This is a genomic window from Oceanisphaera litoralis, assembly GCF_016907015.1.
Taxonomy (GTDB): Bacteria; Pseudomonadota; Gammaproteobacteria; order Enterobacterales; family Aeromonadaceae; genus Oceanimonas; species Oceanimonas litoralis.
This window is the reverse complement of sequence record NZ_JAFBBE010000006.1, coordinates 1-55,122: the sequence shown is the minus strand read 5'-3', so window position 1 is coordinate 55,122 and position 55,122 is coordinate 1. Positions and strand designations below refer to the sequence as shown.

The window sequence follows — 55,122 nt, the reverse complement described above, 5'->3', positions numbered from 1 at the left end:
CGTCAACATCAACAACCAGCGCGGGCCTTACACTGGGCCGGGTGGCGTTTATGCCGAAACCAGCCGGGCCATTGACGACATACTCGAAGAAATGGCGGGTGAGCTAAGTGAAAGCTACCTCACCAAACACCTTCAAGATCGCATCAGCCTGGTTGATGGCCCGACATCCTTGCCGGGATCCGTCGCTAGCCGACTTGCAGCAGAAACCCAGGCAAGGGTGGATGCGATATTGGGGGAGGCCAGCGCCAGAGCTTCTGCCGTGACCACGGAAAAAGATGAGAGAACCAGCGCCGATGGCGCACTGGGCCAGCGCATTGACACGGTAGTAGCCAAGGCCGGAGAGAATGCGGCCCTAATCCAGCAAGAGACCACTGCCAGAACCAGCGCCGATGGTGCGCTGGGCCAGCGCATTGACACGGTAGTAGCCAAGGCCGGAGAGAATGCGGCGGCCATCCAAACGACTAACCAGGCCATTGCCGACATTAACGCCGATGGCTCTGCAGCCTACCAGGCGCTGTGGTCCATAAAAGCCCTGGCTGCCGACATAACGGCCGGCATCGGACTGCTGGCAAGGAGTGATGGCACCAGTGAATTTGCCGTGGCCGCCGGCCGCATGGCGGTGTTTGATCCCGCCAGCCCCACCACCAAAGACAACCTGTTCGTGGTGGAGGGCGGCAAGGTTTACATGAATACTGCGTTTATCAAGCAGGCGTTTATCGAGCAGCTGGCGGCGGCGCAGATAACTGCAGATAGGGTTAACGCCTTGGTGGCCAACATTGTTTCTGCGCAGATCGTCGATGCTGCCATTACGCGGGCAAAACTGGCGCAGGCCGTTATTGGTTCGGCGCAAATAGATGCCCTGGCCGTGGGTTCGGCCCATATACAGGACCTGTCGGTAGACACCTTAAAAATCGCCGGTAGCGCCGTGAGCGTCCCTATTGGTGTTTACACTCAAGACAACATTACGTTGAGCAATGGTGGCAGCTGGTCCACGGTGCAAAGCTTGGTCATTCCCGACATGGGGTACCCGGTGAACGTGCTCATTGGGTTTAGTTGCCGGGTTAGTAAAAGTGACTCTGTTGGCACGGGCGCCGGCATTGTCGATTATCAGCTGCTGCGTGATGGCTCGAGCCTTCTGCAAGCGGAAAACCTTAACGCATATATTGATGATGGCATGCAGATGCTGAGCGCCGCCCGCATGAGCAGCGCCAACGGCGCGACAAGTATTACCTTGAGGGTGCGCCGGGTAGACAATTATGCCTCGGTGGCCGTGGGCTACCGCACGCTTTACGTTATTGTACTTAAACGATAGAGAGGGGATATGTTCGCGCTATACCTTCCCACCACTGGGCAAATCACCCGCATGGTGGATGCACCTTTATCTTTTGTCTCTGCTCAGCTGCAAGAGGGTGAGCTGGCCGCGTGGGTCGGTGATGGGGTTCAGGATCAAACGCACTGGATTGATGACGAAGCGATGGTGCAACCGAAAGGTGATTATAAGTTGGAAGCCCTTCCTCTGCCTTGCGCGATCTCTATTGAGGACGTGACCTACCCCTGCACTGAGCAGCCTGAATTCGAGTTTGATGCCCCCGGTACCTACCTGATCCAGGTGGACGCCGGCCCCCAGTACCTGCGCAAGGAGTTCACCATTGAAAATCCGGCATAACTCGCCTGAGCGCCGGGCCCGGGCCAATCAGGGCCGCGACCGGGCTTTTGCTGCGGGCATGGAATGGGGTGGCCACCATTGGCAAATTGATGCCAGCAGCCGTGCAGCCATCGCCAGCCGGGCTCTGCGACTGATGCTTGACCCCGGCATCACTACTGTAGAGTGGCGCAACCAGGGCAATACCGAGGTGCGGCTTAGTCGGGAACAGTTCCAGCAGCTGGCCCTTGCCGTAGATGCCCACTGCGAGCAAATACAGCGCCATTGTTGGAGCCAAAAAGATGCCACCCCTTGAACGACTCAAGGCCGATCACCCCGGCCTGATGCTCGAGATACAAGACGCCTGCCTTAACCAGCAGGCGTTTTTGTTTGTGCGGCCTGATGCTGGCTGGGTACTCAAGCCACTGGTGGAAAACGGCGTGGTGGGCGTGTTGGTTTGGGCGGCCTGGAGTGAGCGCCGGGACGGGTTAAGTCGGTATCAGCCGGAGATCGAGCAGCTGACCCGCCAGATCGGGGGGCGCTGGCTGCGCTTTCATACCCGGCGCCGCGGCTTCTTGCGCATGGCGCCCCGGTTGGGCTGGCGGCGCGTGGCCGACTCGGCCGATGGCTCAATAACATTTCAACTGACTCTTTAATTCGACAAGCGAGGTACTCATGGGTGGTGGTGGCGGCGGCTCCAACGAAGTTCGCGAAACAGCACAGCAACAGGCGGCGGCAGAAGTCGCCGCAAAACAATGGAACATGTACCAGCAGGAGCTTAAGCCATTCGAAAACCTGTTTATGGACAAGGTGTCCGATCTCAATAAAGGCCAGGAATATGATCAGCTGGCCGGCGAGGCGGGGCTGGGCTATGCGTCCAGCTTTGGCAAGGCTCGAAGTCAGGCAGGTGATGAATTGGCGGCAGCCGGCGTCGATCCTACCAGCGGCAAATACCAGTCCATCATGGATGAGTTGACCGGCGATCAAATGGTCGGCCAGGCGGACACGGTCGCCCGAGCCCAGACCAGCCAGCAGGACAAGTATGTGGCGGGCCTGAAGGACATTGCCGCTATCGGCCAGGGGCAAAAGGCGGAGGCGATGCAGGGCTATCAGAATATTTCCGCCATGGCGCACAACAAGGCCAGCGCTGAGGCACAGATGGCGCACCAGAAAAAGCTTTCCAGTCGGGCCGCCACTGCGGGTCTGGTTGGATCGCTGGCCGGGGCCGCCACTTCTTATGGTTTGGGGCAAGCCAAAGCGCCTGCGATGTCGCCCGGCAGTACCGGCGAACAGCTTAGCAGTGCATCCCTTAGTCAGAATCAGCTCTATAACCCGCAAGCAGCCACTCATGTAGGAGGTCGATAATGGCAACCGTAGGTATCGCCGGCGGCGGTCGTGCCGCAGAAACCAACTTTGCCCGCATCACTCGGGCACAGTACGCCGACTGGGAGCAGCGCTTTCTGCCCAGGCAGCGAGAGTTGATGGCCCTGGCCACTAACGAGACCCTTGCCAAGCAGCAACTGGAGCGCACCGATGGCCTGGTGGGTAACAGCTTGCGTCAGGCGCAACAGGGGCAAGATAACCAACTGGCCCGCATGGGAGTGACCCGGCAGCAGGATAGCAATGATAACAGCACTGGCCTGCGTCAGGCATTGATGACCGCCGGCACCAAGAACGCCACCCGCAGCCACGAGAAAGACCGACAGATGGGCATTCTGACCGGTGCCGATGCCGGTACCCGGGAAAAACTACAGGAAGGGGGATTATAAGATGGGCTACGGCTTACTGGATATTGGCACCCAAACTCGCCAGCAGGGGATGGATGGTTTGGCGCAGGCTGAAGAGCAACGGCAGCAGCGGGAAATGCAGAACGAGCAGATGAAGCAGCAGGCTAAGTCGCAGAAGAAGAGCAATCAAATGGGTGCGGCCGGTACCGGTGCGGCGGTGGGCTTTATGGTGGGCGGGCCCGTTGGTGCTGCAGTTGGTGGTGCAGTTGGTTTTATTGCAGGGGGGTTATTCTGATGGCGGAAGGATTGGGTTCACTGGCCAGCGGTTTCTTGTCTGGCTTCCAGGTCATGAACAACTACCAGCGCGGCAAGAAAGAAGACGAACGCGCCGACAAGGCCATGAGTCTGCGCGAGACCGAGAGCCAACGGGCTGCCGATTACCAGCAGTGGGGCATGAAGCGCACCGAAGGCCGCGATGCTAAGGCGGACGAGCAGTGGGGGTTGGGTCACGCCCTGCAGCGCGAACAGCTCGACCACAGCAGGCAAACGAGCAAGGACGCCAGCGCTCGGGGCTGGGCCCAGTTGTCTATGCAGCAACGCCAGCAGAAGCTGCAGGAGCTGCAGGAGCAGCGCATTCAGCGGCAGCAAGAGCAGGAAGACAATCAGCTTTTCTTGCAGCAGAACGGGCATGTGATCCAGTCGGTTTACAATGACCCTTCGCTGTTGCAGCAGAATCCGGACTTGCTTAAGGTGTTCGAGCACCCGGCCGCCAGGCACCTGGATCCGCGCCGCTTTGCCAATCCCGATATGGCCAACGCCAACCGCACCGTAATGGGCCACCTGAATAAGGTGGTGCAGATGGGCGCCAATGGTGAACTGGATAACAAGAGTGATCAAGAGCTGTATCAAACCTACAATCAGCCGGAAGTGATCAAGGCCGCCAATACCGCTTTGGGCTACGAGCTGAGCAAGGGCGTCGGGGACATTGACCCGCAAACCGGCAAAGCCATCAAGAGTAAATCTTTGGTGGGCTTTGTACCCGGCCCCAACGGCGACACTGTGGTGCCGACCATGCGCGTGGAATACGAAGATGGCAGTAGCGCCAATCGGCCGGCCACACTGAATCGCACAGCCGACCCGGATGACCCTGTCAAAGAAGTCCCGGTCACCGATCTGATCAAATACTTCGGCGCCCAGGGTTCGGTTATTCAGCAGATGCAAGAATCCGGGGTGATGGGAAGCTTGTCACAGACCATGGGCTTTACCGAAGGCCCGGACAAAAAGGGCTACAAAACAGCCGCTACCGGCATGCTCAAAGAAAAGGCCAAACAACTCGCCAGTGTGGACAAGATGCTGGCCAAGAAGGAGATCGAGGAAGATCAGGCAGTGAAGATGAAGCAGGATATCAGCGCCACCTTTGCCGGCCAGAAGGAAGGGCTGGGCGATCTGCACAACATCAACCAACCCAGGCAGAAGAAAAATCAGGATCCACTCAAGGCCTGGGTGGAGTCGGCGCCGGACGGCCAGGGTAAAAGCGCCCGTCGAGATTGGCTGAAGGTGCTGGCCGCCAGCGGCGCGCCGGAAGACGTGGCCGCCGTGCGCAGTGGCGACCCGGCCGCGCTCGATGAGCGGGTTAACTTCCACCTGCAGGCGGCGAAGGAGCTGAGCAATTCCGAGCTGGAAGAGCGGATCGCAGCAAAAGAAGGCGCCACCCCGGCGGGGTCACCGCAACAGGCGGGCGGACCGGCTCTGAGTCAGACGCAAGGGGGGCGGATTACTTACGGCCTGTCCAGGTAACGCGGTCTGCTCATGCCCCCCGGCGGGAGGTTATACTCAGGCTTCATCTTTCGAATGGAGTTCGGTATGGCCTACCTGCTGGGGGTATTTTTTTTCGTCTGTGCGGCCATGGTCGGCGTAGAGCATATCCTGATCGCCACCGCCTGCCTGGTAGCCGGTGGCTGGTTTTTTGTCAAGGCGACACCGGGCGGGCTGGAAACCCTGCTGTCATTCCTGTTTGCATTCATCGTGCTAGTGCTGGGCGCCGCGTTCCTGCAGGACGTGTATCACCTGGTATTCGGCTACTCCGCATGAGGAAAAAGCGGGGGTCACATAGGGGTCAAAAACCAATGCGCTTTGTTAGGTGCAGACCATTACACCTAACAAAGCACATAGCCGAAGCCGCTACTTATGCGCTTCTGTTAGCTTATGTTATGCCCGTTATCACAATCGTGTATAATGCCGGGCCTTGTTTTTTGTTGTCCTATTTTTGTTGTTCTATTTTGTTGTCTTAGGCGTACCGAATTTATGAAATTTATTATCAAGCTGCATCCCGAAATCACCATCAAGAGCAAGTCGGTGCGCCAGCGCATGAGCAAGATCTTGCAGAGCAATATTCGTAATGTGCTCAAGCCTCTGGATGAAAATATCAAGATCCGGTCCGACTGGGACAAGCTGATCGTACGTACCAATATTTTTACCGAATCACACCGTTTGGCCCTGATCGAGTCACTGGCCTGTATTCCGGGCATACAGTCGTTTCTGGAAGTGGTAGAGCACAAGGTTGAATCGCTGGATGAGATTCTGACCCTGACCCAGGAGATGTTTGGCGACCAGCTGGCCGGAAAGACCTTCTGCGTACGCGCCAAGCGCCGTGGCCAGCAGTCGTTCAGTTCGCTGGATGTGGAGCGTTACGTGGGTGGCGGCCTGAACCAGCGTTGCGATACCGCCGGTGTGAAGCTGAAAAAACCGGATGTACAGATCAATCTGGAGCTGGATGGCGAGCGCCTCTATCTGATCAGCCGGCAGCATGCGGGCCTGGGCGGCTATCCCATCGCCACTCAGGAAAGCGTGCTCAGCCTGATGTCCGGCGGATACGACTCCGGGGTGTCTTCCTATCAGTTCATCAAGCGGGGCAGCCGGGTGCATTACTGCTTCTTCAACCTGGGTGGGGCAGAGCACGAAGCGGGCGTACGCGAAGTGGTGTACTACCTGTGGAAGAAATTCGGCTCCTCGCACCGGGTCAAGTTTATCTCGGTGCCTTTCGAGGAAGTGGTCGGTGAAATACTGGAAAAGGTCGATAACGGCCACATGGGCGTGGTGCTCAAGCGGATGATGATGCGCGCCGGCGCCGCCGTGGCCGAGAAGCTGGCGATCAACGCCCTGGTCACCGGTGAGTCCATGGGCCAGGTATCCAGCCAGACGGTGACCAACCTCAACGTGATTGACAGGGTGACCGACACCCTGATACTGCGGCCGCTGATTGCCGCCGACAAGCAGGATATCATCGATATTGCCCGCCAGATTGGCACCGCCGCCTATGCCGAGAAAATGCCGGAATATTGTGGTGTTATTTCCCAGAGCCCCACCATCAAGGCCAAGCTGGGCAAGGTGGAGCATGAAGAAGCCAACTTCGATTTTGCCGTGCTCGACACCGCCATTCAGGCCGCCTTTGTGGAAGACGTGCGCACGCTGGAACAAAAGTGGGAATTGCCGGAAGTGGAGTTCAGTCAGGGGGAGGATCTGGCCGAGGTGATCCTCGACATTCGCTCTCCGGAAGAAGAAGAAGAGGCGCCGCTGAGCGTCCCCGGCCATAACGTCGTGACCATGCCGTTTTTCAAACTGTCGAGCCAGTTTGCCGAACTGGACTCGGGCAAGACTTACCTCTTGTATTGCGCCCGTGGGGTCATGAGTCGCTTGCAGGCCATTCACCTCAAGGAGCAGGGCTTCGACAACGTCAAGGTGTACAAGCCCTGATAGCAGCCTTAAGCGGTAAGCTTTAAGTAAAACAGAAAACGCCGGTGTAATATCTTGTAGGGTCGAATTCATTCGACCTTTTTAATCAGCCAGTAACGGCCTTTGGTCGATTGAAATCGACCCTACGGACTCACCCCTCACATTCCTTTGCCCTATCCGCCTCTGCGTTTTATTTCCTGATAAAGCTGGCTGCTGACCGGTACCGGCTGTGTGCCCGCATGAGCCAGGATATAACCGGTGATGTAGTCATTCTCGGTTTTTCGGCCATGGGCCAGATCCTGGTGCATGGAAGAATAATTGGTGGCGGTGAGTTCGATCACCAGTTGCAGACGCCGGCGAAAGTCGGTTTGCGCCTCGGTGTTGCCGAGGCTCGCCATGACCTGAAATACCTCTTCACTCAGCTGTTCCAGCACATCGGCAAAGCGGGGCTCCAGCAGCTGGCCGTTGCGGATATTGTTGCAGGCGGTCAGCGGGTTGATCACCGCATTGAGTGCCAGTTTACGATGTTGGTGCAGCAGAATATCTTCACTCCACTCGGCATGCCCCAGCGCCGCCGCCAGCGGCTTGGTCAGATGAGACCAGGCGTTGGCAGCGTCGTTCAGCGGCCCCAGCCAGGTTTCGCCCTTGCCGGTATGGCGCACCAGCCAGTCGCCTTCTTTCATGGCGCCGTGGCTGCTGACCCCGGCAATCAGCGGGTTGTGGGGAAACAGTTCCTGCACCTGCTCTGCCACGCCCAGACCATTATGAAGCAGCATGATGGGTGTCGTGGTCGGGAGTCCTTGCAGTCCTTTTAATGCGTCCAGCACCTGATAGGCCTTGGTGAACACCAGCAGGCACTCCACTTGCCGGGCCTGCTCGGGAAAGCGGGGCTGGCTCTGGATAAGCTCATGGCGACCGCCGAGGGTGATCAGATCCAGGCTGGGGTGAAAATGGCCGCGGTGACGCGCCGACAACATGAAGCCGACCCGCTCGCCTCGACGGCGCAGCAGGCCTGCCATTACACAACCCAGGGCCCCAGCCCCGAGAATGGTCCATTCCGTCATCACTCTATCCCCTGAATTTTGTTATTATCATTCCTTTGTTGGAGGCTATACGTTAGCCGCGAAGCGTCGCTGTTACCAGCGTGTTTTTTTGTTGCTACCGGTTAACAAAACCGTTTAAAGGAGTCGGTATGCCGTCTTTTGATATTGTGTCTGAAGTTGAGATGAATGAAGTGCGTAACGCGGTGGAAAATGCCAATCGGGAACTGGATACCCGTTTCGATTTTCGCGGGGTCGAGGCCAGCTTCGAGCTGAAAGACGAGAAGGTCAAACTGAGTGCCGATGCGGAGTTTCAGCTGCAGCAGATGCGGGATATGCTGCGGGGGGCCTTGATCAAGCGGGGCATCGATGTCCGGGTGCTGGATCCGGGTAGCATAGTGCGCTCGGGCAAGCGTCATATTCAGGATCTGGGTTTCAGGCAGGGTATCGACACTGCTCTCGCCAAGAAGCTGGTCAAGCAGATCAAGGACAGCAAGATCAAGGTGCAGGCGTCCATTCAGGGCGAACAGCTGCGGGTGACCGGCAAGAAGCGGGACGATCTGCAACAGGTGATGGCGCTGCTGCGCCAGGGCGAGCAGGAGCAGCCGCTGCAGTTCAATAATTTCCGCGATTGATTGATAAATCGTGAGGGGAAAGCGGTGAGGGGTGAGGAGAGAAAGGTAGACGTCTGGCGCCAAGCTCAATAAAGAGCGTCATCCTGACGAACGTCAGGATCTTGTTTTGAATTTGGTGTCGTTTGCGCAAAGATACCGGGGCAAGCCCGGTATGACGGCGAAAAAACCAAAAGCTTTAAGCTGTTTTCCCCACCCGTCGGATCAACCACAGCACCGGCAGGCCGATGGCGGCGGAGCCGACAAAGAAAAGCGCATAGCCGTAGGCATCCACCGCCATGCCCGAGAAGCCGGCCAGAAACTTGGGCAGCAGCATCATGACCGAGCTGAACAGCGCATACTGGGTGGCGGAAAAGGCCACGTTGGTCAGGCTGGACAGATAGGTAATAAAGGCGGCGGTGGCAATACCGGCACTGAGGTTGTCCAGCGAGATAATCAGCGTCAGCAGTCGAACATCCGGGCCCAGCTGGCTCATCAGCGCAAACATCAGGTTGGTGCCTGCCGCCAGCACCGCCCCCAGCATCAGGATGCGCAGGGTGCCGAAACGACTGACCATGATGCCGCCCACCGCCGCGCCCACCAGGGTCATGATGACACCGTACACCTTGGTGACGGTGGCAATCTGTGACTTGCTGAAACCCATGTCCACGTAGAAGGGGTTCGCCATCACCCCCATCACCACATCCGACACCCGATAACAGGCGATCAGCGCCAGTATCACCAGCGCCTGACGGCCGAAGCGATGAAAGAACTCGGCAAAGGGCGCCACCACGGCACTGGCGAAAAAGGCCAGCAGCCCGGCCAGCAAGCGGGGGTAGCCCCGGTCGAGCAGTTGCCGGCGGTGGTCGGCCTGTTCCTGTTGCTGCTGACGTAAGTCGACATCGGGCTCGTGCAGCAGCAGACAGGTGATCACCCCCACCAGCATAAACCCCGTCATGCACAGGTAGGCGGCCTGCCAGCCGACGGGATCGTACCCCAGATCGGAACCGGCCCAGGCGGCAATGGCGAGGGCACCGGCACCGGCCATGATCATTGCCAGCCGATAGCCGGTCATGTAGGCGGCGGCCAGGGCTCCCTGCAGTCGTTCCGGTGCGGCCTCGATGCGATAGGCGTCGATGACGATGTCTTGCGTTGCCGAGGCGAAGGCCACCGCCAGGGCAAAGAGCGCCAGGTTAACCATCTGGGTGGTCGGATCGGAATAGGCCATGCCGGCCAGTGCCGCCATGATGATCAGCTGAGACAACAGCATCCAGCTGCGGCGTCGGCCCATGGTGCGTGACAGCCAGGGCAGGGGCAGGCGATCGACCAGCGGCGACCAGAGCCACTTCACGCCGTAAGCCAGGGCCACCCAGCTGAAAAAACCGATGCTGGTGCGGCTGACGCCGGCTTCTCGCAGCCAGAACGACAGGGTGCCGAACACCAGCAGCAGCGGAAGCCCGGAGGAGAACCCCAGGGCAAACAGGGTCAGCACCCGAGGCTCCGCATAGAGCGCCAGTTGCTGTGTCCATCTGTCTTTGCTCAAGACGTTAATGCGTCGCTCCGCCGTCATCCAGCCGGCGAACCTGCTGCAGTATGATGTTCTGCTCCGGCACGTCCCGCGCCCGCAGCTTCAGGTTCATACCGGTGGGAACCCGCGCCATCTGTTGCAGCACCTGTTCGCCGTCTATCACCTTGCCAAACACGGTGTAACCGGCCTTGCGACCGCCATCCAGCGCGAGGTTGTCGCCGAGGTTGATATAAAACTGGCGGGTGGCGCTGTCGGGGTCCTGGGTTCGGGCCATGGCGATGGTGCCGGTCAGGTTCGACAGACCATTGCCGGACTCGTTTATCACGGGGGCATGGGTCGGCAAGGGCTCATGGTCGGTGTTGAAGCCACCGCCCTGTACCACAAAGCCGGGGATCAGCCGGTGAAAGAGGCTGTTGTTATAGCTGCCGTCATCCACGTAGCGCAGAAAGTTGGCCACGGAGGCGGGAGCGGCCTCTTCGTTCAGCTCGACTTCCAGCGTGCCCATGTTGGTGACCAGCTCGACCCTGGGGCCGGCCAGGGCGGTGGTGGCCGCCAGCAATCCGGCGATCAGCAGGATAAAAGGCTTCATTTAGTTACCCCCGATAAATTGCTGTATGTCGCGGTCGGCCAGTATATCCTGTATCAGCAGCGACAGTTGTTGGTTCAAGGCTTCTTTTACCTTGTCTAGCTCCGGATGCAGACGACCGGGAAACTCGGCCTGGGCGCTGCGGCGATACTGCTTGGTGATGGTGCGACCATCGCGCTTCAGGGTCAGTTGTATGCGCAGTTGCTGCACCACGTCGTAGCTGATGTGGCCGCGGATCACCCGGGCCAGCACTTCCTGCAGTTCCAGTTCTACCTGGGTGCGAGCGCCGTTTTCGATAAAGGCACCCTGGGTGCTCAGGCCCTGGGCCAGCGCCTGCTCCAGCTGCACCTTGAGGTTGTTGCTGGCGCCCACCACGACCGGCGCCTTGTCTTTTTGCTCTATCTGAATGATGTAGTCGTTCTTGCGGCCGTCCTTGCTGCCGAGCGAAACCGGTTGGCCCCGGTAGACACCGGCACTGGTCTGTACCGTTGGGCTGACATCAACTGCGATGGGATAGTAACTGGCACAGGCCGTCAGGCTCAGCGCCAGCACGCCGGTTATCAACCATTTGATGGATTTCATGAAAAGCGTTCCTTAAGAGATTTTGGTGGCTCTGAGAATAACGAATTTGCGGTTGGATGCCACCACCCGTTGATTACCGAACAGACGTTTCAGCTTCTGATGGTAATCAAGATGACGGTTGGCGACCAGCAGCAAGTGGCCGCCGTGGCGAAGCACCCGTTTGGCATCGACAAACATTTGCCAGGCAATGTGGTCGGTAATGGCCTGTTGCTGGTGAAACGGTGGGTTGCACAGTATCAGATCGGCGCTGTCGGCGGCCACGCCGTCGAGACAGTTATTGACCATGAAGCGGGCGCGGGGCTCGGCTTCGGGCAGGTTTTCGCTTACGTTGAGGCGGGCGCTGGCCATGGCCATATAGGATTCGTCCACGAAGGTGACCCGGGCTTCGGGGTTACGTGCCAGGGTCATCAGCCCCAGTACCCCGTTGCCGCAGCCCAGATCGATGATCCGGCCGTCATGGTTGGTGGGCAGATGTTCCAGCATGAAGCGGGCACCGATATCGAGGCTGGCACGAGAAAACACATTGGCGTGATTGTGAATGATGAAGTCGGTGCCTTCCAGTGGCCATGACAGGGGCGCGGGCAGCGGCGTCGGGCGCTTGTCCGGGGCCGGCCGGCAGAAGATAAGCCGGGCCTTTTTCCTGGCCAGGCTGGTATGGGTCGGGCCGATATGGAGCTCGAACAGTTTGAGGGTCGAGCTGTGAATGTCCCTGGCCTTGGCGCCGGCGATAAGAAGGCTGTTGGGCCCCATTACCCGACTCAGGGCGGCGAGCTGATATTCCAGCAGGGCCTTGGTCTTGGGCAGCTTCATCAGCACCAGCCCCGGCGCCTGTTCGTCGCAAAGCGGCCAGTCGGACAGGCTGTTCAGCGGCTGCCAGCCCGGCTCCAGGCCGTTGTCCCGTGCGTTGGCGGTCAGCGCCAGTTCGGCGACGCGAGAGTCGGTGAAGCTGCAGGGGCTGTGATGATGCAGCGCCAGGGTGAGGGCGCCGAAACCGTCGTTGAGGATCAGCAGGGGAGCACTCTGGTCCCATTCCCGGCTCATCAGCTCGGATATGATATATTCATCGGCCGCATCCCAGGCTTGCAGGCTGTGCTGGGCAGAACGAGGGTAGCGCTGCAGTTGCAGCACGCCACCCTGAGGCAGGGGAAGGTGGAGGTTCATGATGCGATGGCCCGACAGAAAAAAGAGCCATTTTAGCAGTTTTATTCAGGAGTTCCTTATGTCGATACAACAGTCGATACAAAGTCTTATCGAAAGCAAGGTGCAGGCGGCGCTGGCGCCGACGCACCTGGAAGTGATCAACGAAAGCTATATGCACCGGGTCGCACCGGGGTCGGAGACCCACTTCAAGCTGGTGGTGGTCAGCGAGCAGTTCGAGGGGCAGCGCTTGCTGGCCCGACACCGAACGCTGAATACGCTGCTGGCCGACGAGCTGGCCGGCGGTGTTCACGCCCTGGCGTTGCATACCCTGACCCCCGCCGAATGGCAGGCGCGCAACGGCGTGCTCGACAGCCCGGCCTGTCGTGGCCAGAGTGGCGTCTCGGGTTGAAAATGAATGTGATTCGCGCTTCGGCATTCAGTTGCACCTGCGTTACGAGTCCGCACGGCTGTCATGCGACTAAAGCATAATAAGTGGCTAAATATCATGGTCTTATTTTTGCTAGCTGAAACTTTAAACAACCGAACTTTGCCGAAAGAGCCGGTAAATTTTGGTAATTGCCATGGCAGCCGTCGCGTTAAAAGTGCTAGAATTGTGCGCCTTTATATATCGGGCTGGATGTTACCGGACTGTAGTCATGCTGTTTCAGCACGCTAGAGGCAGACCGGTAGCGACTCATCAGCATGTTGTCATGTCTGACATGGCAAGTACCTGTCTTCCCCTAACAAGTAGTGCAAATGAGTATGATTACAATTAAAAAAGGACTGGATCTCCCGATTTCCGGGGCCCCAGAGCAAGTAATCTACGATGGTCCTGCCATCAAACGTGTTGCTACGCTGGGTGAGGAGTTTGTGGGCATGCGCCCTACCATGCACGTCAAGGTAGAGGATCGTGTCAAAAAAGGTCAGGTGATCTTCGAGGACAAGAAGAATCCAGGCGTTAAATTCACAGCTCCCGCCGCGGGTACCGTGGTTGAAATCAATCGTGGTGCCAAACGTGTACTGCAATCGGTCGTGATTGCCGTCGATGACAGCGAAGAACAGATTACTTTCTCGAAATACGCTTCTGCTGAACTTCCCAAGCTGGAACCCGAAACCGTCCGCGAGCAGCTGGTTGAGTCCGGCCTGTGGACTGCCCTGCGCACCCGCCCCTTCAGCAAGGTGCCTGCCGTCGGTTCTACTCCCAGCTCCATCTTCGTCACCGCCATGGACACCAACCCGCTGAGCGCCAATGCCGAACTGATCATCAAGGAAAATGCGCAAGCCTTTACCGATGGTCTGCAGGTGCTGAGCCGGTTGACCGAAGGTCAGGTGCATGTCTGTAAGGGTGAAGGCAGCCTGCCTCAGGCTCAGGCCGGCAACATCACGGAACAGGTGTTCGGTGGTGTGCATCCAGCCGGACTGCCGGGCACTCACATTCACTTTATCGATCCTGTCGTGCCCGGTAAGGTGGTCTGGTATATCAACTATCAGGATGTGATTGCCTTCGGCAAGTTGTTCACTACCGGTGAGCTGTTTACCGATCGCGTTGTCGCCCTGGGTGGCCCCGTGGTACAGAAGCCTCGCCTGCTGCGTACCCGCATCGGTGCTTCGGTGAACGAACTGACCGCCGGTGAGCTGCAGGATGGCGAGAACCGCGTTATTTCCGGTTCTGTGCTGTACGGCACCACCGCCAATGGTCCTCATGCCTATCTGGGTCGTTATCACTTGCAGATATCGGTTCTGGCCGAAGGGCGCGAGAAAGAGTTCATGGGCTGGCTGGCGCCGGGCGCCAACAAGTTCTCCGTGACCCGCGCCTACCTGAGCCATTTGACCAAGGGCAAGCTGTTCGATCTGACCACCACCACCAACGGCTCTGCCCGTGCCATGGTACCCATCGGCAACTATGAGCGCATTATGCCGCTGGATATTCTGCCGACCCTGCTGCTGCGTGATCTGTTGTCCAACGATACCGAAAGCGCCCAGACCATGGGCTGCATGGAGCTGGATGAAGAAGATCTGGCACTCTGTACCTATGTGTGTCCGGGCAAATACGATTATGGCCAGGCCCTGCGCAAGTGTCTGACCACGATTGAGCTAGAGGGTTAAGTAATGAGCTTGAAACACACTCTGGAAAAGCTCGAACACCATTTCGAGCCGGGTGGTAAATACGAAAAGTTTTACGCCCTGTATGAAGCGGTTGCCACCGTGCTTTATACCCCGGGCATGGTGACCCGCAACGCCTCTCATGTGCGCGACAGTATCGATCTGAAGCGCATCATGATCATGGTGTGGATGGCGACCTTTCCGGCCATGTTCTTCGGTATGTACAACTCCGGCGGGCAGACCATCAATGCCCTGATGAGCATGTACAGCAGCCCGGCCGAGCTGGCCTCGGTCATTGACGCTAACTGGCGTTATGGTCTGGCACAGAGCCTGGGGGCCACCCTGGGTGACGGTGCCGGCTGGGGCAGCAAGATGTTGCTGGGCGCGACTTACTTCCTGCCTATCTACCTGACGGTGTTCATCGTCGGTGGTTTCTGGGAAGTGCTGTTTGCCACCGTACGCAAGCATGAAGTAAACGAAGGCTTCTTCGTGACCTCTGTGCTGTTTGCGCTGATAGTGCCCTCGACCCTGCCGCTGTGGCAGGCGGCGCTGGGTATCACCTTCGGCGTGGTGATGGCCAAGGAAATTTTCGGCGGCACCGGCAAGAACTTTCTCAACCCGGCCCTGGCCGGTCGTGCCTTCCTGTTCTTCGCCTATCCGGCCGAGATTTCAGGTGACACCGTATGGACCGCGGTTGACGGCTTCTCCGGTGCCACCGCCCTGGGCCAGTGGGCCGCAGGTGGTCAGGCGGCGTTGATGGATGCCAACACCGGTTCCATGATCAGCTGGATGGATGCCTTTATCGGTAACATTCAGGGCTCGATTGGCGAGGTGTCTACCCTGGCGATTCTGCTGGGCGGTCTCTTCATCATCTACATGGGTATTGCCTCCTGGCGTATCGTGGCGGGCGTGATGATCGGCATGATTGCCACCGCAACCCTGTTCAACTTCCTCGGCTCCGATACCAATGCCATGTTCAGCATGCCCTGGTACTGGCACCTGGTGTTGGGCGGCTTTGCCTTCGGCATGATGTTCATGGCAACCGACCCGGTGTCCGCGTCCTTTACCAACAAGGGTAAATGGTGGTACGGCGCCCTGATCGGCGTCATGGTGGTGCTGATCCGTGTGGTCAATCCGGCCTTCCCCGAAGGCATGATGCTGGCCATCCTGTTCGCCAACCTGTTCGCTCCCTTGTTTGACCACTTTGTGGTGCAGGCTAACATCAAACGGAGGCTGGCTCGTGGCTAAGAAAGAATCTACCGGCAGAACTTTTGCCGTCATCGGCGTCTTGTGTCTGGTGTGCTCTGTCGTGGTATCCGGTGCAGCCGTGTTGCTGAAACCGACCCAGCAGCGTAACCAGGCCCTGGACGTACAGACCAATATCGTCGATGTGGCGGGACTGGGTCGTGCCAATGTGGCCGAAAACTACGAACGCTTCATCGATGCCCGCCTGTTGGATCTGGCGACCGGTGCATTTTCGGACAAATCGGTGCAGGGCTACAACCAGCGCAATGCCGCCAAGGATCCCGCCGTCAGCGTCAAGCTGAGCCCGAGTGAAGATCCGGCGGGTATTCGCCGCCGCGCCAATCTGGTGCCGGTATACATGGCCAAGGATGAAAACGGTGATCTGGACAGCATAATACTGCCCATTCATGGTCAGGGCCTCTGGTCTACCATGTATGCCTTCGTGGCCGTGGCCCCCGATGGCAACACCATCAAGGGGATTACCTACTACGAGCAGGGTGAAACGCCCGGGCTCGGCGGTGAGGTGGAAAACCCGTCCTGGCGTGCCCAGTTCGTCGGCAAGAAACTGTTCGATGAAAACGGCAAGCCGGCACTGAAGGTGGTGAAAGGTGGTGCCCCCGAAGGAGCTCCCTCCAGCGTAGACGGCCTGTCCGGTGCTACCCTGACCTCCGATGGCGTGCAAAAAACCTTTGAATTCTGGTTGGGTGAACAGGGTTTCGGTCCTTTCCTGGCCAAGGTTCGTGAAGGAGAGCTGAACAATGGCTGATAAAGCTGAAATGAAAAAGGTTCTGTTCGGTCCCATCGTCGGCAACAACCCCATCGCACTGCAGGTGCTGGGTATTTGTTCGGCCCTGGCGGTGACCTCGCAGATGCAGACGGCATTCGTGATGTCGCTGGCGGTGATCGCGGTAACGGCGTTTTCGAACCTGTTTATCTCGCTGATCCGCAACCAGATCCCCAACTCGGTGCGGATTATTGCCCAGATGGCGGTTATCGCCTCTCTGGTCATCGTGGTGGACCAGATCCTCAAGGCCTATGCCTATGACATCTCCAAGCAGTTGTCGGTATTCGTTGGGTTGATCATCACCAACTGTATCGTGATGGGGCGTGCCGAAGCCTACGCCATGAAGAGCCCGCCCATGATGTCCTTCCTGGACGGCATCGGTAACGGTCTGGGCTACGGCCTGATCCTGCTGGTGGTGGCGACCATTCGTGAGCTGTTCGGCTCCGGCACCTGGTTCGGCATCGAAATTCTGCCGCTGATCAAGAACGGTGGCTGGTATCAGGCCAACGGTATGCTGTTGCTGCCGCCGAGCGCCTTCTTCATCATCGGTGGCATTATCTGGGTACTGCGTACCTTCCGCCCCGAACAGGTAGAGGCCAAGGAGTAAAAGATGGAACATTATCTGAGTCTGTTTGTTCGTGCCGTCTTCATCGAGAACCTGGCCCTGGCCTTCTTTCTGGGTATGTGTACCTTCCTGGCGGTGTCCAAGAAGGTCAAGACCTCGTTTGGTCTGGGTGTGGCGGTCGTAGTGGTACTGACCATTTCGGTACCGGTTAACAACCTGATCTACAACTTTATCCTGAAAGACGGCGCGCTGGCCGAAGGGGTGGACCTGAGCTTTTTGAACTTCATTACCTTTATCGGGGTAATTGCGGCTCTGGTTCAGATCCTGGAGATGACGCTGGACAAGTTTTTCCCGGCACTTTACAACGCGCTGGGTATCTTCTTGCCGCTGATCACCGTTAACTGCGCCATCTTCGGTGGTGTGTCCTTCATGGTACAGCGGGACTACAACTTTTCCGAATCCATCGTCTACGGCTTTGGCTCCGGCATTGGCTGGATGCTGGCAATTGTCTTGCTGGCCGGTCTGCGTGAGAAGATGAAGTATTCGGATGTGCCCGATGGTTTGCGCGGCTTGGGGATCACCTTCGTCTCCGCCGGCCTGATGGCGCTTGGCTTCATGTCTTTCTCTGGCATATCCCTGTAACCCGGTGATAGAAAAGGAACAATAGATGGAAATCATTCTAGGCGTGGTCATGTTCACCGTGATCGTGCTGGTCCTGGTAAGCATTATCCTGTTTGCCAAGTCCAAGCTGGTCGCGGAAGGGGATGTGACTATCAGCATCAACGACGATCCCGACAAGGCGATCACCACAGGTGCCAGCGGCAAGCTGCTCGGCGCCCTGGCGGCCAATGGCATCTTCGTTTCATCCGCCTGCGGTGGCGGTGGTACCTGCGGACAGTGTCGGGTGCGCATTCTGGAAGGGGGCGGTGAAATACTGCCGACCGAACAGGATCACATCTCCAAGCGCGAGGCCCGTGAGGGCGAGCGTCTGTCCTGTCAGGTCAACGTCAAGCAGGACATGAAGATCGAGCTGCCGGAAGAAGTGTTCGGCATCAAGAAGTGGGACTGTGAGGTTATCTCCAACGATAACAAGGCCACCTTCATCAAGGAACTGAAGCTGAAGATCCCCAATGGCGAAAGCGTGCCTTTCCGTGCCGGTGGTTATATTCAGATTGAAGCGCCGCCTCACCACGTCAAGTACAAAGACTTCGATGTGCCCGAGGAATACCGAGAAGACTGGGACAAGTTCAAGATCTTCGAGCTGGAGTCCAAGGTAGACGAGGAAACCATCCGCGCCTACTCCATGGCCAACTATCCGGAAGAAGAAGGTATCATCATGCTCAACGTGCGGATCGCGACCCCGCCGCCACGTAACTGGAGCGCGCCTCCGGGCAAGATGTCTTCCTACATCTGGTCGTTGAAGCCGGGTGACAAGGCCACCATCTCCGGTCCCTTCGGCGAGTTCTTCGCCAAGGACACCGATGCCGAAATGGTGTTTATCGGCGGTGGTGCCGGCATGGCGCCGATGCGTTCGCACATCTTCGACCAGCTCAAGCGCCTGAACTCCAAGCGCAAGATCAGCTTCTGGTACGGTGCCCGTTCCAAGCGCGAGATGTTCTATGTGGAAGACTTCGATGGTCTGCAGGAACAGTGCGAGAACTTCCAGTGGCATGTGGCTCTGAGTGACGCGCTGCCGGAAGACAACTGGACCGGCCACACCGGCTTTATCCATAACGTGCTGTATGAAAACTATCTGCGGGATCACGACGCGCCCGAAGACTGTGAATACTACATGTGTGGTCCGCCCGTGATGAACGCCGCCGTCATCAACATGCTCAAGGATTTGGGTGTGGAAGAAGACAACATTCTGCTGGATGACTTTGGTGGTTAAACACTGATGAGCTCTTGTGTAATCAAATGGCTGGCCCCCCTGGGGCTGGCCTTTTTATTGGTCGCCTGTAAACCGGCGGTGGTCGAGCGTCAGCAGCAGCATCTGACCGGCAACACCATGGGCACCTACTACTCGGTCAAGGTAGTGGATGTCGATGAGTCCCGGGCCCGGGCGCTGCAGGCGGAGATAGACAACCGTCTGGAACGGCTTAACGATCAGATGTCCACCTATCGGGAGGACTCGGAGCTGAGCCGCCTCAACCGGTATCGGGGGCAGGATCCTTTTCCCGTGTCTGCCGACACAGCCCGGGTGGTGACGGCGGCGCTGCAACTGGGGCGACTGACCGAGGGGGCGCTGGACGTCACCGTCGGCCCATTGGTCAACCTGTGGGGCTTCGGTCCCGATGCCAGGCCGAGCCGGATACCCAATGCGTCACTGCTGGCAGAGACCCGAGCACGAACCGGCCTGCAACACCTGCGGGTGGCTATCGACAGCGAGGCCGAGTATCTGTACAAGCAGCTGCCGGAGCTCTACGTGGACCTGTCCGCCATCGCCAAGGGCTTCGGGGTGGACATGGTGTCCGAATATCTGAGTGAAGAGGGAGTGACCGATCACCTGGTGGAAATCGGTGGTGAGGTACGGCTCAGTGGCCTCAATCGTCATGGAAAGCCCTGGACCATAGCGGTAGAAAAACCGGGCCCGGGAACCGGCTCGGTGCAGCAGGTGATAGCGGTGGGCAACAACAGCGTGGCCACTTCCGGTGACTACCGCAACTACTATGAACTGGACGGGCAACGGCTGTCTCACACCATCAATCCCAAGACCGGCCAGCCCATTACTCATCAGCTGGCATCGGTGACAGTGATCCATCCATCCTGTATGATCGCCGACGGATTGGCGACTGCGCTGACGGTCATGGGTCCCGAGCAGGCACTGGCGTTTGCCGAGCAACACCGGCTGGCGGTGTATCTGCTGACCAAGACGGACGATGGCTTCAGAGTGGACATGACCAGCGCCTTCAAGAAGTATTCAAGAGGTTGATATGCTGTATTTTCTGATTACCTTTGCAGTCTTCGCCCTGGTGATTTTCGCCATGGCCATCGGCTATATAGTGCAGCGCAAGACCATTGCCGGCTCCTGTGGCGGCCTGGGTGGCGTAGGCATAGAAAAAGCCTGTGACTGCCCGGATCCTTGCGCCAGCCGCAAGAAAAAAATGGCCAAGGAAGAAGCCCGCCGGCAGATGCTGGGAGAAAACCGCATCATCTGACAGACAGTGAGGGGAAAGGAGTGAGGGGGGAGGGGAAAAACATCTCCTCGCGTTTACCTCCTTACCTTTTACGCCTCACCCCTCACGTCTTTTATGCGTAAAATCATTCATGTGGACATGGACTGCTTCTTTGCCGCCGTCGAGATGCGCAAGCATCCGGAGTGGCGTGACATTCCGCTGGCCATCGGCGGCAGCGCCAGCCGGCGCGGGGTTATCGCCACGTGCAACTATCCGGCCCGCGCCTACGGCATTCGCTCGGCCATGGCCAGCCATCAGGCGCTGCAACGCTGCCCGCACCTGCTGTTGATCCCCGGCAACATGGCCGAGTACAAGGCGGTCTCACAGCAGATCCGGGAAATATTCCATCGCTATACCAGCCTGGTCGAACCCCTCTCCCTCGACGAAGCCTATCTGGACGTGAGCGGCAGCCCCTGGTTTGGCGGCAGTGCCACCCTGATCGCCGAAGACATTCGCCGGGCCATCAGGGACGAGCTGCAACTGACCGCCTCGGCCGGGGTGGCGCCGAACAAGTTTCTGGCCAAAATCGCCTCGGAAGAAAACAAGCCGGACGGCCTCTTCGTGCTGCCGCCCGCGGCGGTGGCCGACTTTGTGCGTCGGTTGCCGCTGGCCAAGCTGCCCGGGGTGGGCCGCAAGACGGCGGAAAAGCTTACCGCGCTGGGACTGGAGCATTGCGAACAGCTGCTTGAGGTGGGCGAGGCGGAGCTGGTTCGTCGCTTCGGCAAGTTCGGCCGGTTGCTGTGGCAGCGTGGCCAGGGCATCGACGAGCGGGAAGTCCAGACCGAGCGGGTAAGAAAGTCGGTGGGGGTCGAAACCACACTGGTCACCGATATTCACCAGCCGGAGCAGGGCATACAGGTATTGTTGCGCTTGTGGCCCGAACTGATACGGCGACTGGACCACAGCGCCATCAAGGGGCTGTGTATCAAGCTGAAATTCGATGATTTCACCCAGACCACACTGTCGCGCCGCTGCGAGTGGCCACAATTTGCCCTGGCCGAACGGCTGTGTGTCGAAGCCTGGGAGCGAGCCCGGGGGCGAGGGGTTCGGTTGGTGGGGGTGAGTGTCGAGTTATGCCACCAAGGGCATGAGCAGGTGGCTCGGGCTGAGCAACTGAGTTTTGAATGGTAAGCTTGTGTTAACCCCGAGGGACGCCAGAGCAGGCTTTCAGCTCGTGTTTTTCCGTGAGCCAGCCAAGGCTTTTCCGCCGGTATTATTTATCGAGGCTGTCTTTGTCGCTGCTGCTTTCCATGACTTCTTTATCGGTTTGCCGGGCTTTGTTCGGCAAGTTCTCGGCCGACGCGGCGCCCAGATAACCTGCGCTCAAGGCCAGAAACAGGGCTATGTGAGTTCTCTTCATATTGGCTCCTTATAATAAGCTTAGATGTCTAACTATCTTAACATATTGAAATCCAATTTAAAATATGACGGCTCTGCGCCAGGGCAGAAGCCGCCGTCAGCTTCGTGTACCGGCGAGCCTTTTACCTGATATTACTGGTTGCTGCCGTTTAGGTGGTCTTCTTCCACGAACTGCCAGCCATGATTTTCGGCGGGAGAGGGCGGCGGCATCCCGGTGGAAGACGGCGCCACTATCACTGTGTTCTGGCTGTGTGCCGAATTTTCCAGCGCCGGGCGATCCCGGCCGTCGTCCGGCGCCGTTGCAGCAACAGGGCTTGGTGCTTCATTGCGTTTGTCGTTCTGAATACCGGGCGCCAGCTTGCGGGTTTCGTCCAGTAGATCGCGACCAAAGTCGATGATGCCACTGAAGAGGTTGTCGGCCATCGCCGGCGCGGCCAGCAGGGTCAGCAGCAGGTAAAAAGGGGCACTTTTCATGGTGGTTACCTCCGTTGAATTCTGCCCGAAAGCATAAGTCAAATAATGCCCTTTGCACACCGAATACGGCGTCCGGCAGTCGCTTGCTGACGCCTTGACTCGCAAGGTGTGAAGAGTACGAGGTGTGAAGAGTACCAGGCGTGAAGAGTACCAGGTGTGAAGAGTGTAACCGCATCAGGGAAGCATGGCGGCCATGAGGCCACAGGGGCGCTGCTGTTAAAGCAAGGGACGTGCAATAAAAAGCTGTAACTCTGGTCAAGAATGGGAGGGATCTCTATAATGCGGCCATTGTTTGCTCGTTGTTTGACTGAGGCTGCCCGGATCCTGGTGTGGTCTGCAAGAGGGCAGTGAGCAGCGGTGGCCATCTTGTCTTGAAAGCTAACACCCAAAGGTTCTTTTTATGTCCAACAAATTCGTCGTCACCTGGGATTCATTTCAGCGCGAAACGCGCAAGCTGGCCGAACGTCAGTTACCTGCCAGTCAGTGGAAAGGAATTATCGCCGTCAGTCGTGGTGGCCTGGTACCGGCCGCCATTATGGCGCGGGAACTGGGGATCCGTCATGTAGATACCCTGTGCATCTCCAGCTACGACCACAATCAACAGCGCTCCGATCTCCAGGTGCTCAAAAAGACCGAAGGAGACGGAGAAGGCTTTCTGATTATCGACGATCTGGTGGACACCGGTAACACCGCCAGAGTGATCCGTGAAATGTACCCCAAGGCCCGGTTCATTACCGTGTTCGCCAAGCCAAAGGGCGAGGCACTGGTGGATGACTTTGAAGTGCACGTTGGCCAGGATACCTGGATAGAGCAGCCCTGGGACATGGGGGTGGTGTTTGTGCCGCCGCTGTGCGAGCAAGACGAAGCGTGACAAAAGGCTCCTCGGGAGCCTTTTTTGTTTACTCGTTATTAAGTGAGGCGTGTCACCACCTTTGACTGCATCTGGCGTTATTTACGGCAAGAACCACTGGCGGCCTTTACCCCCGGCCAAAAAAACGTTACATATAGGCAAGTTAACAGGGAGGTGTTCATGACCATAGACAGGGTTGCTCATCGTAAACTGGTACGAAAGTTCACCGCCATCGGTCCCTATCTGCGGGAACTGAAGTCGAGTGAATCACACTATTTTTTCGACTGCCTGTCGGTGTGTGTCAGCGCCAAGGCCGAGCCGGAGGCACGTGAGTTCTGGGGCTGGTGGCTGATACTGAGCACCGAGGACGGCCAGACTTTCGAGTTTCATTATCAGCTCGGTTTTTTCGATGCAAGCGGAGAGTGGCAACTGCGAGCCTTGCCCAAAAAACACGAAGCGGAAGTCGCGCGTACGCTGCGTGATTTTTACGATAAGCTGGGCAATTGCATGGATGAATTGTCGCTCACTGTTCGTCCTTCTCCCGCGTTGGGAAACAATCATCTGTTGAGCGTAGCCTGAGCCGACCATCATTTACGGCGATAGCCGTTATTATCCGTGGCCCGGATGCGCCTCGTTTTATTATCTTGCCGGCTCTGCCGGCATTGCTGTTAGTAAGGAGCCGCAGGGCGTTCCATGAAAGGCAAAACCATTGTTGTAAAACTGGGCACCAGCGTGCTCACCGGCGGTTCCCGTCATCTGGATCGGGGCCACATGGTCGAACTGGTGCGTCAGTGCGCCAGCCTGCACCGGGCCGGCCATCAGATTATTGTGGTGACCTCGGCAGCCATTGCCGCCGGACGTGAACACCTGGGTTTTCCCGAGCTGGCCGGCACCATGGCCAACAAGCAGATGCTGGCCGCCGTGGGCCAGACCCAGCTGATCCAGACCTGGCAGTCACTGTTCAATCTCTATGGGTTGCATGTGGGTCAAATCCTGCTCACCCGGGCCGATCTGGAAGACAGGGAACGTTATCTTAATGCCCGCGATACCCTGCGGGCCTTGCTGGCCCACCGTATCATTCCGGTCATCAACGAAAACGATGCGGTAGCGACCAACGAAATCAAGGTCGGTGACAACGATAATCTATCGGCCCGGGCCGCCATACTGGCCGAGGCGGATCTGTTGGTCCTGCTGACCGATCAGAAGGGACTCTTTACCGCCGATCCCCGTAACGATCCCAAGGCGCAACTCATCGAGGAAGTACAGACCATAGACGATACCCTGCGAAAGCTGGCCGGGGGCAGCATAGGTGGTCTGGGTACCGGAGGCATGGCCACCAAGCTGCAGGCGGCGGATGTGGCCCGCCGTGCCGGCATCGATGTGGTGATTGCCACCGGTCAGGTACCGGAAGTGATCGGCCGCCTGGCCGAAGGTGAGCGTATCGGTACCCGTTTTCCGGCATTGGCCACCCCGCTCGAAAGTCGCAAGCGCTGGATCCTGGCTGGTCCCCCTCCCCATGGCGAAATTCATATCGATGCCGGGGCGGTCAAGGCGGTGCGGGAAAAAGGCTCCAGTCTGCTGCCCAAGGGCATAGTACAGATAGAAGGCCGCTTTCGTCGGGGAGAGGCGGTGCGTATCGTCAATCCCGAAGGGCGGGAGCTGGCGCGGGGCATCTGTCGTTACGATGCGCTCGACCTGAATCGAATCAAAGGACAACACTCAGAGCAGATCGAATCACTGCTGGGCTATGGCTATGGCAACGTGGCCATTCACCGCGACGATCTGGTGCTCTTGTAGGAGATAGTATGAATCTGGAACAAATGGGGCAGGCCGCGCGCGCTGCCGCCCATACCCTGGCCGACACCTCTACCCGGGCCAAGAATCAGGCCCTGCTGGTAATGGCCGATGCCCTCGAAGCGGCCGCAGGCGACATTCTGGCCGCCAACGCCAGGGATCTGGAGGCCGCTCGTGCAAACGGTATCGGTGAGGCGATGCTGGACAGGCTGATGCTGAATCCGGCCCGGCTCAAGGCCATTGCCGACGACGTGCGTAACGTGGTGTCATTGCCGGATCCGGTGGGGAGCGAGCTGGACTCGCGGATGCTGGAAAACGGCATGCGGTTGTCGCGTCGCCGGGTACCGCTTGGTGTGGTGGGGGTGATTTATGAAGCCCGCCCCAACGTGACCATCGATATCGCCGCCCTCTGCCTGAAAACCGGTAATGCCAGCATACTGCGTGGCGGTCGGGAAACCTTTCATACCAATCAGGAATTGGTGAAGGTGATCCGGCAGGCGCTGGCGGCCAGTCAATTACCCGAAGGCTGTGTGCAGTACATCAGTGAGCCGGGTCGGGAGTGGGTCAGCGGCCTGCTCAAGCTCGATCAATACGTGGACATGATCATACCCCGCGGTGGCCCCGGCCTGCATCGACTGTGCAAAGAGCAGGCGACCATACCGGTGATCATCGGCGGTTTCGGCATCAGCCATGTTTTTGTCGACGACAGTGCCGATCTGGTGCGATCCATCGAGGTGATTGATAACGCCAAGACCCACAGGCCCAGTGCCTGCAATGCCCTGGATACCCTGCTGGTGGATCGGGCGGTGGCGGCCGAGCTGTTGCTCTTGCTCAGCACACGCATGGCGGAAAAAGGCGTTGAGATGGTGGCCGATGACGAGGCGCTGACGCTGTTGACGACGGGGCCGGCCCGGGTGCGTGCCGCCGTCGAGGGGGACTTCGACACCGAGTGGCTGAGTCTGACCCTGGGCGTGAAACTGGTATCCGGCGTGAACGAGGCACTGGCGCACCTGCGCGATTATAACGCCAGCCATTCCGATGCCATTCTCACCGGCAGCCTGAGCAATGCCGAGCGCTTTATCAATGGCGCCCCCTCGGCGGCGGTCTATGTGAATGCCTCTACCCGCTTCACCGATGGCGCCCAGTTCGGCCTGGGGGCCGAAGTGGCCGTCTCGACCCAGAAACTGCATGCCCGCGGTCCCATGGGGCTGGAAGAGCTGACCAGCTACAAGTGGATAGGCCAGGCGGATTACCTGATCCGCGATTGATCATACATGGCTGATATATGGCTGACACATTGCTGAATAGACACGCCGGCGGCCCTGGCCGCCAGCATGGTGAAGAGAGGATAGTATGCCATCCAAGCTGTTGGACGCCCTGCTGCTGGCAATGCCGTTGCCAGCTACTCTTGAGTCGTGGCGGCAACATCTCAAGAGCCAACTACCCTATCCGGTACAGGGGGCACAGACGTTGTTTATCGGGGATCCTGCCCTGGTCATCGTCGCGTTTCAGCATGACAAGGTAGAGGTGCTGCTGCCGGCCATGGAGTGGCGTCATCACGATATTCATACCATCAAGCCCCGCTCCCAGGGGGTGGTGGAGGCTAGTAATGGCAGTCTGGAACAGTTGATGGCACTGGTCGAGGACACCATAGCCTTGAGACTGAAGTCATTTCACGAATGCAGCAGTTGTGGTAAACGCTGCGCCCCCGAGCTACTGGGCTCCCTGCAGGGAGAGCCGGTATGCCGGGACTGCATCAAGGGCCGACGAGTCCTGTTCTGAAAAAAGCGAAAAAGAAGTGAAATAGGGATTGGTGAATAGGGAATAGTACCCTAATCCCTAATCCCTAATCCCTAATCCCTAATCCCTAATCCCCGATCCGGGCCAGCCACAGCCGCAGGTACATGCCCGGCAGTGTGGTGATGCCGGCGGTGGCGAAGCGCAGCTTGCCCTGGCTGGCGACCATCAGGGTCGGGGTGACCCGGACGCCGAGTGTTTGCGCCAGCCGGTTATCCTCATCGTTCACTACCGCAAAGTCATACCCCTTGTCACGCACATAGCCGGTAACCCGGGCATCCGGACCCGAGGCGATGGCGATGCCGACGACGCGGGCATGGGGCGCACCGACCAGGTTCACCATGGGCGATACCAGCCTGCACACGCCGCACCAGCTGGCCCATATATAGAGCAGCACAGGTTGTTCCCGGCTCATGGCATCGAGGTCTATGGTCTCGCCGCCCAGTGTGGTCATGCTGCCCAATGACGCCACCTCGGTGGGCAGATCCCGACTGCGCCAGAGATCGGCGGCCGTTACCAGGGTGGCGATCAACAGCAGGTAGACCAGACCCGAGCCGATTCGCCTGCGCCAGTTTCGATTTTTCACTTCGCTGCTCATGGCTGTGCCTCTTTCAACGCATCCATGACCTGGTCGCTGGTCAGCAGCACCTCGAGCGCCTTGCCCTGGGGCAGGCCGGGGCCAAATACCTGATTGAAGGGTATACCGGCACGCTGATTGGTGCGCAGGTAGTCGGTAATGGCCGCATCGGGGCGAGTCCAGTCGCCGCGCATCAGCACCATGTCGTCTTGCTGCAGGGCCGAGTAGACCGGATCCCGTAACACCACGCCTATCTTGTTTGCCTGGCAGGTAATGCACCAGTCGGCGGTGACATCCACGAACACCCGCTTGCCGGCGGCCACTTCGCGCTTGATTTGCACCGGATCCAGCGGCTGCCAGTTCAGCTCATCCTTCACCGGGCTGACCCAACGAGATTGAGTCAGCAGGGCGGTGACGCCCCCGGCTGCGCCCAGCAGCATCAGGCCGGCCAGACTGAAAACCAGACCCCGGGCGCCATAGTGACGCAGCAGCGACCCTATCGGCAGTGCTATCAGCAGGATAGCCAGCGCCAGGGTGGCGGTGCTGCCCAGGGTATATTGCAGCAGCGACAGCAGCCAGAGGCTGGTGGCGAGCAGCATAAGGCCGAACAGCCACTTTACCTTGATCATCCAGGGGCCGGGTTTGGGCAGGGCGCCAATGACTCCGGGGAACAGCGCCAGTAACAGCCAGGGCAGCGCCATGCCCAGGCCCAGGCCGGTGAAGATGGCCATCAGCACCAGTGGCGTGGAGGCCAGGGCCACCGCCACCGCCGTTCCCAGAAAGGGTGCGGAGCAGGGGGTGGCGAGCAGGGTGGCGAACATGCCCTGCAGCAGATGGCCGCCATTGCCGTGGCCGGGACGGGTCGCCAGCCAGGTACTCATGGCCGTGGGCAGGCGCAGCTCGAACAGCCCGAACAGGTTAAGCGAGAACAGGGCGGTAACCAGCAGCATGAAGCCGATAAAGCCCGGTTGCTGGAACTGTATGCCCCAGCCAAGCTGGGCGCCGGACCAGGTTAGTGCCAGCATGAAGCCGGCCAGCACCCAGAACGACAGCATGATGCCGAGGGCGGACCACAGCAGGGGGCGACGCACCTCGGAGCGAGAGCGGTGTCCCAGCAGCAGGCTGTTGAGCTTGAGTCCCAGCACCGGCAAGACACAGGGCATGATGTTGAGGATGAGGCCGCCGAGCAGGGCATAGAGCAGCACCAGACCCAGCGGTGGCATGCTGGCCGCTATTGGAGCCAGGGTGCCGCGGGTGATGACGCCGGCCAGCTCTTCAGCCAGTCCGGTATCGGTAGCGGTGATCACCACCACCTGATCATCCAGGTTCAGGTCGGGATCCCAGCTGCCGACCTTGAACCGGGCTTGCAGTCGGGTGTCGCTCACCGTCAGTTGCGGCTGGCTGAAGATGCTGCTGTCGAGCTCGTCGACGTATACCGCTGGTTGCTGCCAGCCTCGGGGATTGGTCAGCGTCACATCGAGCTGTTTGGCGGCCGGATCCCAGACCAGCCGCTCGGCCTGCACCAGGCTCGCCGGACGGGGTACCCGGGACACCGCCTGCTGATACAGGTGATTCAGGTTTTCGTCGGTCGCCATCTGCGGCTCGAGGGGCAGTTGCAGCGCGTATTCGGTGAGCACGCAGATGGTGGTGCAGCTGGGCAGGGTCAGGCTGGCATCGAAGCGGCTTGCCTTTCCGGCCTCGGCCGGGGTCAGCTGCAGCGGAAAGTCGACGGCATTGTGATAGCCCTGGGTTTCGACCCCGAGCAGGGAGAAGCGCTCGGGCAGCGGCCACTGCCAGTTGACCGACAGCAGGTTGTCGGATGACTGCCAGTCCAGCCGGGGTGCAATACCTCCTTCGCCGGGGGAGCGCCAGTAAGTTTTCCAGTCCTCCTGCAGGCGAACCTGCAACAGCGCCGGATAATGATTATTGGCCGCATCATAGGGGCCTGTCTGTATCAGCCGCACCTGCACCGGGGGGTGCTCGGGTGCCTGCAGCCAGCCGGTATCGGCAGCCTGTAGCGGTAAGGCTGCCGACAGCAGCAGGATAAAAAAGGTAAACATTCTGATCACGAATAGAGTCTCCGGTGGATTAACGCAAGCTTACAAGATGATGGCGCTAATCTCACTGCCGGAACACGCACAACACCATCTGCTGTTAACCGACGGCCAGCCACAGCGCCACGCCCAGCATCAGGCTGCCGGCAATGCGGTTCATCAGCCTGACCTTGCCCTTTTGTTGCAGCACCCGGCTCAGGGTGCGGCCACCGCTGGCGTAGAGCAGCATGCAGATGAACTCCAGCGAGAGGATAATCGATACCAGCAGCAGCAGCTGACCGGCCAGCGGTGCCTGATTGTCGATAAAGGGGGGCAGCAGGGCGATGAAAAAGGCCCAGCCCTTGGGGTTGGCAATGGCGGTGATGAAGCCCTGGCTGATGAGGGTGCGGGCCGGTATATGGCGCGGGCCGGCATCCACCGGGCTCAGGGCCAGCTTGCCCCGGGACCGCCACAGCTGAATACCGAGCCAGGCCAGATAGAGGCCGCCGCCGTACTTGAGAAGCTGAAACAATTGCGGATATTGCAGCATGACAGCGGCCACGCCGACCACCGCCAGGCAGGCGACCAGGCCCACGCCGACCAGCTCGCCGACCATCATCCACAGGGTGCGGCGCACCCCGACCGTCATCCCTAACGACAGCGCCAGGGTCATACACATGCCCGGCGTGACCGAGACGAAGAAAAAGGTGGGGATAAACACCATCAAGACTGCAGAATTAATAGCACACCTACCTAGGGTTCTGGTTTGAGTTAAAGAGGTTGTCGGTCATTGTAGGCCAAATGCCGGACAACAGGCTATGGCTATTTAGGATGAAAACAGCCTCATGCTTTCTCGCCGGATTTGCAGCTAATTGAGTCGCCTTAGTCGCCGAAGCGGGGGCTGAATACCAGGCGGCCGGGGGCGATGTCCATGGCCACCGGGGCCTTGCTCAGCCAGGAATAGCGGCTGTCGTCGAGTCGGTAGACCGGCTGGTTTTCCAGCACGGCGCGCAGCAGCTGCATCATGCCGGCCGAGGCGGCGGTCATGTCACCCTGATAGCCGAAGGCATCGACCTTGCTTTGCAGCAGCTTGAGGTCACGCAGAAAAATCGCATTCTGCTGGCGGTCGTAGACAGGACGGCCCTCGATGGCCAGATCCAGCTGGGCCGGAAAACGGGCGATCAGGGCATTGATGGCGGTTTCGCCCTGCAGGTTGAGCCGCACCACGTCACGGCTGTCGGGACCTATCTGCAAGTCCAGCCTGTCGATTCGGGTCTCCACCAGGCCCTGGGTAAAGCGCGGCGCCTGCTGTTCCAGCAGGGTATAAAGCGATTTTTCAATCTCGCTTTCCGACACGCTGTACTGGCTGAGCCCGGCACAGGCGCTCAGCAGAAGGGTACTCAACATGATAAGAAGGGGCTTGAACATGGTATACCTCTGGTTTACAGGACATGTGAGGAGTGAAGGGGGAGGAGTGAGGAAGGAGATAAAAAGGAGATAAAAAGCAGATTTTTGCCTTTTACCCCTTACTCCTCACGATTCACCCCTCACGGTTTCAACGTAACAACTGATCCAGCTGATTGGCGAAGGTCTGACGGTCGGCGGGGCTCAGGGTGGGCGGTCCGCCGGTGTGCACGCCACTGGAACGCAGGGTATCCATGAAGTCGCGCATGGTCAGTTTGGCCCTGATGGTGCCCTTGTCGTACCTTTCTCCGCGCGGGCTCAGCACTCTGGCATCTTTTGCCAGTGCCTCGGCCGCCAGGGGAATATCGGCGGTGATCAGAATTTCTCCGGGCCGGATACGGGCCACGATTTCATCATCGGCCACATCGAAGCCTTTGGGCACCTGCAGCTGTTTGATCAGGTTCGAGGCAGGTAGCGGCAGCGAATGGTTGGCGACCATGGTCAGCGGCGTCTGAGTACGCTCGGCGGCACGGAACAGAATATCGCGGATCACCTTGGGGCAGGCATCCGCATCGACCCAGATGTGCATCAGTTATGTCGACCCGGTTTTTTCTTGCGATCGATGGCTTCCTGTACCTCGCCTGGCTCGACCACCACCCCGGTGGCGTCGGAGGTAGGGAAGACGGCGACCATCAGCTCGTCGTCTTCCATGCCGGGCACCCAGCGGCTCTGCCACACCCTGAGGCTGATGGCCTCGGGCTTGCACTGGCTCCAGTCGTCCACCGCCCACTCTTTGGCATAGTCTGCGTGGGGCCACACCGGAATGCAGTCTTCGTCATCGTCCGAGGTCAGCATCATGCAGCCGTGCTCGTCGGTGAGGATCCAGATTTCGTTGTGCTCGCACACCCGACTCACGAAATGATTGAAACGCTCATCATCGCGCATGGTCTGGGCGGCGGCCTTGTCGGCCTCGGTCAGGGTATAGCTCATGGTTTTTCTCATACTGGGGATCTGCCTGCATGTTCACACTGCAAGCCCTGTTTTGTCCAGCTTGCCGCCGAATTTGTTCCAGGCCTTCTCATGAAAGAAATAGGCGACGGTATTGACCATGGGTTCCACCAGGGCAATCAGTCCGCCTACCAGCAGATCACCGGAAAGCAGGTAGGCCACACTGAAGGCAACGGTAAAATGGACGAGGGCGAAAGTAAGCGTCTTGGGCATGAGGCAGATCTCTGGTTGGAAGATAAATAAATGATAACAATTACTATTTATGCGTCCAATTTTTGTTTTTTATCTTTTCGATTGGTATTTTCTATCAAACAAATGCCGCCATGGGCCAATTGAGCGTTTACAGCCTGCCCCTGCTCGGGATAGATTGAAACCAGTCTTTTTCGATAAAAACGAGCCAGGGGCTCGGAATGGTAAGCAGGGTTGCTCATGCATTTTCAAACCGACGATATTCGCATTAATCAAATCAAGGAACTGTTGCCGCCGATCGCGGTGCTGGAAAAATATCCGGCCACCGATACCGCGTCGTCCACCGTGTTCGAGTCACGCCAAGCCATTCACCGCATGCTGGCGGGTGAAGATGATCGCCTGCTGGTGGTGATCGGACCTTGCTCCATTCACGATACCGACGCCGCCATCGAGTATGGCAAGCGACTCAAGGTATTGCGCGATCACTATGCGGACCGACTGGAAATCGTGATGCGAGTCTATTTTGAAAAGCCGCGCACCACCGTCGGCTGGAAGGGGCTGATCAACGACCCTTATCTGGACAACAGCTTCCAGATCAACGACGGCCTGCGGATCGGCCGCAAGCTGCTGCTGGATCTCAATGATATGGGCCTGCCCACCGCCAGTGAGTTTCTCGACATGATCACGCCCCAGTATCTGGCGGATCTGATGAGCTGGGGTGCCATCGGCGCCCGCACCACCGAGTCTCAGGTGCACCGTGAGCTGGCTTCCGGCCTGTCCTGCCCGGTCGGTTTCAAGAACGGTACCGACGGCACCATCAAGGTGGCGGCCGATGCCATCGGCGCGGCCAGCGCCTCGCACCATTTTCTGTCGGTGACCAAGCTGGGCCATTCCGCCATCGTCGCCACCGCCGGCAATCCGGACTGTCATATTATTCTGCGCGGTGGCAAGGAGCCCAATTACAGCGCCGATCACGTCGCCACCGTCTGCGCCGGTCTGGAAAAAGCCGGTTTGCCGCAGAAGCTGATGATCGACTTCAGCCATGCCAATAGCAGCAAGCAGTATCAGCGGCAGCTGGTGGTGGCCGAGGATGTCTGCGGCCAGCTGGCCGCCGGTGAGCAGGCGATCATGGGGGTCATGGTAGAAAGCCACCTGGTGGAAGGCCGTCAGGATCTGGAAGAGGGTTGCGAGCTGACCTACGGCCAGAGCATCACCGACGCCTGCATCGGCTGGGAAGATACCGAAGCCCTGCTGGCGCAACTGGCCGACGCCGTCACCGCCCGCCGCCAGGCTTGAGAACCTGAGGGGTGAATAGAAACGTGAGGGGTGAGGGGTAAGGAGAGCCCCAGATCTGAACGATAAAAAAAGGAGCCGTAAGGCTCCTTTTTTGATGCGGGGGAGTGGTTACTTCACTTCCACACCCTGGGCCTGCAAGTCCGCGTGGTAGGACGAGCGGACGAAGGGGCCGCAGGCGGCGTGGGAGAAGCCGAGGTTGTCGGCAATCACTTTCAGCTCGTCAAACTCTGCCGGCGGCACGTAGCGCTTCACCGGCAGGTGATGGCGGCTCGGCTGCAGATACTGGCCCAGGGTCAGCATGGAGACCTTGTGGGCGCGCAGATCCTTGAGCACCTCGGCGATTTCTTCGTTGGTCTCGCCCAGGCCCATCATCAGACCGGACTTGGTGGCCACCTGCGGGTGCATTTCCTTGAACCGGCGCAGCAGCTCCAGCGACCACTTGTAATCGGCGCCGGGACGGGCAACCCGATACAGGCGCGGGGCGGTTTCCAGATTGTGGTTGAACACGTCCGGCGGCGTATCCTTGAAGATTTCCAGCGCGGTATCCATGCGACCACGGAAGTCCGGGGTCAGAATTTCAATCTTGGTATTGGGGCTCTGTTCGCGGATGGCGCGGATACAGTCGACGAAGTGCTGGGCACCGCCGTCGCGCAGATCGTCCCGGTCCACCGAGGTGATGACCACGTATTTGAGGCCCAGCTCCTTGATGGTCTTGGCCAGCTTGCCCGGCTCTTCCGGATCCACCGCCAGCGGGCGACCGTGGGCCACGTCGCAGAAGGGGCAGCGGCGGGTACAGATGGCGCCGAGGATCATGAAGGTGGCGGTGCCGTGGTTGAAACACTCGGGTAGATTGGGGCAGGATGCCTCTTCGCAAACAGAGTGCAGCTTGTTTTCGCGCATTATGTCTTTGAGGCCCTGTATGCGCTGATTACTGGGAGGAAGCTTGATCTTCATCCACTCCGGCTTGCGCAATACTTCCTCGTCTGCCTCCGGCATGTACTTGACCGGGATCAGGGCCATCTTGTCGGCATCACGCAATTTTACGCCGGGCTCTACGCGTACAGGTTTATTCATAGTTTCAGCTTCTCTGTGGTGTAGTAGAGATGTTGATAACCAAGCTGCTCTGCCAGCAAGGGTACCAGTCGGGATTGAGCTTCTTCAAGGGTCTGGGGTCCGCCAAGGGCACAGCACTGGGTCATGGCCATGCCCGCATAACCACAGGGGTTGATGCGCAGAAAAGGGGTCAGATCCATATTGACGTTAAGCGCCAGCCCATGAAAGGAGCAGCCTCGGCGCACCCGCAGTCCCAGGGAGGCAATCTTGCTGTCCCCCACATAGACGCCGGGTGCATCGGGCTTGGCATAGGCTGTTATCCGGTAATCGGCCAGCAGGTTGACGATGGCGCTTTCCATACCGGTAACCAGCGGGCGAACGCCGAGTTTTTTGCGACGGACATCGACCAGCAGATACAACACCAGCTGTCCGGGGCCGTGATAGGTGACCTGGCCGCCTCTGTCGGTCTGTACCAGCGGAATGTCGCCGACGTTGAGAATATGCTCGGCCTTGCCGGCCTGACCCTGGGTGAACACCGGCAGGTGCTCGACCAGCCAGAATTCATCCTGGGTGTCTTGATCCCGCCGGTCGGTAAACATCTGCATGGTATGCCAGACGTGTTCGTAGGAGGCCTGTCCCCAGTGCCTGACGGTAAGCTTATCCTGCAACATCACTATGTCCTAGAGTACGTACTTGACCAGTTCCAGTTCACCCAGTTGCTGGTACAGCAATTCTACCTGCTCCTTGCTGTGCACCGTCACTTGAACGGTCACGGCGTGGTAGGTACCTTTGCTGCTGGGGCGAACCTGCGGGCTGTAATCACCGGGGGCATGCTGTTGCAGCACTTCCACCACCATATCGGGCAGGCGCTCATCGGCCAGGCCCAGGATCTTGAACGGGAAGCGGCAGGGAAAATCGAGCAACTCATCAAATTTGGTATTCATGGCAACCTTTACTACGTGCGCTATTCGGGAACGTGCGCTATTCGGGGGTGATGGAAACCGTTCCATAACCTATTTCACATTTTTACCATAAAATTGCCGGTTTCGAAACCGGCAACTTATCTGGCGGGGAAGGGCGATGAACAAGCCCGAAGCGTGCCGCTTCCGGCTGTTCGGCTTACTCCAGCCCACTCCCGACGGGGCTCAGTTGAACAGATCCTGAACCAGCAGCTTGATGTAGTCGATCAGGCGGCTGAAGATGCCACCCTGTTCTACTTCTTCCAGCGCCACCAGCGGCATGGTCATCACATCTTTGCCGTCCAGCTTCAGGTGCAGGGTGCCAACCTGTTCGCCTTTTGCCAGCGGGGCCTTCAGCGCCTTGTCGAGGGTAAAGTCGGCTTCCAGGCTCTGGGCCTGGCCGCGGGGTATGGTTACCGCGACCGTCTTGTCCACGCCGAGGGCGACGGTGTCCCTGTCGCCCATCCAGATCCGCTGATCCATCAGCTTGCTGCCCGCCTGGTAAGGGGTCAGGGTCTGATAGAAGCGAAAGCCATAGGTCAGTAGTTTCTTGCTTTCGGAGGCGCGCATCCGTTCGTTCGCCGCCCCCATCACCACGGCGATCAGACGCATGTCTTCCTTGGTGGCGGAAGACACCAGGTTGTAACCGACGGCCGAGACATGGCCGGTCTTGATGCCGTCGACATTCAGCGACTGATCCCACAGCAGCGAGTTACGGTTGTGCTGGGTAATACCGTTATAGGTAAAGGATTTTTCGGCATAGATTTTATATTCTTCCGGCACATCGCGGATCAGCGCCTGACCCAGCAGCGCCATGTCGTAAGCGGTGGTATACATCTCATCGCTGTGCAGGCCGTGGGGCGTGACGAAATGGCTGTTGGTCATGCCCAGCCGGGCCGCCCAGCCGTTCATCAGATCGGCAAAGGAATTGACGCTGCCGGCCAGGTGCTCGGCCACGGCCACGGTTGCATCGTTACCGGACTGGATGATGATGCCCCGGTTCAGCTGATCGATGCTGACCTGCTTGCCCACTTCCAGAAACATCACCGAGGAGCCGGGAAAATTCTGGGCCCAGGCGGCTTCGCTGATGGTGACCAGATCGTCACGTTTGACCTTACCTTCCTGCAGCGCCTGGCCCAGTATGTAGGAGGTCATCATCTTGGTCAGGCTGGCCGGCGGCAGTGTTTCGTCGGCCTGGTGCGACACCAGTACCTGGCCGCTGGCGTAATCCATCAGTACATAGGATTTGGCGGCGATGGCCGGTGGCTCCGGTATCATGGGTCCCTGAGTCTGTGCCTGGCTGGTAAAGGACACCAAAGCGGCGAGCAATAAAGAGGGGAGAGTGTTAACCATACGCATAACGTCTGCTGGATCCCTGTATAAATAGGCATTAGTTGCCGGTGTAAGTTGAAAATAAGGCCGATTAATTCAGAAAATAAGCCTGTGCGTACCCTTCGGCCACGAGTCGGGACAGGGTATCTTCCATTTTGTTGGCCGGAATGGGACCCATCTGCAGGCGGTACCATTCGGCGCTCTGTTCCACCCGTGCGGGGAAACCATACGCCTTGGTCAGCCGGGCAGCAAGTTCCTTGGCTTTATCGGCGGAACGGGTGGCCAGCAACTGAATATGGCGGTCGGCGGTGGCCGGCGTCTTGTGGGCGGCCACCGCCGTTTGGGTGCCGGCCGTTGGCCGGTAGGCCAGCGGCGTACCCGTCACCTGTGTCTGCGGGTCATCGGCGGCGAGCTGTATCGACTGGCCATCGGGAGCCATCCTGAGCAGCTCGACCCTGACCTGTGCCGTGCCGGTGTCGAGCATATCCAGCTTGTAGGCGGCGGCATAGGAAAGATCGATAATGCGATCGCCATGAAAGGGCCCTCGATCATTGACCCGGACGATCACCTGCTTGCCGTTCTGGACATTGATGACCTTGACGAAGGACGGCAGCGGCAGATTCTTGTGGGCGGCGGTCATGGTATACATGTCGTAGATTTCGCCGTTCGAGGTTTCATAGCCATGAAACTTGGCGCCATACCAGGAAGCCAGACCTTCGTCCCGGTAGTGCTTGACGTCATTCCATACCTGATAGTCACTGCCCCAGACATTGTAATCCCGGTTACCCCGCCGGCTGTAGGGCTCGAAGCGGGGCACCGCATTTTTCACCTGGCTCATGTCGGGCGCGTTGGCGGGCGGCTTGTCCTGGCGCAGGGCATAGCGGCCGCCGGCGGTTTCCCGATCGTAGGCGGCATCCTGCTTGTCCGGTGTTACTGCCTGTTCCGGCTGGCTGCTGCAGGCAGCCAGCCCCAGTGCCGCCAAGGGCAAGAGGGATTTAGAGAGACGGTTCATAGGCCTGCTTAAGCTGCTCACTGAGTTGATAGACTGCCATGGCGTACAAGGGGCTGCGATTATAGCGGGTAATCACGTAAAAGTTATGCCGTATCACCCAATATTCCGGACCATCGACGCCGTCCAGGCGAATCAGCTTGACCGGGGTGTCTGCATCCAGTTCCTGCTCCACCACCACGCCGGCAGCCGCCAGCTCGGCCCAGCTGTGACTCAGCTCCAGCGCCGGGCCCAGCAGGGCGTCGGCGGCCTCGGTATCGGTTGCCCGGGCCGGATAGGCAACATCGTCACCCGGTTGCCATTTGTGTTCATGAAAGTAGTTGGCGACGCTGCCGATGGCATCCACCGCCTGAAACAGGTTGCGCTCGCCATCACCGTCGAAGTCGACCGCATAATGGCGGTAGCTGGAGGAAATAAACTGACCCATGCCCATGGCGCCGGCGTAGGAGCCTTTCTGATCGAGCAGTGCCCAGCCCTGCTCCTTGGCCAGCTGCAGGTAATGGGCAAACTCGGAGCGGAAAAACTCGCCCCGGGGCGGATAGTTGAAGCCCAGGGTATAGAGTGCATCCAGCACCTTGTGACTGCCCATGTGGGCGCCGTAGAAGGTTTCCACGCCGATGATGGCGGTGATGATGTGTGCCGGCACCTGCAGTTCCCGCTCGGCCCGGGCCAGCAGCTCGGCGTGCTGTTGCCAGAACTCGACACCCTGTTGCAGTCGCTTCTCGGTCAGAAAAATGGACCTGTACTGGTGCCAGGGTTTGGCTTCTGCCGGTCGGGTCATGGCATCGATGATCGATTGCTGATAGCTGGCCTGAGTCATGGCGTCATTCAGTTCGGCGATGGGCACTTCAAACTTGCCGGCCAGTTCGTCAAGCCAGCGCTGCTGTTCCGGATTTATCTCGGCAGCGGTTACCGAGGTGGTCAACAGCAAGGCGGCGGAAACAAGGGCAAGACGCATTCGATAATCCTTTTATTTGGCCAACAGGCGCTTATGGGTATGCACGGACATCAGGATGCCAAATCCGGCCATCAGTGTCACCATGGAGGTACCGCCGTAACTGATCAGGGGCAAGGGTACTCCCACCACCGGCAGCAGGCCACTGACCATGCCGATGTTGACGAACACGTACACGAAAAAGGTCAGGGTCAGGGCACCGCCGAGCAGGCGGGGAAAGGCACCCTGAGCCTGCATTGAGATATAAAGGCCACGCCAGATGATGAACAGATAGAGCAGCATCAGCAGGCAGACACCAACGAGACCGAATTCTTCGCTCAACACCGCAAAAATAAAGTCGGTATGGCGTTCGGGCAGAAATTCCAGCTGTGACTGGGTACCCTGCAGCCAGCCCTTGCCCCAGAGTCCGCCCGAGCCGATGGCGATCTTGGACTGGATGATATGATAACCGGCCCCCAGGGGATCACTTTCCGGATGCAGCAGAGTCAGAACCCGTCGTTTCTGATAGTCGTGCATCAGAAAAAACCACAGGGCCGGCAGAAAGGCGGCGATGGCGGCCACGGCGGCCAGGATCAGTCGCCAGGACATGCCGGCGAGAAAGATGACGAAAAAGCCGGAGGCCGCCACCAGCAGGGAGGTGCCCAGATCCGGCTGTTTGGCAATCAGCAGGGTGGGGATCAGCACCAGTCCCAGTGCCAGAAAGACATGCAACAGGCTGGGCGGCAGCGGGTAGCGGCTGATATAGGCGGCGATGGTCATCGGCATCACCAGTTTCATGATTTCCGAGGGCTGGAAGCGGAAGGACCCCAACTCCAGCCAGCGCTGGGCGCCCTTGCCGATGTCCCCCACCAGCAGTACCAGCACCAGCATTATCAGCCCCAGCATGAACAACGGCGGCGCCCAGCGGGCATAGAAGCCGGGAGGTAACTGCGCCAGTACCATCATCACCACCAGCGACAAGCCGATGCGAATGCCCTGACGAGTGAGTGAGTCCATGCTTTCACCGGAGGCCGAATAAAGAATGGCGAGGCTGGCACCGAGCAATGTCAGCAGCCCCAGCAGCAGGGGCCAGTCCAGATGCAGAATTTCCCACAAGGCGCGACGGCGCCGATGTTTATTCATTGTGCTGTTCCTCGCCTTCGGTGTTCTGCAACGGCTCGGGGATCATGTAGAGATCGAGCAGGGCCCGGGCCACGGGGGCGGCGTGCGAGCTGCCGCCACCGGCGTTTTCCAGTACCACCGACACCACGACTTCCGGTTTTTCAAAGGGAGCCAAGGCCACAAAAAGGGCATTGTCGCGCAGATGCTCCCTGGTGCTGGCATGGTCGTACTGCTGGTTTTCGGCCAGGCTGAATACCTGAGCGGTGCCGGATTTTCCGCCCGCCTTGTAGGGAGTATCGGCAAAGGCCCGCCGGGCTGTGCCCTCTCTGCCGTTGATCACCCGATACATGCCGGCCAGGCCCACGTCCCAGAAGCTGTCCTGCTTCAGTTGAATAGGCTCACTCTTGCTGACCGGCATCGAGATCATGCCCTCTGGCCCCTTGATGCCGTGCAGCAGCCGGGGGTGAACGGTTTCTCCGTGGTCCACCATGATGGCGATGGCCCGGGCCAGTTGCAACGGGGTGGCGGTCCAGTAGCCCTGACCTATGCCCACCGAGATGGTGTCCCCCTGATACCAGGGCTGCTTGTGGCGGGCCTGCTTCCAGTCGCGGGAAGGCATGGTACCGCTGGTTTCTTCGTGCAGATCGATCCCGGAATACTGGCCGAAGCCGAAGCGGGTCATATAGTCATGGAGGTTGTCTATGCCGACCCGATAGGCCAGATCATAGAAAAAGGTATCGGCCGAAATTTCGATGGCCCGGTATACATCCATCCAGCCGTGGCCCCAGCGGCGCCAGTCGCGGAATTTGCGCTTGGTATTGGGGATCTGGAAATAGGGCCCACCGAAGTAACGGGTGCTGGGGGTGATGGCGCCTTCGTTCAGCCCCATGACCGCCAGCATCGGCTTGACGGTGGAGGCGGGGGCGTAGATGCCCTGAGTGGCTCTGTTGATCAGCGGGCGGTCCGGGTTGTTCAGTAGTTCCCGGTACTCGGGGCTGCTGATGCCGTGCACGAACAGATTGGGGTCGTAGCTGGGGCTGGAGATCAGCGCCAGTATCTTGCCGTCTTTCGGGGTCATGATGACGGCGGCACCGCGGCGATCGGCCATCAGTTTCTGCGCCTTTACCTGCAGTGCCACATCCACGTTGAGATAGATATCGCTGCCCGGTGTCGGCGGCTGATAGGTGAGGGTGCGGATCACCCGGCCGCGGTTGTTGACCTCGACTTCCTGATAACCGGCCTGACCGTGGAGCAGGTCCTCGTAGTAACGCTCTACGCCCAGCTTGCCGATATCCCGGGTGGCGGCGTAGTTGGCCAGCTTGTTGTCTTCCCGCAGGCGCGTGACGTCCTTGTCGTTGATGCGAGCCACATAGCCTATCACATGGGTGAAGGTATCCCGGTAGGGATAAAAGCGCTTGAGATAGGCCTCTATGGTGGCGCCCGGATATTTATGCTGATTGATGCTGAACAGGGCCACCTGCTCTTCGCTCAGGCGATTGACCAGCACCACCGGATTGAAACGGCGTTGGCGACGAACCTCGGCCAGAAAGCGTTTTTTGACTTCGGGATCAAGGCCGAGCAGATCTGTCAGCTCGTCGACGGTGGCGTCCAGATCGGGGGATTGTTCGGGGGTGATTTCCAGGCTGTAGATGGGGCGGTTTTCCGCCAGCAGGACGCCGTTGCGATCGTAGATCAGGCCCCGGGTCGGTGCTATGGGCACAATCTTGATGCGGTTATCGTTGGAACGGGTCTGATAACTCTGGTGTTCGTTGATCTGCAGATGGTAAAGGTTGGCAAGCAGCACCCCCATCAGCAGCACTATGCCCATAAACGCAATCACAGCCCGGCGCCAGTACAGGGATGATTCGGCGCCATGATCGCGCATCTTTACCCGGCCTTTTGCCATTATTACTCTCGGTGATAGGGGTGGTTGTTATTGATGCTCCAGGCGCGATACAGGCTTTCTGCCGCCACCACCCGCACCAGCGGATGTGGCAGCGTCAGCGGCGATAAAGACCAGGATTGTTCGGCGGCGGCCTTGCAGGCGGGCGACAGCCCTTCGGGACCGCCGATCAGGATGGCGACATCCCTGCCATCGAGCTGCCAGCGGGTGAGTTCGCCGGCCAGCTGTGCCGTGGTCCAGGGCCGGCCCGGAATATCGAGGGTGACGATGCGCGCCGATTTGGACACGGCGGCCAGCATCTGTTCGCCTTCCTTGTGCAGGATACGCTCGATATCGGCATTCTTGCCGCGTTTTCCGGCCGGGATCTCGACCTGCTCCAGCGGCAGATCCCGAGGGAAACGCCGCTGATATTCCTGAAAACCGGCGGTTATCCAGGACGGCATCTTGGTACCGACCGCCACCAGTTGCAGTTTCATCAGGCCACGGCTCCGACGCTATTGCCACCCCAGAGTTTTTCGAGCTGGTAAAAGTCGCGGGTTTCTTCCTGCATTACGTGCACTATGGCGTCGCCCAGGTCGACCAGTACCCATTCGCCGGCGTCCAGGCCGTCGACACACATCAGGTGCAGGCCGGCGTGTTTGGCTTCGGTGGCCAGGTGCTCGGCGATGGAGTTGACATGGCGGCTGGAATTACCGGAGCAGATGATCATGCAGTCGGTGATGGTGGACTTGCCGCTGACATCCAGGACCTGGATATCGCGGGCTTTGAGATCGTCGAGCTTGTCGACGATAAAGGTTTGCAGTTCTTGACCTTGCAAGGGGGAATTCTCCTCAATTCAATATGACGACGGATTATAACACGGGCCCCAAGTAGAGTCCCTTATCTCGAATATAGTCCGCGACCGGGTCAGGCAACAAATATTGGGGATTGTTCCCGGCCCGGATGCATTCACGTATCCGGGTGGAGGAAATATCGAGTGGCGGGTTATCGATCAGGTAAATACAGCCGGCCAGGCGGCGATGCAATTGCTCGCTGTCCCGGGTGCCGTGGGCCCGATACAGGGCGTCGATGGTCGGGTTGAAGTCGGGCATCCAGCCGGGTCTGTGACTGACCACCAGGTGAGCGTGCACGAGCAGTTCCTGCCAGCGATGCCAGCGATCCAGGGTGCACAGGGAGTCCATGCCCATCAGAAAACAGAGGGGAGTATGGGGATGTTCCTGGCGCAGTTCCATCAGGGTCTCGATGGTCCAGGAAGGGCGATCGCGCCTCAGTTCCCGGTCGTCGACGGTCAGCCCCGGGGTTTGTGCCGCCGCCAGTTGCACCATGGCCAGCCGGTGTTCCGGCGCACTGTCGGGCGTGGCCCTGTGGGGCGGAATATAGTTGGGCAGCAGCCGTACCTCGGCCAGCTCCAGCCGTTCCAGCACCTGAATGGCGGGGCGCAGATGGCCGACATGAATGGGATCGAAGGTGCCGCCCAGCAGGCCGATGGCTTTTTTCATTATTTATTCCGTGAAGGGTGAGGTCGGACTGATGGTCAGCGGTTGTGCATCGAGAAAGCCGACGCAGAGGCTGTAGAGCCAGCGCCAGGCCTCGTCGTCATCGAAGGCGGCGACGGCCCGGTCGGCGGCCGCAAGCATGGCCTGCAGCTGCTGCAGCTTGGGCATTGGCAACCGGCCAAGGGCCGCCTGCATCAGCGGCTGTCGGCTGGACCAGACATGCAGGGCACCGGCCAGTTGATGAAACGACTGACCGCCCTGCAGCCCCTGCTGCAGTTGCTGCAGGGTACTCAGTTCCCGGGCCAGCAGGTGGCACAGCATACCGGCTTCCACCCCTTCCTGGCGCAGTTGCAGCAGGATGCGGCAGGCCCGCTTGACCTTGCCCTGCAGCAGGGGGTCGAACAACTGGAAGGGATTGAACTGATGATGGGGCTGCACCTGTTGCTGCAACAGTGCCAGTGTCAGTGGTTGCGGCAGTTGCTGCAGGGCCAGCTTTTCGATCTCGCCCGCCACCGCCAGCAGGTTGCCCTCGAAGGCATAGGCCAGCCAGTGCAGAGCCTCGGGTTCGGCACTCAGTCCATGCTGGTGCAACCTGTGTGTCAGCCAGCGGGGAAAATGCCGGGCATCCGGGGTGACGACCGGTATCTGGGGACCCGCCGCCGTCAACGCCTTGAACCAGGCGCTTTTCTGCTGTTGCTGATTGAGCCGGGGGCCGGTAATGAGCAGCAATAAATCCGGGTGACATTGTTTGAGCAGTTCGCGCAACCGATCCGAGCTGGTCTTGTCGAGCTTGTCCGGCAGGTGCAGCTCGATGATCTGCCGCTGGCTGAACAGGCTCATCGACTGGCTGGCATCGAAAATACCGTCCCAGTCCAGGCCTTCGTCGGCATCGAAGCGGTGACGCTCGTCGAAGCCCCGAGCGCGGGCGGCCTGGCGCAGGGTGTCCAGCGCTTCCTGTTTCAGCAGCGGTTCGTCACCATAAATGAAATAGCAGGGTGCCAGCCCGGCCTGCAGATGTTGCGGCAGCTGTTCCGGGTAGAGACGCATCAGAACGACAGACGATTGAGCTGGCGGATTATCTGTGTGGCGGCCTCGAATTCCATCTGCTCGCGCAGTTGCTGCTGTTCGCGGCTCGAGGCCAGCGCCTGCTCGGATTTATCGAGGAAGCTGCGGTTGAAGGTGACGTTGAACACCTGGCGCGGCTGCTCGGGCATGTCCAGGGTAAAGCGGGTCCCGAAGCGCATGGCGTATTCGAGCTCATCGGCCCGGGCGTTGACCGAGGCGACGGTGTTGCCCTGGCCCAGTGCCGATATGGTCAGCACAGGGGTGAGCATATCGGGCTCGACCAGTTGCGCCCCGGCGCGTTGCAGCCGGGCCGCGACCAGCCGGTAAAACTGGGTCTTGTCGTCGCCGACCAGGGTCAGCCGCCGCAGCTCGGGGGCCAGGTTGTCGCCGCCCCTGAGCTGAAAGCCGCAGCCGGCCAGCAGCAGCGTCAGCAGTATCAGTACCCCTGCCTTGATTCGAGTGAGCATGAAAACTCCTTTAAAAACAGCTGTAAGCTATAAGCTAAACAAAAAGTACAACACCCCCACCCAGCCTCCCCCTGGCAATACGCCTAGGCTATGCCTGTATCCCCGCAGTCTAGGGGGAGGGGCAGAATAGCGCCGATTTTGAAAGGCGGCGTTTGTTTTGCTCCCTCCCCTTTAATGCTGTATCAGCAGGATAACGCTGATGTTCAACGCAAGGGGAGGGTTGGGGTGGGGTTTTGTGTTAATTGGCGACTATGTTCAGCAGTTTGCCGGGGACGTAGATCACCTTGCGTACCGTCTTGCCGTCCAGGTGGCGGGCCACGTTGTCGTCGGCCTGGCCAGCGGCTTCTACCGCCTCCCGGCTGGCATCGGCGGCCACGGTGATCTTGCCGCGCACCTTGCCGTTGACCTGCACCACCACCAGCTTCTCGTCTTCCACCAGGGCATCGGCATCGATCTCCGGCCAGCTGGCGTGATCGATATCGGTCTGGCCCAGGGCCTGCCACAGTTCGAAACAGGTGTGCGGCACTATCGGGTGCAGCATGATGGTGACTGCTTCCAGCGCTTCCTGCAGCAGGGCGCGGTTCTGGGCGTCGGCGGTGTCGACCCTGGTCAGCTTGTTCATCAGCTCCATGATGGCGGCGATGGCGGTGTTGAAGGTCTGGCGGCGGCCCACGTCGTCGCTCACCTTGGCGATGGTCTTGTGCACATCCCGGCGCAGGGCCTTCTGCTCGTTGCTCAGGCCGGCCACATCCAGCGCCTCGGTGGTCCCCAGAGACTGATGTTCGAACACCAGTTTCCACAGCCGCTTGAGGAAGCGCAGTGCCCCCTCGACGCCGGAGTCGGACCATTCCAGGGTCATGTCGGCGGGGGAGGCGAACATCATGAACAGGCGCACGGTGTCGGCGCCGTACTTGTCGACCATCACCTGCGGATCGATGCCGTTGTTCTTGGACTTTGACATCTTGGTCATGCCGGTGTGTACCAGCTCGCGACCGTCTTTATCCAGGGCGCGCTTGACCCGGCCCTTTTCGTCCCGCTCCATGGTGACATCCAGCGGGCTGACCCAGGTACGGGCACCTTTTTCATCGGTATGGTAGAAGGCGTCGGCCAGCACCATGCCCTGACACAGCAGCCGCTTGAACGGCTCGTCGGATTCAACCAGTCCGGTGTCGCGCAGCAGCTTGTGGAAGAAGCGGGCATACAGCAGGTGCATGCAGGCGTGCTCGATGCCGCCAATGTACTGATCCACCGGCAGCCAGTAGTTGGCCTTTTCCACATCCAGCATGCCCTGATCGTAATCCGGGCTGCAGTAGCGGGCATAATACCAGGACGACTCCATGAAGGTGTCGAAGGTGTCGGTCTCGCGTCGTGCCGGCTGGCCGTGATAGCTGGCCTTGGCCCACTCGGGATCCGCCTTGATCGGGCTCTGAATACCGTCCATCACCACGTCTTCCGGCAGCAGCACCGGCAAGTCTGTTTCCGGTACCCCGACCACCGAGCCGTCTTCCAGGTTCAGCATGGGAATGGGCGCGCCCCAGTAACGCTGGCGGCTCACGCCCCAGTCCCGCAGGCGGAAATTGACGGTCTTGCGGCCCAACCCCTTTTGTTCCAGGGTGGTGGCGATGGCATTGAAGGCCTCATCGAAGTCGAGGCCGTCGAAGTCGCCGGAGTTGAACAGCACGCCTTTCTCGGTGTAGGCGGCCTCGGAGACATCCGGCTCGCCGCCGTCGGCGGGTTTGATCACCGGCATGATGTCCAGGCAGTACTGGGTGGCGAACTCGTAGTCACGCTGATCGTGGGCGGGCACCGCCATCACGGCACCGGAGCCGTAATCCATCAGCACGAAGTTGGCAACCCAGATCGGTATCTGCTTGCCGGTCAGCGGGTGTACCGCGTACAAACCGGTGGCCATGCCCTTCTTCTCCATGGTGGCCATTTCGGCCTCGGCCACCTTGTGGTGCTTGCATTCTTCGATGAAGGCGGCCAGGGCCGGATTGTTCTCTGCAGCCTGGGTGGCCAGCGCATGACCGGCGGCAATGCCGACATAGGTCACGCCAAACAGGGTGTCGGGGCGGGTGGTATAGACCTCGAAGGACTGGTCCTGATCGGCGACCGTAAAGCTCAGGGTAACGCCCTCGCTGCGGCCTATCCAGTTGCGCTGCATGGTCTTGACCTGCTCGGGCCACTCATCCAGGTTATCGATGTCTTTGAGCAGCTCGTCCGCATATTCGGTGATCTTGATGAACCACTGGGGAATTTCCTTCTGCTCCACCGGGGTGTCGCACCGCCAGCAGCAGCCGTCGTTGACCTGCTCGTTGGCAAGCACGGTTTCATCGTTGGGGCACCAGTTGACGGAGGAGGTCTTCTTGTAGACCAGGCCTTTTTCATACAGCTTGGTGAAGAACCACTGCTCCCAGCGATAATACTCGGGCGTACAGGTGGCCAGCTCCCGATCCCAGTCGTAACCGAAGCCCAGCCGCTTGAGCTGGTTCTTCATGTAATCGATGTTTTCATAGGTCCAGGGTGCCGGTGCCGTCTTGTTGTTGATGGCGGCATTTTCGGCGGGCAGGCCGAAGGCATCCCAGCCGATGGGCTGCAGCACGTTTTTACCCTGCAGCCGTTGGTAGCGGGAGATAACGTCACCTATGGTGTAGTTACGTACATGCCCCATGTGCAGTCGGCCGGAAGGATAGGGAAACATGGATAGGCAATAGAACTTGTCTTTGCCCGGCTGTTCGGTGGCCTTGAAGGTCTGCTGCTCGGCCCACAAGCGTTGCACTTCGGGCTCGATGTTCTGGGGAATGTATTGCTCTTGCATTAGTGACATCCGGATCTGTGAAATGGGTGATAAACCACGGCGATAAATCGCCATAGAATACCCCAGGGGGGGGAGGGCAACAATAGCCGCACCGCCAGGGCTCGGTATCCAAGGGGGTAACATGGACAATAAAGAACAAAAACATAAAAAAGGCTACGACGCCTTCGTCGAGGAATTGCATCGCCGCTGGCAGCAAACCGAAGACACCAGCATCAGGGAAATGGTGGAAACCACCCAGGCCTACATGGAAGCGGTCGGCGATCTGACCAAGGACGAGCTGGCCCTGATCGCCCAGTACGTGAAGCGGGATCTGGCGGAAATGGAAGACAGCGGTGACGAGTTTCGCGACAGCCTCTTCTATCGCCGGATCAAGGAAACCGTGTGGGGCTGGTTGGCGGACGTGACCGACAAGAGTCAGCTCGAATGGCAGGAGCTGGCCTCCGAGCTGGAGCATCACGGCGAATACAGGGCCGGAGAAGTGGTGGGACCGGGCCTGTATGACTGTACCCTGTGCGCCCATTCCCACGAAGTGACCCATCCCGAGGTGCTGACCACCTGCCTGGAATGCAACCACGACACTTTTATCCGCCGGCCACTGGAGCCTTGATATTCTGTGAGGGGTGAGGGGTGAGGGGTGAGGGGTGAGGGGTGAGAGGGAAGACGATGGTTTGCCTTTCGCCTCACTCTTTTCTCCTCACCCCTTCACTTCCTTCAGCTTCTTGCTTTCTGCCTCAGGCTTTCCTTCGCGGCCTGCTTTTGCTGGCGCCAGCGGTATTGCCGCCGGCTCAGGGTTGCCGCCAGGGTCGCGCTGAGCAACAGCCAGACCACCAAGGGGGTGCTGCCGAAGCGGGCATAGGGAGTGAGCCCGGTCATGCCGGTGACCTCGGTGCGCAGCACGCCGGCTTCGAACTGGGGCAGGCTGGCGGTGATGTGGCCCTTTTCATCGGTCACCAGGGTCACGCCGTTATTGGTGGCGCGGATCAGCGGCCGGCCCAGCTCCAGGGCACGCATGCGGGCAATCTGCTGATGCTGCCAGGGGCCGATGGACTGACCGAACCAGGTGTCGTTGGACAGGGTCAGCAGATAATCGGTATCGGGCTTCATGTTATCCCGCACCAGCCCGGGAAAGGCCACTTCGTAGCAGATGGCCACGCTGAGATGAAGACCACCGGCGTTGAGGTCCGGCTGGCCGGCCTCGCCACGAGAGAAGGACGACATCGGCAGGTCGAAGAAGGGCGCCAGTGGTCGCAGCAGGCTGCCGAAGGGCACAAACTCGCCTATCGGCACCAGCTGCTGTTTGTAATAGCGGTTGCTGTGCCCGGGCCGGTAGGGGACGGCATTGTGCCCCAGAGAGATGACGGCGTTATAAACCGATTCGTCATCGTGGCGGGACACGGTGCCGGTGATCAGGCTCTGACCGCGCTCCCGCATCAGCTGATCCACCTGCGCAAGCCAGGGAGCCAGGTGTTGTTCCGCCGCCGGCAGCGCCGATTCGGGCCAGATTACCACATCCGCATCCCGCTCGGGCAGGGTCAGTCCGATATAGCGCTCCAGGCTCAGCTCCAGTTGCCCCGGAATCCACTTCAGCGACTGCTCTATATTGCCCTGTACCAGGGCGAAACGGCTGCTCTGGGTAGGGGTCACCCATTGCATAAAGCCGGCACCGAAGGCGAGGCCCCATAACAGCAAGGCGGTCAGCCCCGGCCACCAGGAGCGGCGGTGCAACAGCAACCACAAGGCCGCCGCCGAAAAGCTCAGCAGCCAGCTGATGCCCTGGACCCCCAGCACGGGGGCGAGGCCGGCGAGAGGACCTTCCAGCTGGCTGTAACCGAACCATAACCAGGGAAAGCCGGTCAGCACCCAGCCGCGCAGCCAGTCGGCCAGCACCAGCAAGGCCGGCAGTACCAGCAGAGCGCGCCAGCGGGGAGAGGGCACCAGCCGTTGTGCCAGCCAGACGGCGGCGGCGGTATAGAGGCTGAGGTAGGCGGCCAGCAGCGCCACCAGCACAAAGGCGACGGCCAGGGGAATGCCGCCGAAGATGGTCATGCTGTGGTGGATCCACCACAGACCGGGCAGATACAGACCCATGGCCCAGATAAAGCCGCGTTTGGCGGCGGTCACGGGACCCAGGTGCTGGGTAACGGCATAAAGGCCGAACAGCGACACCAGCGCCAGTGGCCAGTAGTCGAAGGGGCTGAAGGCTAAAACGCCGAGGGCCCCGCTAAGCAGGGCCCCGAGCACAGGTAGATAATGGCGCACTGTTATATGGCTTCCGAAGAGGAGGTTTCCTGAGTGTTCGGTATCTTAACCTGTAACTGCAGCAAACGTCGACGGTCGGCGTGAGCCACCTTGAACACGAAGCCGTTGAGCTCGAGCTGCTCGCCCTTGGCGGGCAGATGACCGAAGGCGTGCATCACCAGGCCACCGACGGTGTCGGCCTCTTCATCGCTGAAGTCGGTATGGAAGAAGTCGTTGAAGTCTTCGATATCGGTCAGCGCCGCCACCGCATAGACCCGCGACGTGATCTGACGAATTTCGGCACTTTCTTCCGCATCGTATTCGTCTTCGATATCGCCGACGATCAGCTCCAGAATATCTTCTATGGTCACCAGGCCGGACACACCGCCGAACTCGTCCACCACTATGGCCATGTGGTAGCGTTGCTGGCGAAATTCCTTGAGCAGCTTGTCGAGCCGCTTGCTTTCGGGTACGACCACGGCGGGGCGCAGTACCTTGTCGATGGAAAACGCTTCGTCGGTGAGGGCAAAGCCGTACTGCAGCAGATCCTTGGCCAGCAGTATGCCCTCTATGTGGTCCTTGTCTTCATTGACCACCGGAAAACGGGAGTGAGTAGACTCGATGATCATCGGCAAAAAGGAAGAAACGGGCTGGGACTTTTCTACCGTCACCATCTGCGAGCGGGGGATCATGATGTCCCGCACGCGCAGCTCGCTGACCTCGAGCACCCCTTCGATCATGTCTTTGGTATCCTGGTCGATCAGCTCGCGCTGAGTCGCCTCCATGATCACTTCCACCAGTTCTTCACGATTCTTCGGTTCGCCCTGAAACAGCTGGCCCAGCTTCTCAAACCAGTTTTTCTTGGTGGACGAACCGTTTTCTGAGTTCGAATTGTCGTCGCTCATTGACCTTGTTTAACCTTCATCGTCTTGGTAGGGGTTGGCAATACCGAGTTCTGCCAGAATGGCAATTTCTCTGGCTTCCATGATTTCGGCTTCATCATCCTTAATATGGTCGAAGCCAAGCAAATGCAAGCAGCCGTGTATCACCAGGTGTGCCCAGTGGGCCTGCAGCGGCTTGTGCTGCTCGGCCGCCTCTCGTTCTACCACCTGGCGGCAGATCACCAGATCGCCCAGCAGCGGCAGTTCGATGCCTGGAGGGGCCTCGAACGGAAAGGATAGTACATTGGTGGACTTGTCCTTGCCGCGGTAGTCCCGGTTAAGCTCGCGGCTCTCGGCCTCGTCGACCAGCCGCACCGTGATTTCGGTTTCTTCCCGTTCGTCTGCCAGTGCGGCGGTGAGCCAGCTTTCCAGTTGCTGCTCGTTCGGCAGCCCCGGCGCTTCATCACAGGCAATTTGCAAGTCCAGATACAGGGTCATGATGCTTTCTCGTTCGGATGCTGTTCACGCTTGTGCTGATCTTCGAAGGCTTCATAGGCACGTACGATGCGGGCCACTACCGGGTGGCGCACCACGTCTTCGGCGCGGAAAAAGTCGAACGACAGCCCTTCGACGCCACTCAGCACTTCGATGGCATGGCGCAGGCCGGACTTGGCATTGCGTGGCAGATCGATCTGGGTGATGTCGCCGGTGATCACCGCCCGGGAGTTGAAGCCGATGCGGGTCAGGAACATCTTCATCTGCTCGACTGTGGTGTTCTGGCTTTCATCCAGAATGATAAAGGCGTCGTTCAGGGTACGGCCGCGCATATAGGCCAAGGGCGCCACTTCGATCACATTGCGTTCGATCAGTTTTTCGACCCGCTCGAAACCCAGCATCTCGAACAGGGCATCGTACAGCGGGCGCAGATAGGGGTCGACCTTCTGGCTCAGATCGCCGGGCAGAAAGCCGAGCTTTTCGCCGGCTTCCACCGCCGGACGGGTCAGCAGAATACGACGCACTTCCTGACGCTCCAGCGCATCGACCGCCGCCGCCACCGCCAGATAGGTTTTGCCGGTACCGGCCGGGCCTATGCCGAAGGTGATGTCGTGGCTGAGAATATGGGCCACGTAATGGGCCTGGTTGGGGGTACGGGGCTTGATCAGACCGCGCTTGGTCTTGATCACCACTTCCTTGCCGTACTGATACCCCTCGCCGGACTCTTCGCCCTGCTCCAGTACCCGGCTTTGCTTTATGGCCAGGTGCACCTGCTCGGGGGTGATATCGGGTACCGACTGGCCCTTTACCGATTGGGTGTCGACATAAAGTTGAGTAAGCAGCTCACCGCCGACCTTGACCAGACTGGCCGGCCCTACCAGCTTGAAGTGCTGGTTGTGGTAGTTGATTTCCAATCCCAGGCGGCGTTCCAGCTGTTTGATGTTGTCGTCGAAGGGGCCACACAGGCTGGCCAGGCGCTGGCCATCGGCCGGCTGAAGTTCAAGTTCCAGGGTGGTGACTTTTGCTGTCAAAATAACTCCGTATATAGATGAGCCGGAAACACAAGGCTGACGTTATCATCACTCCTGGGTGCGGGCACCCTTTGTTAATGATTTCCCCGTGACTTCCGGCTTACAGCTTACAGCTTATAGCTTACAGCTTACAGCTTACAGCTTATAGCTTACAGCTTATAGCTTACTAGCTTAAGGCTTACAGCTTGATTCAAGGCGTAAAGGTGGCCACACCGACGTCGTCGGCCACGCCGTCCGGGCGGCGTGCCAGAATGCTCTTGGGCGACACCTGTACCCGCAGGCCCATTTCGTTCTCGCCATGCAGAAACCTGCCGCGCAGGCTGTGAGGCATGACTTCGGTGATTTCCACGTCGGCAAAGCCGCCGATCAGGGTATGGGGGCCGGAGAAGTTGACCACCCGGTTGTTTTCAGTACGACCGCGCAGTTCCATGGGATCCAGCTTGGAAGGACCTTCCACCAGGATGCGCTGGGTCGAGCCCAGCATCTGCCGGCTGATTAGCTGGGCCTGGTTGTTGATCACCGTCTGCAGGCGATAGAGTCGCGCTTTTTTCTCGTCCAGCGGCACATCGTCCGGCAGATCGGCGGCCGGGGTACCGGGGCGCGCACTGAAGATAAAGCTGAAGCTCATGTCGAAACCGATATCTTCAATCAGCTTCATGGTCTTTTCGAAGTCGTCCGCATCCTCTCCGGGGAAACCGATGATGAAGTCGGAGCTGATGGTGATGTCGGGCCGCGCCAGCCGCAGCTTGCGGATCTTGGACTTGTATTCCAGTGCGGTATGCGGCCGCTTCATCAGGGTCAGAATACGGTCGGAGCCGCTCTGTACCGGCAGGTGCAGGAAGCTGACCAGCTCGGGCGTGTCCTTGTACACCTCTATGATGTCGTCGGTGAACTCGATGGGATGACTGGTGGTGTAGCGCACGCGGTCGATGCCGTCGATGGCCGCCACCAGGCGCAGCAACTCGGCGAAACTGCAGATGTCGCCATCGAAGGTCTCGCCCCGGTAGGCATTGACGTTCTGGCCCAGCAGGTTGACCTCGCGCACCCCCTGATCGGCCAGCTGGGCGATCTCGTAGAGTACGTCGTCCAGGGGGCGGCTGACTTCTTCACCTCGGGTGTAGGGCACCACGCAGAAGGAGCAGTATTTGGAGCAGCCTTCCATGATGGACACGAAGGCGGTGGCGCCATCGGCACGGGGCTCGGGCAGGCTGTCGAACTTTTCGATTTCCGGAAAGGCCACGTCCACCTGGGCGCCGTTGCCTTCGAGCACGGACTTGATCATGGCCGGCAGACGGTGCAGGGTCTGGGGGCCAAACACGATATCGACAAAGGGAGCCCGGGCGCGAATGGCGTCACCTTCCTGGGAGGCGACACAGCCGCCAACACCGATCACCAGCTTGGGGTTGGCGACCTTCAGCGGACGCCAGCGGCCCAGCTGATGGAACACCTTCTCCTGCGCCTTCTCGCGGATGGAGCAGGTGTTGAGCAGCAGCACATCGGCCTGCTCGGCATCGTCGGTGAGCTGGTAGCCGTGCGTGGCGTCCAACAGATCGGCCATCTTGGATGAATCGTATTCGTTCATCTGACAGCCCCAGGTTTTGATATGAAGTTTTTTGCTCATGGCTCTCTTTGGATTACGGCAAGGGACATGTTTCAGGACCGGGGATTCTACTCTTTTCTGCCGGCAGTGACCAGATAATATCCAGCCGCAGCCCGGTGACAGAAAGGGCAGATTCCCTCCGGGTTAGCGCACTTTTTGCGGTAGAATAGTCGAAAAATCGCGAGGTTAGCACGAGGTCAGCATATGGAACATTGTGATATTGCCATTATCGGCGGCGGCATGGTCGGGGCCCTGGCCGCGGCCCTACTGGCCCCGACCGGCCTGAGTATCCGCGTCATCGAGGCCAAAGCACCGGCGGCCTTTTCGCCCGAACAGGCGCCGGATTTACGGGTCTCGGCCATCAGTGCCACCTCGGTGCGCCTGTTGCAACAGGCGGGCGCCTGGGAAGCCGTCGTCGCCATGCGCGCCTGGCCTTACCGGCGGCTGGAAGCCTGCGAGTGGCAGGGGTTCAGTACCCATTTCGAGGCGCAGGAGCTGGATTGCGAATATCTGGGCTACATGGTCGAAAACCGCATCATACAGCTCGGGCTGTGGCAGGCGCTGGCCCGGTGGCACAATGTGGTACTGGATTGCCCCAATGGGCTGACAGGCCTGACGCAGAACGAGTCCGGCGCCGAGCTGAGTCTGGCGGGCGGGCAGCGGCTGCAGGCCAGGCTGGTGCTGGCCTGTGACGGTGCCGAGTCTCGTACCCGCCAACTGGCCGGCATTGGCGTAACGGCTTGGGATTATGCCCAGCATTGCATGCTGATCGGCATAGAAGGTGATGGCCTGGAGTCGGATACCACCTGGCAGCAGTTTTTCCCCAGCGGCCCACGGGCCTTTCTGCCGATGGGGCTGCGGCAGGGCTCTCTGGTGTGGTATGACCAAAAGGCGCGCATTACCGAGCTGGCGGCACTGGATAACGAGGCGCTGGCCCGGCAGGTAGCGGCTCATTTTCCGGCCCGACTGGGCAATTTCACCGTGCTGAGCAAGGGACACTTCCCGCTGCGCCGCCGCCATGCCAACGACTATGTGAAAGGGGCCGTGGTCTTGCTGGGGGATGCAGCCCATACCATCAACCCGCTGGCCGGGCAGGGAGTCAATCTGGGCTTCAAGGATGTGGCGGCACTGGGCGAGCTGATTCATCAGGGCGTGGAGGCAGGCCTCGATATTGCCGCCGCCGAGCGGTTGCAGCGTTATCAGCGTCGACGCCGGCCCGACAACCTGCTGATGCAGTCGGCGATGGACCTGTGTTATCACACCTTCAGCAACGATCTGTTTCCGCTCAAGTTGCTGCGTAACCTGGGGCTGAAAGCGGCCGAGCACAGCGGCCCGCTGAAAACCCGGGTAATGAAGTACGCCATGGGGTTGTAAGACATGTGATACCAATCTAAGTAAAAATGTGATCTAATTACTCTCATCCTATCTTGATGATTGATTCTATGGATAACCTTCAACAAACCGACTTCAGTGCACT

The 55,122-nt window shown here is 59.3% G+C and carries 62 protein-coding genes (1 of these 62 only partly in view); 29 read left to right on the top strand and 33 right to left on the bottom strand.

Features of this window, described 5'->3' with window-relative positions; all coding sequences use genetic code 11:
• The 10 genes from HNR62_RS05105 to thiI form a co-directional block, all read left to right on the top strand.
• On the top strand, positions 1-1,312 hold the 3' portion of the coding sequence (locus HNR62_RS05105) for a phage tail tip fiber protein (RefSeq protein ID WP_204795006.1). 440 nt of this gene lie to the left of the window's left edge; the window shows 1,312 of its 1,752 coding nt (coding positions 441-1,752); its start codon lies beyond the left edge, outside the window; it ends in the stop codon at positions 1,310-1,312.
• Between the two features lie 9 nt (positions 1,313-1,321).
• A complete protein-coding gene (locus tag HNR62_RS05100) occupies positions 1,322-1,666 on the top strand; it encodes a hypothetical protein (RefSeq protein ID WP_204795005.1) in 345 nt (114 codons plus the stop codon).
• A complete protein-coding gene (locus HNR62_RS05095) occupies positions 1,650-1,958 on the top strand; it encodes a DUF4376 domain-containing protein (RefSeq protein ID WP_204795004.1) in 309 nt (102 codons plus the stop codon). Before HNR62_RS05100 ends, HNR62_RS05095 begins: the two co-directional genes overlap by 17 nt.
• A complete protein-coding gene (locus HNR62_RS05090) occupies positions 1,945-2,298 on the top strand; it encodes a hypothetical protein (protein WP_204795003.1) in 354 nt (117 codons plus the stop codon). The genes HNR62_RS05095 and HNR62_RS05090 overlap by 14 nt, the downstream gene beginning before the upstream one ends.
• 19 nt (positions 2,299-2,317) lie before the next feature.
• Positions 2,318-3,007 carry a hypothetical protein gene (locus HNR62_RS05085; protein ID WP_204795002.1) on the top strand — a complete coding sequence of 230 codons (690 nt, stop codon included), beginning with the start codon at positions 2,318-2,320 and terminating at the stop codon, positions 3,005-3,007.
• Positions 3,007-3,411 carry a hypothetical protein gene (locus HNR62_RS05080; RefSeq protein WP_204795001.1) on the top strand — a complete coding sequence of 135 codons (405 nt, stop codon included), beginning with the start codon at positions 3,007-3,009 and terminating at the stop codon, positions 3,409-3,411. Before HNR62_RS05085 ends, HNR62_RS05080 begins: the two co-directional genes overlap by 1 nt.
• A gap of 1 nt (position 3,412) precedes the next feature.
• The gene (locus HNR62_RS05075) at positions 3,413-3,664 is read left to right on the top strand and encodes a bacteriocin (RefSeq protein WP_204795000.1); all 252 of its coding nucleotides are present in this window, start codon (positions 3,413-3,415) and stop codon (positions 3,662-3,664) included.
• On the top strand, positions 3,664-5,166 hold the full coding sequence (locus HNR62_RS05070) for a hypothetical protein (RefSeq protein ID WP_204794999.1): 1,503 nt from the start codon (positions 3,664-3,666) through the stop codon (positions 5,164-5,166). The genes HNR62_RS05075 and HNR62_RS05070 overlap by 1 nt, the downstream gene beginning before the upstream one ends.
• A gap of 66 nt (positions 5,167-5,232) precedes the next feature.
• Positions 5,233-5,460, top strand: a complete 228-nt coding sequence (locus HNR62_RS05065) for a hypothetical protein (protein WP_204794998.1) — start codon at positions 5,233-5,235, stop codon at positions 5,458-5,460.
• A 213-nt stretch (positions 5,461-5,673) separates the two neighbouring features.
• Positions 5,674-7,122, top strand: coding sequence for a tRNA uracil 4-sulfurtransferase ThiI (gene thiI / locus HNR62_RS05060; protein ID WP_204794997.1), 1,449 nt, complete (start codon positions 5,674-5,676; stop codon positions 7,120-7,122).
• A gap of 152 nt (positions 7,123-7,274) precedes the next feature.
• Here the strand turns inward: thiI and HNR62_RS05055 are convergent, their stop codons facing one another.
• The gene (locus tag HNR62_RS05055) at positions 7,275-8,165 is read right to left on the bottom strand and encodes a ketopantoate reductase family protein (RefSeq protein ID WP_204794996.1); all 891 of its coding nucleotides are present in this window, start codon (positions 8,163-8,165) and stop codon (positions 7,275-7,277) included.
• 128 nt (positions 8,166-8,293) lie between these two features.
• Between HNR62_RS05055 and HNR62_RS05050 the strand changes: the two genes are divergently transcribed.
• Positions 8,294-8,776 (top strand): YajQ family cyclic di-GMP-binding protein, encoded by a 483-nt coding sequence (locus HNR62_RS05050; RefSeq protein WP_204794995.1) that lies wholly within the window; start codon positions 8,294-8,296, stop codon positions 8,774-8,776.
• Positions 8,777-8,951: 175 nt separating this feature from the next.
• On the opposite strand, the gene HNR62_RS05045 is transcribed toward HNR62_RS05050, so the two are convergent.
• The 4 genes from HNR62_RS05045 to HNR62_RS05030 are packed head-to-tail and all read right to left on the bottom strand — an operon-like array spanning position 8,952 to position 12,609.
• Positions 8,952-10,304 carry an AmpG family muropeptide MFS transporter gene (locus HNR62_RS05045; protein WP_420827140.1) on the bottom strand — a complete coding sequence of 451 codons (1,353 nt, stop codon included), beginning with the start codon at positions 10,302-10,304 and terminating at the stop codon, positions 8,952-8,954.
• Positions 10,300-10,869, bottom strand: a complete 570-nt coding sequence (locus HNR62_RS05040) for a peptidylprolyl isomerase (RefSeq protein WP_204794993.1) — start codon at positions 10,867-10,869, stop codon at positions 10,300-10,302. Before HNR62_RS05040 ends, HNR62_RS05045 begins: the two co-directional genes overlap by 5 nt.
• Complete coding sequence (locus HNR62_RS05035; RefSeq protein ID WP_204794992.1) at positions 10,870-11,448, bottom strand: YajG family lipoprotein; 579 nt, start codon at positions 11,446-11,448, stop codon at positions 10,870-10,872. It lies immediately after the preceding gene.
• Between the two features lie 12 nt (positions 11,449-11,460).
• Positions 11,461-12,609, bottom strand: a complete 1,149-nt coding sequence (locus HNR62_RS05030; protein WP_204794991.1) for a methyltransferase — start codon at positions 12,607-12,609, stop codon at positions 11,461-11,463.
• Between the two features lie 58 nt (positions 12,610-12,667).
• Between HNR62_RS05030 and HNR62_RS05025 the strand changes: the two genes are divergently transcribed.
• From HNR62_RS05025 to dinB, 10 genes are all read left to right on the top strand, one after another.
• Positions 12,668-12,997, top strand: a complete 330-nt coding sequence (locus tag HNR62_RS05025; RefSeq protein WP_204794990.1) for a BolA family protein — start codon at positions 12,668-12,670, stop codon at positions 12,995-12,997.
• A gap of 353 nt (positions 12,998-13,350) precedes the next feature.
• Positions 13,351-14,694, top strand: coding sequence for a Na(+)-translocating NADH-quinone reductase subunit A (locus tag HNR62_RS05020; RefSeq protein WP_204795125.1), 1,344 nt, complete (start codon positions 13,351-13,353; stop codon positions 14,692-14,694).
• A 3-nt stretch (positions 14,695-14,697) separates the two neighbouring features.
• Positions 14,698-15,939 carry an NADH:ubiquinone reductase (Na(+)-transporting) subunit B gene (locus HNR62_RS05015; protein WP_204794989.1) on the top strand — a complete coding sequence of 414 codons (1,242 nt, stop codon included), beginning with the start codon at positions 14,698-14,700 and terminating at the stop codon, positions 15,937-15,939.
• Positions 15,932-16,702: a Na(+)-translocating NADH-quinone reductase subunit C gene (locus tag HNR62_RS05010; RefSeq protein ID WP_204794988.1), complete on the top strand. Its 771-nt coding sequence runs from the start codon at positions 15,932-15,934 to the stop codon at positions 16,700-16,702. Before HNR62_RS05015 ends, HNR62_RS05010 begins: the two co-directional genes overlap by 8 nt.
• A complete protein-coding gene (locus HNR62_RS05005; protein ID WP_204794987.1) occupies positions 16,695-17,327 on the top strand; it encodes an NADH:ubiquinone reductase (Na(+)-transporting) subunit D in 633 nt (210 codons plus the stop codon). Before HNR62_RS05010 ends, HNR62_RS05005 begins: the two co-directional genes overlap by 8 nt.
• A gap of 3 nt (positions 17,328-17,330) precedes the next feature.
• Entirely contained in the window at positions 17,331-17,927 is a 597-nt protein-coding gene (gene nqrE, locus HNR62_RS05000; RefSeq protein WP_204794986.1) for an NADH:ubiquinone reductase (Na(+)-transporting) subunit E, read from the top strand.
• A gap of 25 nt (positions 17,928-17,952) precedes the next feature.
• Positions 17,953-19,176, top strand: a complete 1,224-nt coding sequence (gene nqrF / locus HNR62_RS04995) for an NADH:ubiquinone reductase (Na(+)-transporting) subunit F (protein ID WP_204794985.1) — start codon at positions 17,953-17,955, stop codon at positions 19,174-19,176.
• Between the two features lie 6 nt (positions 19,177-19,182).
• The gene (locus tag HNR62_RS04990) at positions 19,183-20,217 is read left to right on the top strand and encodes an FAD:protein FMN transferase (RefSeq protein WP_204794984.1); all 1,035 of its coding nucleotides are present in this window, start codon (positions 19,183-19,185) and stop codon (positions 20,215-20,217) included.
• Position 20,218: 1 nt separating this feature from the next.
• Positions 20,219-20,443: a (Na+)-NQR maturation NqrM gene (nqrM, locus tag HNR62_RS04985; RefSeq protein WP_204794983.1), complete on the top strand. Its 225-nt coding sequence runs from the start codon at positions 20,219-20,221 to the stop codon at positions 20,441-20,443.
• A 93-nt stretch (positions 20,444-20,536) separates the two neighbouring features.
• A complete protein-coding gene (dinB, locus tag HNR62_RS04980) occupies positions 20,537-21,592 on the top strand; it encodes a DNA polymerase IV (protein WP_204794982.1) in 1,056 nt (351 codons plus the stop codon).
• A gap of 82 nt (positions 21,593-21,674) precedes the next feature.
• Here the strand turns inward: dinB and HNR62_RS04975 are convergent, their stop codons facing one another.
• Positions 21,675-21,821 carry a hypothetical protein gene (locus tag HNR62_RS04975; RefSeq protein WP_204794981.1) on the bottom strand — a complete coding sequence of 49 codons (147 nt, stop codon included), beginning with the start codon at positions 21,819-21,821 and terminating at the stop codon, positions 21,675-21,677.
• A 131-nt stretch (positions 21,822-21,952) separates the two neighbouring features.
• Positions 21,953-22,294, bottom strand: a complete 342-nt coding sequence (locus HNR62_RS04970; RefSeq protein ID WP_204794980.1) for a hypothetical protein — start codon at positions 22,292-22,294, stop codon at positions 21,953-21,955.
• Positions 22,295-22,694: 400 nt separating this feature from the next.
• Between HNR62_RS04970 and gpt the strand changes: the two genes are divergently transcribed.
• The 5 genes from gpt to HNR62_RS04945 all read left to right on the top strand — a co-directional run bounded on the left by gpt (position 22,695) and on the right by HNR62_RS04945 (position 26,720).
• Positions 22,695-23,165, top strand: coding sequence for a xanthine phosphoribosyltransferase (gene gpt / locus HNR62_RS04965; protein ID WP_204794979.1), 471 nt, complete (start codon positions 22,695-22,697; stop codon positions 23,163-23,165).
• 159 nt (positions 23,166-23,324) lie between these two features.
• Entirely contained in the window at positions 23,325-23,723 is a 399-nt protein-coding gene (crl, locus tag HNR62_RS04960; RefSeq protein ID WP_204794978.1) for a sigma factor-binding protein Crl, read from the top strand.
• Between the two features lie 114 nt (positions 23,724-23,837).
• On the top strand, positions 23,838-24,941 hold the full coding sequence (proB, locus tag HNR62_RS04955) for a glutamate 5-kinase (RefSeq protein ID WP_204794977.1): 1,104 nt from the start codon (positions 23,838-23,840) through the stop codon (positions 24,939-24,941).
• 8 nt (positions 24,942-24,949) lie between these two features.
• Complete coding sequence (locus HNR62_RS04950; protein ID WP_204794976.1) at positions 24,950-26,206, top strand: glutamate-5-semialdehyde dehydrogenase; 1,257 nt, start codon at positions 24,950-24,952, stop codon at positions 26,204-26,206.
• 85 nt (positions 26,207-26,291) lie between these two features.
• Positions 26,292-26,720 carry a hypothetical protein gene (locus HNR62_RS04945; protein WP_204794975.1) on the top strand — a complete coding sequence of 143 codons (429 nt, stop codon included), beginning with the start codon at positions 26,292-26,294 and terminating at the stop codon, positions 26,718-26,720.
• A gap of 85 nt (positions 26,721-26,805) precedes the next feature.
• Here the strand turns inward: HNR62_RS04945 and HNR62_RS04940 are convergent, their stop codons facing one another.
• The 7 genes from HNR62_RS04940 to HNR62_RS04910 form a co-directional block, all read right to left on the bottom strand.
• The gene (locus HNR62_RS04940; protein ID WP_204794974.1) at positions 26,806-27,333 is read right to left on the bottom strand and encodes a protein disulfide oxidoreductase; all 528 of its coding nucleotides are present in this window, start codon (positions 27,331-27,333) and stop codon (positions 26,806-26,808) included.
• Positions 27,330-29,372 (bottom strand): protein-disulfide reductase DsbD family protein, encoded by a 2,043-nt coding sequence (locus tag HNR62_RS04935; RefSeq protein WP_204795124.1) that lies wholly within the window; start codon positions 29,370-29,372, stop codon positions 27,330-27,332. Before HNR62_RS04935 ends, HNR62_RS04940 begins: the two co-directional genes overlap by 4 nt.
• A 94-nt stretch (positions 29,373-29,466) precedes the next feature.
• A complete protein-coding gene (locus tag HNR62_RS04930) occupies positions 29,467-30,069 on the bottom strand; it encodes a LysE family translocator (protein WP_204794973.1) in 603 nt (200 codons plus the stop codon).
• A gap of 158 nt (positions 30,070-30,227) precedes the next feature.
• Positions 30,228-30,773 (bottom strand): YceB family lipoprotein, encoded by a 546-nt coding sequence (locus tag HNR62_RS04925; protein WP_204794972.1) that lies wholly within the window; start codon positions 30,771-30,773, stop codon positions 30,228-30,230.
• A 127-nt stretch (positions 30,774-30,900) separates the two neighbouring features.
• Entirely contained in the window at positions 30,901-31,338 is a 438-nt protein-coding gene (locus tag HNR62_RS04920) for a YaiI/YqxD family protein (protein ID WP_204794971.1), read from the bottom strand.
• Positions 31,338-31,739, bottom strand: a complete 402-nt coding sequence (locus HNR62_RS04915) for a DUF2750 domain-containing protein (protein ID WP_204794970.1) — start codon at positions 31,737-31,739, stop codon at positions 31,338-31,340. Before HNR62_RS04915 ends, HNR62_RS04920 begins: the two co-directional genes overlap by 1 nt.
• A 33-nt stretch (positions 31,740-31,772) precedes the next feature.
• Complete coding sequence (locus tag HNR62_RS04910; protein WP_204794969.1) at positions 31,773-31,970, bottom strand: DUF2061 domain-containing protein; 198 nt, start codon at positions 31,968-31,970, stop codon at positions 31,773-31,775.
• 216 nt (positions 31,971-32,186) lie between these two features.
• Between HNR62_RS04910 and aroG the strand changes: the two genes are divergently transcribed.
• Positions 32,187-33,242 carry a 3-deoxy-7-phosphoheptulonate synthase AroG gene (aroG, locus tag HNR62_RS04905; RefSeq protein WP_204794968.1) on the top strand — a complete coding sequence of 352 codons (1,056 nt, stop codon included), beginning with the start codon at positions 32,187-32,189 and terminating at the stop codon, positions 33,240-33,242.
• Positions 33,243-33,350: 108 nt separating this feature from the next.
• Here the strand turns inward: aroG and lipA are convergent, their stop codons facing one another.
• The 14 genes from lipA to leuS form a co-directional block, all read right to left on the bottom strand.
• On the bottom strand, positions 33,351-34,316 hold the full coding sequence (gene lipA / locus HNR62_RS04900) for a lipoyl synthase (protein ID WP_204794967.1): 966 nt from the start codon (positions 34,314-34,316) through the stop codon (positions 33,351-33,353).
• Positions 34,313-34,966, bottom strand: coding sequence for a lipoyl(octanoyl) transferase LipB (lipB, locus tag HNR62_RS04895; protein WP_204794966.1), 654 nt, complete (start codon positions 34,964-34,966; stop codon positions 34,313-34,315). The genes lipA and lipB overlap by 4 nt, the downstream gene beginning before the upstream one ends.
• Before the next feature lie 9 nt (positions 34,967-34,975).
• A complete protein-coding gene (gene ybeD, locus HNR62_RS04890) occupies positions 34,976-35,239 on the bottom strand; it encodes a DUF493 family protein YbeD (RefSeq protein WP_204794965.1) in 264 nt (87 codons plus the stop codon).
• A gap of 201 nt (positions 35,240-35,440) precedes the next feature.
• The gene (locus HNR62_RS04885; RefSeq protein ID WP_420827137.1) at positions 35,441-36,607 is read right to left on the bottom strand and encodes a serine hydrolase; all 1,167 of its coding nucleotides are present in this window, start codon (positions 36,605-36,607) and stop codon (positions 35,441-35,443) included.
• Positions 36,608-36,677: 70 nt separating this feature from the next.
• Positions 36,678-37,598 (bottom strand): septal ring lytic transglycosylase RlpA family protein, encoded by a 921-nt coding sequence (locus HNR62_RS04880; protein WP_204794963.1) that lies wholly within the window; start codon positions 37,596-37,598, stop codon positions 36,678-36,680.
• Positions 37,582-38,553 (bottom strand): lytic murein transglycosylase B, encoded by a 972-nt coding sequence (gene mltB, locus HNR62_RS04875; protein ID WP_204794962.1) that lies wholly within the window; start codon positions 38,551-38,553, stop codon positions 37,582-37,584. Before mltB ends, HNR62_RS04880 begins: the two co-directional genes overlap by 17 nt.
• A gap of 12 nt (positions 38,554-38,565) precedes the next feature.
• Positions 38,566-39,672, bottom strand: coding sequence for a rod shape-determining protein RodA (gene rodA, locus HNR62_RS04870; protein ID WP_204794961.1), 1,107 nt, complete (start codon positions 39,670-39,672; stop codon positions 38,566-38,568).
• Positions 39,665-41,557, bottom strand: a complete 1,893-nt coding sequence (gene mrdA, locus HNR62_RS04865; protein ID WP_204794960.1) for a penicillin-binding protein 2 — start codon at positions 41,555-41,557, stop codon at positions 39,665-39,667. The genes rodA and mrdA overlap by 8 nt, the downstream gene beginning before the upstream one ends.
• A gap of 2 nt (positions 41,558-41,559) precedes the next feature.
• Complete coding sequence (gene rlmH, locus HNR62_RS04860) at positions 41,560-42,030, bottom strand: 23S rRNA (pseudouridine(1915)-N(3))-methyltransferase RlmH (protein WP_204794959.1); 471 nt, start codon at positions 42,028-42,030, stop codon at positions 41,560-41,562.
• Positions 42,030-42,371: a ribosome silencing factor gene (gene rsfS / locus HNR62_RS04855; protein WP_204794958.1), complete on the bottom strand. Its 342-nt coding sequence runs from the start codon at positions 42,369-42,371 to the stop codon at positions 42,030-42,032. Before rsfS ends, rlmH begins: the two co-directional genes overlap by 1 nt.
• A gap of 34 nt (positions 42,372-42,405) precedes the next feature.
• Positions 42,406-43,056: a nicotinate-nucleotide adenylyltransferase gene (nadD, locus tag HNR62_RS04850; RefSeq protein WP_204795123.1), complete on the bottom strand. Its 651-nt coding sequence runs from the start codon at positions 43,054-43,056 to the stop codon at positions 42,406-42,408.
• Complete coding sequence (gene holA / locus HNR62_RS04845; RefSeq protein ID WP_204794957.1) at positions 43,057-44,097, bottom strand: DNA polymerase III subunit delta; 1,041 nt, start codon at positions 44,095-44,097, stop codon at positions 43,057-43,059.
• Positions 44,097-44,582 (bottom strand): LPS-assembly lipoprotein LptE, encoded by a 486-nt coding sequence (locus HNR62_RS04840; RefSeq protein WP_204794956.1) that lies wholly within the window; start codon positions 44,580-44,582, stop codon positions 44,097-44,099. The genes holA and HNR62_RS04840 overlap by 1 nt, the downstream gene beginning before the upstream one ends.
• 238 nt (positions 44,583-44,820) lie before the next feature.
• Complete coding sequence (gene leuS, locus HNR62_RS04835; RefSeq protein WP_204794955.1) at positions 44,821-47,400, bottom strand: leucine--tRNA ligase; 2,580 nt, start codon at positions 47,398-47,400, stop codon at positions 44,821-44,823.
• Positions 47,401-47,521: 121 nt separating this feature from the next.
• Here leuS and HNR62_RS04830 point away from each other — a divergent pair, with 121 nt between their 5' ends.
• Complete coding sequence (locus HNR62_RS04830; protein WP_204794954.1) at positions 47,522-48,007, top strand: zinc ribbon-containing protein; 486 nt, start codon at positions 47,522-47,524, stop codon at positions 48,005-48,007.
• 104 nt (positions 48,008-48,111) lie between these two features.
• Here the strand turns inward: HNR62_RS04830 and lnt are convergent, their stop codons facing one another.
• The 5 genes from lnt to miaB form a co-directional block, all read right to left on the bottom strand.
• On the bottom strand, positions 48,112-49,659 hold the full coding sequence (gene lnt, locus HNR62_RS04825; RefSeq protein WP_204794953.1) for an apolipoprotein N-acyltransferase: 1,548 nt from the start codon (positions 49,657-49,659) through the stop codon (positions 48,112-48,114).
• 2 nt (positions 49,660-49,661) lie between these two features.
• A complete protein-coding gene (corC, locus tag HNR62_RS04820; RefSeq protein ID WP_204794952.1) occupies positions 49,662-50,543 on the bottom strand; it encodes a CNNM family magnesium/cobalt transport protein CorC in 882 nt (293 codons plus the stop codon).
• A 9-nt stretch (positions 50,544-50,552) separates the two neighbouring features.
• On the bottom strand, positions 50,553-51,017 hold the full coding sequence (gene ybeY, locus HNR62_RS04815; RefSeq protein ID WP_239552606.1) for an rRNA maturation RNase YbeY: 465 nt from the start codon (positions 51,015-51,017) through the stop codon (positions 50,553-50,555).
• Positions 51,014-52,045 (bottom strand): PhoH family protein, encoded by a 1,032-nt coding sequence (locus HNR62_RS04810; protein ID WP_204794951.1) that lies wholly within the window; start codon positions 52,043-52,045, stop codon positions 51,014-51,016. The genes ybeY and HNR62_RS04810 overlap by 4 nt, the downstream gene beginning before the upstream one ends.
• A gap of 190 nt (positions 52,046-52,235) precedes the next feature.
• Entirely contained in the window at positions 52,236-53,666 is a 1,431-nt protein-coding gene (gene miaB / locus HNR62_RS04805; protein ID WP_204794950.1) for a tRNA (N6-isopentenyl adenosine(37)-C2)-methylthiotransferase MiaB, read from the bottom strand.
• 183 nt (positions 53,667-53,849) lie between these two features.
• Between miaB and HNR62_RS04800 the strand changes: the two genes are divergently transcribed.
• Positions 53,850-55,019 (top strand): FAD-dependent monooxygenase, encoded by a 1,170-nt coding sequence (locus HNR62_RS04800; protein ID WP_204794949.1) that lies wholly within the window; start codon positions 53,850-53,852, stop codon positions 55,017-55,019.
• The last annotated feature ends 103 nt before the right edge of the window (positions 55,020-55,122 follow it).

Coding starts and splice junctions, on each gene's coding strand:
- HNR62_RS05100 (WP_204795005.1), top strand. CDS start 1,322: ATGTTCGCGCTATACCTTCCCACCACTGGGCAAATCACCCGCATGGTG.
- HNR62_RS05090 (WP_204795003.1), top strand. CDS start 1,945: ATGCCACCCCTTGAACGACTCAAGGCCGATCACCCCGGCCTGATGCTC.
- HNR62_RS05085 (WP_204795002.1), top strand. CDS start 2,318: ATGGGTGGTGGTGGCGGCGGCTCCAACGAAGTTCGCGAAACAGCACAG.
- HNR62_RS05080 (WP_204795001.1), top strand. CDS start 3,007: ATGGCAACCGTAGGTATCGCCGGCGGCGGTCGTGCCGCAGAAACCAAC.
- HNR62_RS05075 (WP_204795000.1), top strand. CDS start 3,413: ATGGGCTACGGCTTACTGGATATTGGCACCCAAACTCGCCAGCAGGGG.
- HNR62_RS05070 (WP_204794999.1), top strand. CDS start 3,664: ATGGCGGAAGGATTGGGTTCACTGGCCAGCGGTTTCTTGTCTGGCTTC.
- HNR62_RS05065 (WP_204794998.1), top strand. CDS start 5,233: ATGGCCTACCTGCTGGGGGTATTTTTTTTCGTCTGTGCGGCCATGGTC.
- thiI (WP_204794997.1), top strand. CDS start 5,674: ATGAAATTTATTATCAAGCTGCATCCCGAAATCACCATCAAGAGCAAG.
- HNR62_RS05055 (WP_204794996.1), bottom strand. CDS start 8,165: ATGACGGAATGGACCATTCTCGGGGCTGGGGCCCTGGGTTGTGTAATG.
- HNR62_RS05050 (WP_204794995.1), top strand. CDS start 8,294: ATGCCGTCTTTTGATATTGTGTCTGAAGTTGAGATGAATGAAGTGCGT.
- HNR62_RS05040 (WP_204794993.1), bottom strand. CDS start 10,869: ATGAAGCCTTTTATCCTGCTGATCGCCGGATTGCTGGCGGCCACCACC.
- HNR62_RS05035 (WP_204794992.1), bottom strand. CDS start 11,448: ATGAAATCCATCAAATGGTTGATAACCGGCGTGCTGGCGCTGAGCCTG.
- HNR62_RS05030 (WP_204794991.1), bottom strand. CDS start 12,609: ATGAACCTCCACCTTCCCCTGCCTCAGGGTGGCGTGCTGCAACTGCAG.
- HNR62_RS05025 (WP_204794990.1), top strand. CDS start 12,668: ATGTCGATACAACAGTCGATACAAAGTCTTATCGAAAGCAAGGTGCAG.
- HNR62_RS05020 (WP_204795125.1), top strand. CDS start 13,351: ATGATTACAATTAAAAAAGGACTGGATCTCCCGATTTCCGGGGCCCCA.
- HNR62_RS05015 (WP_204794989.1), top strand. CDS start 14,698: ATGAGCTTGAAACACACTCTGGAAAAGCTCGAACACCATTTCGAGCCG.
- HNR62_RS05005 (WP_204794987.1), top strand. CDS start 16,695: ATGGCTGATAAAGCTGAAATGAAAAAGGTTCTGTTCGGTCCCATCGTC.
- nqrE (WP_204794986.1), top strand. CDS start 17,331: ATGGAACATTATCTGAGTCTGTTTGTTCGTGCCGTCTTCATCGAGAAC.
- nqrF (WP_204794985.1), top strand. CDS start 17,953: ATGGAAATCATTCTAGGCGTGGTCATGTTCACCGTGATCGTGCTGGTC.
- HNR62_RS04990 (WP_204794984.1), top strand. CDS start 19,183: ATGAGCTCTTGTGTAATCAAATGGCTGGCCCCCCTGGGGCTGGCCTTT.
- nqrM (WP_204794983.1), top strand. CDS start 20,219: ATGCTGTATTTTCTGATTACCTTTGCAGTCTTCGCCCTGGTGATTTTC.
- dinB (WP_204794982.1), top strand. CDS start 20,537: ATGCGTAAAATCATTCATGTGGACATGGACTGCTTCTTTGCCGCCGTC.
- HNR62_RS04975 (WP_204794981.1), bottom strand. CDS start 21,821: ATGAAGAGAACTCACATAGCCCTGTTTCTGGCCTTGAGCGCAGGTTAT.
- HNR62_RS04970 (WP_204794980.1), bottom strand. CDS start 22,294: ATGAAAAGTGCCCCTTTTTACCTGCTGCTGACCCTGCTGGCCGCGCCG.
- gpt (WP_204794979.1), top strand. CDS start 22,695: ATGTCCAACAAATTCGTCGTCACCTGGGATTCATTTCAGCGCGAAACG.
- crl (WP_204794978.1), top strand. CDS start 23,325: ATGACCATAGACAGGGTTGCTCATCGTAAACTGGTACGAAAGTTCACC.
- proB (WP_204794977.1), top strand. CDS start 23,838: ATGAAAGGCAAAACCATTGTTGTAAAACTGGGCACCAGCGTGCTCACC.
- HNR62_RS04950 (WP_204794976.1), top strand. CDS start 24,950: ATGAATCTGGAACAAATGGGGCAGGCCGCGCGCGCTGCCGCCCATACC.
- HNR62_RS04945 (WP_204794975.1), top strand. CDS start 26,292: ATGCCATCCAAGCTGTTGGACGCCCTGCTGCTGGCAATGCCGTTGCCA.
- HNR62_RS04940 (WP_204794974.1), bottom strand. CDS start 27,333: ATGAGCAGCGAAGTGAAAAATCGAAACTGGCGCAGGCGAATCGGCTCG.
- HNR62_RS04935 (WP_204795124.1), bottom strand. CDS start 29,372: ATGTTTACCTTTTTTATCCTGCTGCTGTCGGCAGCCTTACCGCTACAG.
- HNR62_RS04930 (WP_204794973.1), bottom strand. CDS start 30,069: ATGGTGTTTATCCCCACCTTTTTCTTCGTCTCGGTCACGCCGGGCATG.
- HNR62_RS04925 (WP_204794972.1), bottom strand. CDS start 30,773: ATGTTCAAGCCCCTTCTTATCATGTTGAGTACCCTTCTGCTGAGCGCC.
- HNR62_RS04920 (WP_204794971.1), bottom strand. CDS start 31,338: ATGCACATCTGGGTCGATGCGGATGCCTGCCCCAAGGTGATCCGCGAT.
- HNR62_RS04915 (WP_204794970.1), bottom strand. CDS start 31,739: ATGAGCTATACCCTGACCGAGGCCGACAAGGCCGCCGCCCAGACCATG.
- HNR62_RS04910 (WP_204794969.1), bottom strand. CDS start 31,970: ATGCCCAAGACGCTTACTTTCGCCCTCGTCCATTTTACCGTTGCCTTC.
- aroG (WP_204794968.1), top strand. CDS start 32,187: ATGCATTTTCAAACCGACGATATTCGCATTAATCAAATCAAGGAACTG.
- lipA (WP_204794967.1), bottom strand. CDS start 34,316: ATGAATAAACCTGTACGCGTAGAGCCCGGCGTAAAATTGCGTGATGCC.
- lipB (WP_204794966.1), bottom strand. CDS start 34,966: ATGTTGCAGGATAAGCTTACCGTCAGGCACTGGGGACAGGCCTCCTAC.
- ybeD (WP_204794965.1), bottom strand. CDS start 35,239: ATGAATACCAAATTTGATGAGTTGCTCGATTTTCCCTGCCGCTTCCCG.
- HNR62_RS04885 (WP_420827137.1), bottom strand. CDS start 36,607: ATGGTTAACACTCTCCCCTCTTTATTGCTCGCCGCTTTGGTGTCCTTT.
- HNR62_RS04880 (WP_204794963.1), bottom strand. CDS start 37,598: ATGAACCGTCTCTCTAAATCCCTCTTGCCCTTGGCGGCACTGGGGCTG.
- mltB (WP_204794962.1), bottom strand. CDS start 38,553: ATGCGTCTTGCCCTTGTTTCCGCCGCCTTGCTGTTGACCACCTCGGTA.
- rodA (WP_204794961.1), bottom strand. CDS start 39,672: ATGAATAAACATCGGCGCCGTCGCGCCTTGTGGGAAATTCTGCATCTG.
- mrdA (WP_204794960.1), bottom strand. CDS start 41,557: ATGGCAAAAGGCCGGGTAAAGATGCGCGATCATGGCGCCGAATCATCC.
- rlmH (WP_204794959.1), bottom strand. CDS start 42,030: ATGAAACTGCAACTGGTGGCGGTCGGTACCAAGATGCCGTCCTGGATA.
- holA (WP_204794957.1), bottom strand. CDS start 44,097: ATGCGTCTCTACCCGGAACAGCTGCCGCAACATCTGCAGGCCGGGCTG.
- HNR62_RS04840 (WP_204794956.1), bottom strand. CDS start 44,582: ATGCTCACTCGAATCAAGGCAGGGGTACTGATACTGCTGACGCTGCTG.
- leuS (WP_204794955.1), bottom strand. CDS start 47,400: ATGCAAGAGCAATACATTCCCCAGAACATCGAGCCCGAAGTGCAACGC.
- HNR62_RS04830 (WP_204794954.1), top strand. CDS start 47,522: ATGGACAATAAAGAACAAAAACATAAAAAAGGCTACGACGCCTTCGTC.
- corC (WP_204794952.1), bottom strand. CDS start 50,543: ATGAGCGACGACAATTCGAACTCAGAAAACGGTTCGTCCACCAAGAAA.
- ybeY (WP_239552606.1), bottom strand. CDS start 51,017: ATGACCCTGTATCTGGACTTGCAAATTGCCTGTGATGAAGCGCCGGGG.
- miaB (WP_204794950.1), bottom strand. CDS start 53,666: ATGAGCAAAAAACTTCATATCAAAACCTGGGGCTGTCAGATGAACGAA.
- HNR62_RS04800 (WP_204794949.1), top strand. CDS start 53,850: ATGGAACATTGTGATATTGCCATTATCGGCGGCGGCATGGTCGGGGCC.